This window comes from Latilactobacillus fuchuensis (genome assembly GCF_900258455.1).
In the GTDB taxonomy this organism is placed as follows: Bacteria; Bacillota; Bacilli; order Lactobacillales; family Lactobacillaceae; genus Latilactobacillus; species Latilactobacillus fuchuensis.
This window is the reverse complement of record NZ_LT984417.1, coordinates 1,119,314-1,165,657: the sequence shown is the minus strand read 5'-3', so window position 1 is coordinate 1,165,657 and position 46,344 is coordinate 1,119,314. Positions and strand designations below refer to the sequence as shown.

Annotated in this window: 44 protein-coding genes and 1 other RNA gene; 14 read left to right on the top strand and 31 right to left on the bottom strand. The window is 41.5% G+C overall.

Going from position 1 to position 46,344, the window contains the following annotated elements; translation table 11 throughout:
- Positions 1 to 78: 78 nt before the first annotated feature.
- The 13 genes from LFUMFP_RS05490 to LFUMFP_RS05435 form a co-directional block, all read right to left on the bottom strand.
- Positions 79 to 621, bottom strand: a complete 543-nt coding sequence (locus LFUMFP_RS05490) for an ABC transporter permease family protein (protein WP_106483223.1) — start codon at positions 619 to 621, stop codon at positions 79 to 81.
- Between the two features lie 41 nt (positions 622 to 662).
- Complete coding sequence (locus tag LFUMFP_RS05485; RefSeq protein WP_158697729.1) at positions 663 to 1,430, bottom strand: DUF2705 family protein; 768 nt, start codon at positions 1,428 to 1,430, stop codon at positions 663 to 665.
- Between the two features lie 43 nt (positions 1,431 to 1,473).
- Positions 1,474 to 1,620, bottom strand: a complete 147-nt coding sequence (locus LFUMFP_RS09825; protein ID WP_158697728.1) for a hypothetical protein — start codon at positions 1,618 to 1,620, stop codon at positions 1,474 to 1,476.
- 29 nt (positions 1,621 to 1,649) lie between these two features.
- Positions 1,650 to 2,237 (bottom strand): ABC transporter permease, encoded by a 588-nt coding sequence (locus LFUMFP_RS05480; protein WP_106483221.1) that lies wholly within the window; start codon positions 2,235 to 2,237, stop codon positions 1,650 to 1,652.
- On the bottom strand, positions 2,234 to 3,115 hold the full coding sequence (locus tag LFUMFP_RS05475) for an ABC transporter ATP-binding protein (RefSeq protein ID WP_106483220.1): 882 nt from the start codon (positions 3,113 to 3,115) through the stop codon (positions 2,234 to 2,236). The genes LFUMFP_RS05480 and LFUMFP_RS05475 overlap by 4 nt, the downstream gene beginning before the upstream one ends.
- 110 nt (positions 3,116 to 3,225) lie before the next feature.
- The gene (locus LFUMFP_RS05470; RefSeq protein ID WP_025082569.1) at positions 3,226 to 4,005 is read right to left on the bottom strand and encodes a hypothetical protein; all 780 of its coding nucleotides are present in this window, start codon (positions 4,003 to 4,005) and stop codon (positions 3,226 to 3,228) included.
- Positions 3,998 to 4,870 (bottom strand): ATP-binding cassette domain-containing protein, encoded by an 873-nt coding sequence (locus LFUMFP_RS05465; protein WP_106483219.1) that lies wholly within the window; start codon positions 4,868 to 4,870, stop codon positions 3,998 to 4,000. The genes LFUMFP_RS05470 and LFUMFP_RS05465 overlap by 8 nt, the downstream gene beginning before the upstream one ends.
- Positions 4,863 to 5,234 carry a GntR family transcriptional regulator gene (locus LFUMFP_RS05460; protein WP_025082567.1) on the bottom strand — a complete coding sequence of 124 codons (372 nt, stop codon included), beginning with the start codon at positions 5,232 to 5,234 and terminating at the stop codon, positions 4,863 to 4,865. The genes LFUMFP_RS05465 and LFUMFP_RS05460 overlap by 8 nt, the downstream gene beginning before the upstream one ends.
- A 142-nt stretch (positions 5,235 to 5,376) precedes the next feature.
- Complete coding sequence (locus LFUMFP_RS05455; RefSeq protein WP_158697727.1) at positions 5,377 to 6,330, bottom strand: NAD(P)-dependent oxidoreductase; 954 nt, start codon at positions 6,328 to 6,330, stop codon at positions 5,377 to 5,379.
- Positions 6,331 to 6,436: 106 nt separating this feature from the next.
- Positions 6,437 to 7,579 (bottom strand): THUMP domain-containing class I SAM-dependent RNA methyltransferase, encoded by a 1,143-nt coding sequence (locus tag LFUMFP_RS05450; RefSeq protein WP_025082565.1) that lies wholly within the window; start codon positions 7,577 to 7,579, stop codon positions 6,437 to 6,439.
- Between the two features lie 78 nt (positions 7,580 to 7,657).
- An RNA gene (gene rnpB / locus LFUMFP_RS05445) (RNase P RNA component class B) lies at positions 7,658 to 8,019 on the bottom strand.
- 38 nt (positions 8,020 to 8,057) lie between these two features.
- Positions 8,058 to 8,450, bottom strand: a complete 393-nt coding sequence (gene gpsB / locus LFUMFP_RS05440) for a cell division regulator GpsB (protein ID WP_025082564.1) — start codon at positions 8,448 to 8,450, stop codon at positions 8,058 to 8,060.
- Positions 8,451 to 8,511: 61 nt separating this feature from the next.
- Positions 8,512 to 9,072, bottom strand: coding sequence for an SLOG family protein (locus tag LFUMFP_RS05435; RefSeq protein ID WP_035438813.1), 561 nt, complete (start codon positions 9,070 to 9,072; stop codon positions 8,512 to 8,514).
- Positions 9,073 to 9,147: 75 nt separating this feature from the next.
- On the opposite strand from LFUMFP_RS05435, the gene recU reads away from it, so the two are divergent.
- Positions 9,148 to 9,783, top strand: a complete 636-nt coding sequence (recU, locus tag LFUMFP_RS05430) for a Holliday junction resolvase RecU (protein ID WP_106483217.1) — start codon at positions 9,148 to 9,150, stop codon at positions 9,781 to 9,783.
- Positions 9,784 to 9,788: 5 nt separating this feature from the next.
- On the top strand, positions 9,789 to 12,044 hold the full coding sequence (locus LFUMFP_RS05425) for a transglycosylase domain-containing protein (RefSeq protein WP_106483216.1): 2,256 nt from the start codon (positions 9,789 to 9,791) through the stop codon (positions 12,042 to 12,044).
- Between the two features lie 58 nt (positions 12,045 to 12,102).
- On the opposite strand, the gene nth is transcribed toward LFUMFP_RS05425, so the two are convergent.
- The 7 genes from nth to LFUMFP_RS05390 form a co-directional block, all read right to left on the bottom strand.
- A complete protein-coding gene (gene nth / locus LFUMFP_RS05420) occupies positions 12,103 to 12,753 on the bottom strand; it encodes an endonuclease III (protein ID WP_106483215.1) in 651 nt (216 codons plus the stop codon).
- A gap of 17 nt (positions 12,754 to 12,770) precedes the next feature.
- Positions 12,771 to 13,394, bottom strand: coding sequence for a DnaD domain protein (locus LFUMFP_RS05415; protein WP_025082560.1), 624 nt, complete (start codon positions 13,392 to 13,394; stop codon positions 12,771 to 12,773).
- 129 nt (positions 13,395 to 13,523) lie between these two features.
- Entirely contained in the window at positions 13,524 to 14,822 is a 1,299-nt protein-coding gene (asnS, locus tag LFUMFP_RS05410; protein ID WP_025082559.1) for an asparagine--tRNA ligase, read from the bottom strand.
- A gap of 121 nt (positions 14,823 to 14,943) precedes the next feature.
- Entirely contained in the window at positions 14,944 to 15,420 is a 477-nt protein-coding gene (locus LFUMFP_RS05405; RefSeq protein ID WP_025082558.1) for a cell wall elongation regulator TseB-like domain-containing protein, read from the bottom strand.
- Positions 15,421 to 15,497: 77 nt separating this feature from the next.
- Positions 15,498 to 18,326, bottom strand: coding sequence for a helicase C-terminal domain-containing protein (locus tag LFUMFP_RS05400; RefSeq protein WP_106483214.1), 2,829 nt, complete (start codon positions 18,324 to 18,326; stop codon positions 15,498 to 15,500).
- Positions 18,327 to 18,552: 226 nt separating this feature from the next.
- Positions 18,553 to 22,269, bottom strand: a complete 3,717-nt coding sequence (gene addA / locus LFUMFP_RS05395; protein WP_025082557.1) for a helicase-exonuclease AddAB subunit AddA — start codon at positions 22,267 to 22,269, stop codon at positions 18,553 to 18,555.
- Positions 22,262 to 25,816: a PD-(D/E)XK nuclease family protein gene (locus LFUMFP_RS05390; RefSeq protein ID WP_106483213.1), complete on the bottom strand. Its 3,555-nt coding sequence runs from the start codon at positions 25,814 to 25,816 to the stop codon at positions 22,262 to 22,264. Before LFUMFP_RS05390 ends, addA begins: the two co-directional genes overlap by 8 nt.
- Before the next feature lie 145 nt (positions 25,817 to 25,961).
- On the opposite strand from LFUMFP_RS05390, the gene mvk reads away from it, so the two are divergent.
- From mvk to fni, 4 genes are read left to right on the top strand one after another with little or no spacing between them, the layout of a single operon-like run.
- Positions 25,962 to 26,906 carry a mevalonate kinase gene (gene mvk / locus LFUMFP_RS05385; RefSeq protein ID WP_035438812.1) on the top strand — a complete coding sequence of 315 codons (945 nt, stop codon included), beginning with the start codon at positions 25,962 to 25,964 and terminating at the stop codon, positions 26,904 to 26,906.
- A 26-nt stretch (positions 26,907 to 26,932) separates the two neighbouring features.
- Positions 26,933 to 27,910 carry a diphosphomevalonate decarboxylase gene (mvaD, locus tag LFUMFP_RS05380; RefSeq protein ID WP_025082555.1) on the top strand — a complete coding sequence of 326 codons (978 nt, stop codon included), beginning with the start codon at positions 26,933 to 26,935 and terminating at the stop codon, positions 27,908 to 27,910.
- Positions 27,911 to 27,966: 56 nt separating this feature from the next.
- Positions 27,967 to 29,037, top strand: a complete 1,071-nt coding sequence (locus LFUMFP_RS05375) for a phosphomevalonate kinase (RefSeq protein ID WP_025082554.1) — start codon at positions 27,967 to 27,969, stop codon at positions 29,035 to 29,037.
- 11 nt (positions 29,038 to 29,048) lie between these two features.
- Positions 29,049 to 30,098, top strand: coding sequence for a type 2 isopentenyl-diphosphate Delta-isomerase (gene fni, locus LFUMFP_RS05370; protein WP_025082553.1), 1,050 nt, complete (start codon positions 29,049 to 29,051; stop codon positions 30,096 to 30,098).
- Positions 30,099 to 30,156: 58 nt separating this feature from the next.
- Here fni and LFUMFP_RS05365 read toward each other — a convergent pair whose 3' ends face one another.
- The 3 genes from LFUMFP_RS05365 to LFUMFP_RS05355 all read right to left on the bottom strand — a co-directional run bounded on the left by LFUMFP_RS05365 (position 30,157) and on the right by LFUMFP_RS05355 (position 32,345).
- Positions 30,157 to 31,119, bottom strand: a complete 963-nt coding sequence (locus LFUMFP_RS05365; RefSeq protein WP_025082552.1) for an ABC transporter permease — start codon at positions 31,117 to 31,119, stop codon at positions 30,157 to 30,159.
- 18 nt (positions 31,120 to 31,137) lie between these two features.
- Positions 31,138 to 31,920 (bottom strand): class I SAM-dependent methyltransferase, encoded by a 783-nt coding sequence (locus LFUMFP_RS05360; protein WP_106483212.1) that lies wholly within the window; start codon positions 31,918 to 31,920, stop codon positions 31,138 to 31,140.
- 77 nt (positions 31,921 to 31,997) lie between these two features.
- A complete protein-coding gene (locus LFUMFP_RS05355) occupies positions 31,998 to 32,345 on the bottom strand; it encodes a metal-sulfur cluster assembly factor (RefSeq protein WP_025082550.1) in 348 nt (115 codons plus the stop codon).
- A gap of 135 nt (positions 32,346 to 32,480) precedes the next feature.
- Between LFUMFP_RS05355 and LFUMFP_RS05350 the strand changes: the two genes are divergently transcribed.
- The gene (locus LFUMFP_RS05350) at positions 32,481 to 33,287 is read left to right on the top strand and encodes a Cof-type HAD-IIB family hydrolase (protein WP_025082549.1); all 807 of its coding nucleotides are present in this window, start codon (positions 32,481 to 32,483) and stop codon (positions 33,285 to 33,287) included.
- A 160-nt stretch (positions 33,288 to 33,447) separates the two neighbouring features.
- Positions 33,448 to 33,639: a hypothetical protein gene (locus tag LFUMFP_RS05345; protein WP_106483211.1), complete on the top strand. Its 192-nt coding sequence runs from the start codon at positions 33,448 to 33,450 to the stop codon at positions 33,637 to 33,639.
- 37 nt (positions 33,640 to 33,676) lie between these two features.
- Here the strand turns inward: LFUMFP_RS05345 and LFUMFP_RS09820 are convergent, their stop codons facing one another.
- Positions 33,677 to 33,850: a hypothetical protein gene (locus tag LFUMFP_RS09820; protein ID WP_158697726.1), complete on the bottom strand. Its 174-nt coding sequence runs from the start codon at positions 33,848 to 33,850 to the stop codon at positions 33,677 to 33,679.
- A 73-nt stretch (positions 33,851 to 33,923) separates the two neighbouring features.
- Here LFUMFP_RS09820 and LFUMFP_RS05340 point away from each other — a divergent pair, with 73 nt between their 5' ends.
- Positions 33,924 to 34,808, top strand: coding sequence for a helix-turn-helix domain-containing protein (locus LFUMFP_RS05340; RefSeq protein ID WP_106483210.1), 885 nt, complete (start codon positions 33,924 to 33,926; stop codon positions 34,806 to 34,808).
- On the opposite strand, the gene LFUMFP_RS05335 is transcribed toward LFUMFP_RS05340, so the two are convergent.
- Together LFUMFP_RS05335 and LFUMFP_RS05330 are read right to left on the bottom strand one after the other, a co-directional pair.
- Complete coding sequence (locus LFUMFP_RS05335; protein ID WP_106483209.1) at positions 34,797 to 35,714, bottom strand: zinc-binding dehydrogenase; 918 nt, start codon at positions 35,712 to 35,714, stop codon at positions 34,797 to 34,799. The genes LFUMFP_RS05340 and LFUMFP_RS05335 overlap by 12 nt on opposite strands.
- A gap of 109 nt (positions 35,715 to 35,823) precedes the next feature.
- A complete protein-coding gene (locus tag LFUMFP_RS05330; protein WP_106483208.1) occupies positions 35,824 to 36,174 on the bottom strand; it encodes a winged helix-turn-helix transcriptional regulator in 351 nt (116 codons plus the stop codon).
- A 169-nt stretch (positions 36,175 to 36,343) separates the two neighbouring features.
- Between LFUMFP_RS05330 and LFUMFP_RS05325 the strand changes: the two genes are divergently transcribed.
- Both LFUMFP_RS05325 and LFUMFP_RS05320 read left to right on the top strand, forming a co-directional pair.
- Positions 36,344 to 37,369, top strand: a complete 1,026-nt coding sequence (locus LFUMFP_RS05325) for a zinc-binding alcohol dehydrogenase family protein (protein ID WP_106483594.1) — start codon at positions 36,344 to 36,346, stop codon at positions 37,367 to 37,369.
- Between the two features lie 125 nt (positions 37,370 to 37,494).
- A complete protein-coding gene (locus LFUMFP_RS05320; RefSeq protein WP_025084011.1) occupies positions 37,495 to 38,481 on the top strand; it encodes an FUSC family protein in 987 nt (328 codons plus the stop codon).
- A gap of 110 nt (positions 38,482 to 38,591) precedes the next feature.
- Here LFUMFP_RS05320 and LFUMFP_RS05315 read toward each other — a convergent pair whose 3' ends face one another.
- Both LFUMFP_RS05315 and LFUMFP_RS05310 read right to left on the bottom strand, forming a co-directional pair.
- A complete protein-coding gene (locus LFUMFP_RS05315; RefSeq protein WP_025084012.1) occupies positions 38,592 to 38,882 on the bottom strand; it encodes a hypothetical protein in 291 nt (96 codons plus the stop codon).
- Between the two features lie 638 nt (positions 38,883 to 39,520).
- The gene (locus LFUMFP_RS05310; protein WP_025084013.1) at positions 39,521 to 40,096 is read right to left on the bottom strand and encodes a TetR/AcrR family transcriptional regulator; all 576 of its coding nucleotides are present in this window, start codon (positions 40,094 to 40,096) and stop codon (positions 39,521 to 39,523) included.
- Between the two features lie 100 nt (positions 40,097 to 40,196).
- Here LFUMFP_RS05310 and LFUMFP_RS05305 point away from each other — a divergent pair, with 100 nt between their 5' ends.
- Positions 40,197 to 40,481, top strand: coding sequence for a YciI family protein (locus LFUMFP_RS05305; protein WP_106483207.1), 285 nt, complete (start codon positions 40,197 to 40,199; stop codon positions 40,479 to 40,481).
- Between the two features lie 276 nt (positions 40,482 to 40,757).
- Here the strand turns inward: LFUMFP_RS05305 and LFUMFP_RS05300 are convergent, their stop codons facing one another.
- The gene (locus LFUMFP_RS05300) at positions 40,758 to 40,949 is read right to left on the bottom strand and encodes a 2-hydroxymuconate tautomerase (RefSeq protein WP_025084036.1); all 192 of its coding nucleotides are present in this window, start codon (positions 40,947 to 40,949) and stop codon (positions 40,758 to 40,760) included.
- 132 nt (positions 40,950 to 41,081) lie between these two features.
- Between LFUMFP_RS05300 and LFUMFP_RS05295 the strand changes: the two genes are divergently transcribed.
- On the top strand, positions 41,082 to 42,518 hold the full coding sequence (locus LFUMFP_RS05295; protein WP_106483206.1) for a C69 family dipeptidase: 1,437 nt from the start codon (positions 41,082 to 41,084) through the stop codon (positions 42,516 to 42,518).
- A 622-nt stretch (positions 42,519 to 43,140) separates the two neighbouring features.
- Here LFUMFP_RS05295 and LFUMFP_RS05285 read toward each other — a convergent pair.
- Positions 43,141 to 43,761, bottom strand: a complete 621-nt coding sequence (locus tag LFUMFP_RS05285) for an ABC transporter ATP-binding protein (protein WP_025083306.1) — start codon at positions 43,759 to 43,761, stop codon at positions 43,141 to 43,143.
- Positions 43,749 to 45,761 (bottom strand): bacteriocin-associated integral membrane family protein, encoded by a 2,013-nt coding sequence (locus tag LFUMFP_RS05280; RefSeq protein ID WP_025083305.1) that lies wholly within the window; start codon positions 45,759 to 45,761, stop codon positions 43,749 to 43,751. The genes LFUMFP_RS05285 and LFUMFP_RS05280 overlap by 13 nt, the downstream gene beginning before the upstream one ends.
- 257 nt (positions 45,762 to 46,018) lie before the next feature.
- Between LFUMFP_RS05280 and LFUMFP_RS05275 the strand changes: the two genes are divergently transcribed.
- Positions 46,019 to 46,270, top strand: a complete 252-nt coding sequence (locus tag LFUMFP_RS05275; protein ID WP_106483204.1) for a hypothetical protein — start codon at positions 46,019 to 46,021, stop codon at positions 46,268 to 46,270.
- Positions 46,271 to 46,344: the final 74 nt, after the last annotated feature.

Sequence of the window (46,344 nt, the reverse complement as noted above, 5' to 3'; positions counted from 1 at the left end):
TAATCACTCCCTATATTGGTTGGAATTAGCTACTACCATTGTAAGTGATTGCTTTGGGCTTTTTAATTTCTGTTCGGATTAATTATAGAATTTGCCAAGACAATACAACAAACTCGTAATCGTAATCAGCATCGCTTGTAGCAATAGGGTCACGTAGACCACCTGCCCTGAAAATTGCAAGGGCATTTGCGCGAGTGCGTGACGATCAACCGTTGGTAAAATATTGATAAAAGCTTGCGCTCCTTTGACAGCAAAGAGATTGCCAATCAGTGCCCCCAGCAGCCCAACCAATAACATTTGTCCAGTCATAATAACGCTCAATTGACGTGGTGAAACCCCCAAAAGCATTAAGATATCGTTCGTCTCATCAAAAAGATCAATACATTGTTTCATCGCGTTCCTTGCTAGTAGCAATATGACGAGACTTCCAACAAACATTGGCATTTCAAAAAAGACGCCATAATCAAATTCGGCGCTTAAGGTATTCGGTCCAACCAGTTTGATGGCATTCAAGATGGTCAATATCGTACTAAAAACGAATCCCGAAACAATAAAAAGGGGTAATACGGCTAACCAAATCTGCCAATGCTTGATAAATGACTTCACTATTAATTTAAGCATGATGCCCTCCTGACCTATTTTCATTGACGACTTAACGTTATTCAAAATTTCCGATGGCTAAAGATTAAGTACCCGAACTCGAGAAATACGAGCGTATAACATAAAGCCCCACCGATAATTTGCAGATTACTTAATTGCGTTAACTCATGGTAAACAACGTAGGTCGTATACTGATTCTGTAGGTTCAACATATTTAGCGGATTCCATTTAATGATGAAATCGAAGGTCTCGTATTTATTTAATAAATTATCCGACAAACCCTGGCCCATAAAAATCAGCACAAAGCTGATGACCACCGCTAACGAATTGTTTTTAGATAGACTTGAAAAGAAAAAAAGCAAAGCGATTGTCAAAAGTGACGCCACTAGCCCCACCAACAGGGTTAATATCAAATTAACAATCAGTGGTTGCTGATACTGATAAACTGTGAACCAATCAACCTGGCCAGGAAAGATGATCAATGATAGGCCAATCGTTAAGCCAAAAGCAATCACGTGTAAAATAACATCGTAGCAAAAAATTACCAAGAATTTTGAAAAATAAATGTCGCGTTTATTCGATGCTTTATACAACAACGTCAGAATGGTACCCTCTTGAAACTCCATTGAAAAGATACCCGCACCAATGACCACTAACAGCATTTCAATCCACGGCCCCGCTAAAAAGGAACTGATTACTAAGTAACGACTGAATTCAAATTTAAATAACAGCCATGCCAAAAGCATTAACGGTACTAACAAAATGGGTGCATACCAGACCATCTTTTTATGGAAAAATTTGTAGTATTCTTGATATAAACTATCTGCCATCATCTAGCTCCTTTTTGACTATTAGTATTGGGTTTTTATTAAGCTAATTGTGACTTCGTTTAAACAGTCGATACCCTAACTCTAGAAACAGTAGCGTATAGCCCGCAGTCCCAATCATGATTTGAGGATTATTCAATTTCGTAATCGTGCTAAAACTGGGATCAGCCAGTTGCCCTAATAAATTCAACATATTAAACGGATTCCATTTCAATAACGACACTAAATCTCCGGCTGACTGGATAAGCCTCCTGAAATCGTTTGACCTAAGAAGACAATCCCCACGCCGATACTGATTGCAACGACGTTCACTTTAAATAAACAGATTAGACAGATAGCAAGCGCAATGATTAAGAGTGATGCCATCAAATTGATTGTCGTTAGTTTTAAAAGCGTTTTCAATAAAGGCTGGTTGCCAGTCTCCGTCGAAAACCAGTGATATTGATTAGGATAGAAAAGCAGCTTAAGCAGAATCGTAAAGCCGATTGATGAAAGATGTAAAATGCCACTATAGCCTAAAATAATCATCAATTTAGCCCAATAAATGGCCCTTTTCGTCGGACTTTTATAAAACAACGTCAGCAGCGTGTTATTCTGATACTCCATTGCAAATAAGTTTGCACTAAATACGACTAAAATCAAAGCAATCCATTGACTAGCGCCAAAACCTTGAACAATCAAAAACGCCACTTGATCGTCACTATCCATCAATACCGTAAAAAGCATCAGGCCAAACAGCATCAAAACACCATAGTAAAAACTTTTTTGATGTTTGACCTTAAACCATTCCTGCGCCAAATTTCGCATCATTTCGGGTTGACCTCCCGCTCTTTCAAGACGTTAACAACCACTTCTTCAAAGTCAATTGTAATAGGCGACAATTCCAGCAACTGAATACCGTGCGCATAAATGATCGGTTGTATTTCTAAAATACGACTCGCATCAATCATTAAATAGGTTTCGTTGTTCTCACTTTTAATGCCGTTAGCGTCCAATAGTGCAACCGTCTTAGCCAGATTATTAGTCACCAGTTTATATTGCTGATGCTCATTTTGAATGAGTTCGGTAATGGGTTTTTCAACTAATATTTCACCATTATTAATTAAAACAACATCCGTTATCACTTTTTCGAGTTCACTTAAGATATGACTTGAAATTAAGAATGAGGTTCCCCCATCCGCATATTTTTTAATAATCTGACGCACTAGAATCGTTGCTTCAATATCTAAGCCATTCATCGGTTCATCCAGAATCACAAACTCAGGTTGATTTAGTAACGCAATCGCAATCCCCAATTTTTGCTTCATCCCTAATGAATATTGCTTAGATTTATCATCAACATAGGCCGTCATTTCCAACGAAGTGACGAGGTCCAGCACGTCCTGTTGATTTTTACAATAAAGCGTCAGGTTTTGGCGACCAGTTAAAAAGGGATAAATTGCGGGGCGCTCAATCAAGGCGCCCACCTTGGTTAAAGCCTGATGGTTATTGACCGTTACCGCGCTCCCGTTAATTTGGATCGCCCCTTCAAACTTCAATAAGCCCAAAATCGTTTTCATAATGGTGGTTTTACCAGCGCCATTTGGGCCAATCAAACCAACAACGGCCCCCTCTTTGACCTGAAAAGAAACCTTTTTAATCACCTGTCTTTTCGAAAAAGAAACAACTATATTTTTAACGGTTATCATACCGCACCCCCCTATTCTGGATAAAAAAAGAACCCTACAGACAATTAAGCTATGGGGTTCATTTCAATCATTAGTGATATTGAAATCACTAATGTCATGCAATTTTAAGTTTAATCTTTTCTTAACGTAAACGCTAACCGCCGAGTTTGCATGAAATGTTGGCACACACCAGCGATAATGAGTGGCACTAGGATACTAATCAGTAAACTGATCCAAGCCATAGGTTGTTGACTGACGTGAAGCATACTATCGGCCGACTGTGTATCACCAAAGATGACAACAACGTCAAATGATAATGCTTTGGCCCACGCTGGTAAAATGCTCGTCAGAATGGGGGCAAGATATTGATTATAGACGACGGACCAAACAATGTAGATGACGAAGATGACCCACCACATTTTCTTTTCAAATAACGTCATGAAGCTACTGATTTGAAGGGCGCTGGCTAAAAGTAACCAGCCAACTAGGATTACCATGATAACAACTCGTGGCGCTAATAGAAAAGCTAATGAGGCATTATAATTCATCCAGACGGCTAATAAGTAACCGATTAAGAAGGTAATGGTTTGTGTGCTAAACAAAGTAACCAATTGTGTGGCGTAACTCGTTTGTCGGGAGATGCCATTTTGAATCCCAAATTCAAAAAAGGGTCTAACAGATGTGAATGCGGCAATCATAATCACAATTTGACTGGCAATTAGCCCGCCAAAAACCATGGCGTAAGCAATAAATTTCACGTACTCTATCCAACTAAAATCGACGTGTTGATACAGGCTGACACCCACGGCAATAATCGCTGCCACAACCACTGTCATGAATACGCCGAGTAGCGTTTTAAGCACGGTGCTCCATAATTCTGTTAATCTGTAACGTAACATGGCTTTAAACATCACGATTCCCCCGTTCGTTAGTTAATTTAATAAAGGTTTGTTGTAAATCAACGTGTTCGATTGTTAAGCGGTCTGGAATTTCACGTTCAGTTGGTAATTGATCGTAAATATAAGCGATATACAACGTTCCCAACTGTTCCGTTGCCAGTTGATTCAATTCCTGACAATACGCTTGAACGACTTCCTCTGGGCCACTAATCCGATAACTCTTCGCTAGCACCGTCTCCAAAGGTTCATCAATAATGACTTGGGTTTCATTCAAAATCACGACGTGTTCGATTAAATTAGCAATCTCTTCGATTAAGTGGGTCGCTAAGACAATCGTCCGTGGTCGTTCTTCGTACGCCTTCAAAATGAATTGGTACAACATTTCGCGATGATTCGCATCTAACCCCAGAATCGGTTCATCCAAAAAGACAACTTCGGCTGGGACGCATAAGGCGAGCATCGCTTTAAAAATCGTTCGATAACCGGTAGATAATTGACTTAACTTCTTCTTTGGATTCAAGCCAAAAGCCGTCATCATTTCCGCTGATAAGGTTTCGTCAAACTGACCCTGTAACAAAGCGGTATTTTTAATAATTTTTTGAAGCCGTTCTTCTTTAGAGAACAAGTTGGTTTCTGACATCAAATAGAACGCTTGTACCGGATGATCGCGGCCAGTTAGTGCTTGACCTTGCCAACTAATCGTCCCGCTACTGGCAAAAATCCGATTGGTGATAATGTTCAATAAGGTACTTTTACCGACCCCGTTACGGCCTAATAAGCCATAAATCGTATTTGGTTTAAACGTTAGATTAATGTCATCCAAAATAACTTGGTGGCCAAATTGTTTCGTAATTTGCGTTAATTTTAGCTCATTCATGATCATACCCTCTTTCAATTAAGGCCAGTAGCGCCGTTTTAGTTAAGTTCAGTTGCTTGGCCTCTTTGACTAAATCTTGGACGTGTTGTTGATAAAACGCCGCTTGTCTTTTTTCTGTAATTTGTGCTGGTGCTGTTTCAGTCACAAACATCCCGAGTCCTCTTTTCTTTTCAATCAAGCCAGCCGTCACTAATTGATTCATGCCTTTCAACACGGTCGCCGGGTTTAAATTGAATTGCCGCGATAATTCGGTCGTCGATGGCACTTGGCTATCCGGCGGGAAAATGCCGGTAAAGATGCCCTCTTCAATCTGGTTCGCAATTTGACGATAGAGTGGTTCGTCGTTATTAAATTCAAATAACACGCTAACACCTCCTGTTTACGTTATCTAGTTAGTTGGTTATGTAACTAACTATAACAGCAAAGTTTCAAAAGTCAACTATGCAATCAAAAAAACACACACTACTTCGAATATTTCGAAATGGTGTGTGCTTTAAAACAGTAAATTAGTAGCCTTCAGTCAAACTAACCGTATTGTAAGTTAGGTGGCCATCCGCTAAAAAAGTGGGCAAGTTACGGGCAAAGACAGTGTACACCCGCTCGTGTAAATCTGGAATATAACCAGAAATATGCGGTGTAATCACTAAATTAGGTGTTGACCAAAGTGGTGAATCGGCGACTAACGGTTCATTTTGGGCAACATCAATCGCTGCGCCGGCCAACTGACCGGCATTCAAAGCAGCCATTAATGCGGCTTCATTGACCGATTTTCCCCGACCGACGTTAAAGAAATAAGTCCCCGCCGCTACTTTCGCAAAGAAATCAGCGTTAAAATAATCGGTCGTTTCAGACGTGAGTGGCATGCCGTTGACAATAAAATCGGCCTGTTCTAAAACTTGATCAACCGTTTCAGTCGTCACGATTTGTTCGAAATGATTAATGGGTTCGCCATTCCGATTAACGCCGATGGTTTTAAGCCCCATCATTTGCGCATATTGAGCGACTTTTTCACCAATTTGACCAGTCCCAAAAATTAAAATCGTGCGACCTTCAAGCGTCATGGTACTTTGCCCGATTGGATGATGATCCCAAACCTGTTGACGCTGCGCATTTAAACTTTGATAAATGCCGCGTGTAAAATACAATAAATAACTCATGACGGTCTGGGCAATCGGTACGGCGTGCATGCCCCGCGCATTCGTCACTAAAATGTTCTGGTCAATCAATGTTTGCAAGGGCAAATAGTCAATGCCAGAAGTCGCGGTTTGAATCCATTTCAACCGATGATTAGGGATTGCCAAAATTTGGGGGCCAATCACCTTATTCCAGCCAAACATAATGTCAATTTCCGCCAATTGCGCTTGCGATACATCCGCGCGATTGATAATCGTTAAGCCCTGTTGCGCTAATTCAATGCGTGCTGTTTCGGGAATATTTTCCGCTGCTAATATATTGGTCACGATAAATTCCTCACCTTGTATTGAAGTAGTCTTAAGTATAATGGATTGACGCCAAATAAAAAAGCATTCCGCCTAAATTTAACGGAATACTTTATAATTTTATTTATTATTTTTCAGCACGTGGCCAAACTGGACGACCCCAGTATTGGAATAAATCGGTTTGAATCCGACCATTATAGAGTTTCCGACGCTTAGTGGCCCGTTGTCCGTAAGATTCTTGGAACTGTAAATCACTCGTTAAAATGTATTTACTCCAAGTCTTCATTGAACGGTAAGTGTCACCCATTTCTTTGTATAATGCCCGCGCTTGTTCTTGATCACTCATCCGTTTACCGTAAGGTGGATTCGCAATTAAAACACCATTGGTTAAATCAGTTTTAAAATCTTTAACGGCTAATTGTTTAAATTCAACCTGATGGAGTACCCCAGCTTTTTGGGCATTTAAACGGGCAATATCAATCATATTTTGATCAATATCATAACCGAAGATTTCTAAGGGTTCATCCATCTTAACGAGCGATTGCGCTTCTTCTTTAACGTTTGCTAGAATTTCTGGTTTTAACCAATCAAATTCTTCAAAAGCAAATTGGCGTTGCATACCAGGTGCAATGTTATGGCCCATTAAGGCCGCTTCAATCGCAATCGTGCCTGAACCAGTTGTTGGATCGACGAATGGCATGTCGTTGTGCCAGCGTGATAGGAGAATTAATGACGCCGCAAAGTTTTCTTTTAAAGGCGCTTCCCCTTTTTCAAGACGGTAACCCCGTTTAAACAAACTAGCCCCAGTCGTATCTAAACTGATCGTCACGAAATCTTTTAAGATGCTGACTTCTAACGGATAAGTTGAGCCGGTTTCAGCTAAACGTGTCCGCCGATGATAAACACTACTTAACTTATCAACGATCGCCTTCTTCGTGATGGCTTGAACGTCTGGTTCACTGTGAAGTGTTGACCGGACTGACCGACCAGCAACTGGAAAAGCGGCATCTAATGGCAAAAAGTCATCCCAAGGTAACGCCTTAACTTGTTCAAATAATTGATCAAAAGTTTTCGCTTCGAATTGACCAATTGCAATCTTAATCCGATCAGCACTCCGTAACCAAAGATTGGTCCGGGCGATATCGGTTAAATCACCTTCGAAATAAACCCGACCATTATCAGAACGTGTTTCATAACCTAAATCTTGTAATTCTTTTGCCGTGATTGATTCAATACCACTTGCCATCGTTGCATATAGTTGGTAAGTCATTTTTTAAAGATCCCCTTAGGAAAATATTTTTTAAATAAAAAGAGCTTGGGCAAAAGCCCAAGCCACCTGATTGTAAACCTCTATAGGCCATGTTTTGTTCCAGAACTTTCCCAGGAAGAAAGTTCCTTCAGTAATCATCTATCTGTTCTTACGAACTCTCATTTTTAGTTCATTTCCATAAATGAGACGCCCCTACCAAAGTTTGGGTTACTCGCTCGCGGGGTTTACCTCGTTCCATCGTTTGGGTTTCCCCAACCGCTCCGTCACTGTGGCACTATTTAAGGATATTAACGCATGACCGAAGTTTTAGCGCGTTTTCCGCCGTTACCAATTAAGGTACCCTGGCTTATTGGGCCAGGCACGAACACTACAAGCATCTCAGCCTGTGCGGGCATGGACCTTCCTCAGCCTACTGATGTAGACCGCGATTACTCAAGATTTACAATGTTTAATCAATGTAAACTATTATACCACACTATTACATATTTGTATCATTAAATTGAGAATGATTTTGAACTCTCGTTTGACCTGCCGGATTTTGATCGCTTAATTTAGCACCAAAAACGTGGCGTTCCAAATTAGAAAGACGCTTCAAAATATCATAGTTCGTCGCTGCTGATGTTTGTTGTGGTGCATTTTCTTTAACACTATCAGAAGCATTCAACTGTTTGTTTAATTCTTCAACCTTGTTAAATAAACGGGTATTTTCAGCCGTCAAGCGCGTGATTTCTTCTTGGTAGCTTTGGTAATCTTTGATAATTAAATCTAAATAACCATCGACTTCCTCTGAATCATAACCGCGCATCTTTGTTTTAAATTCTTTTTTTAATATTTCAGTTGGGTCTAATTCGACTTTGATTTGATTATCCATATTGACACCTCATTTATAATAAACGCTTCATACATGTAATTATAGCAAAGATAACCTAGAATTAAAACTTTAGATTCTCTAGCTCCGCTAATTCATTCGCGACATCCTGTAATTCAAAGAAATCGACTTGGTTTAACGGATAATCCGTCTGGCCTCGGTACTGGCCAATCGCTTGATAATCGTAGCTAGGTTTACCTTCTGCTTCCGGATCGTAATATAACAGTGCGCCGTCGGTATGACTTAACATGAACTGTTGATACTGTTTCAATTGTTGTGGCCCAGAATATGGTGCATTCGAGACCGGCTCACAAAAATCGACCTGGCCCTTTAACTGTACCAACTTAGCTTGATTTTGCTCATTCCATTGTTGACCAAAATCATTGAACGGTAACATCAACGCCGTTTTTAAATCCGGATAATCCGTCTTTAATGTTTGAGCAACCTCTAAGCTCCACTGTTCAATCCCCATTTGACCGCCCGTAATTACCCATTCTAAACCGTCGTCTAAGAAATTTGTTAATTGTTTTTTTAAAGAATATTTAATAACTTTAAGTTTTTCATCATTTTCGCCGAAAACACTTAATTCATAGCTTCGATAGCCAGTGACCCATAAACGTTGCATGGTCTTGCCTCCTACCTAATGATTTTAAAATCACCTGAATATTGCTATAATGATTGCACAGGAGCGTGATTTTCGATGGCCTTTCATTATCCAAACGGACAACCTTACTTAAATAATGAAGTACCGCAGTCTAAAAAGCAAGCCACCCGACCAAAAGCAACCACTTTATTTGGTAAACGGGGCATGTCGCTTGAAGAAGAATTAAACGATAGTAATCAATATTATCGAAGCCAATCAATGGCTGTCGTCTATAAGAAACCGACCCCGATTCAAATTGTGAAGGTCGATTATCCAGCACGCAGCCAGGCCGTGATTAAAGAAGCCTATTTTAAACAAGCTTCAACGACCGATTATAACGGGATTTATCAAGGGCGTTATCTTGATTTCGAAGCCAAAGAAACCAAAAATAAAACGGCCTTTCCGTTTCGTAATTTTCATCAGCACCAAATTGAACATTTTCGCGCTTGCTTACAACAAGGTGGTATCTGTTTTGTGATTATGAAGTTCGTTCCCTTGCAACGACTGTTTCTATTGCCCGCTAGTGAACTTATTACCCGCTGGGACGCGCAAGCAGATGGCGCTCGTAAATCAATTCCACTTGAAATTGTGATTAAACAGGGCTACGAGATTAATTATCAACTTAATCCCACGATTCCCTATCTAAGCGCGGTTGATCAATTAATTGCGTACCAAGTCAAAAGGAGTAACTAATCATCATGTCCGATAAAAATACCGGTAACTCACGTGTCGCACGGCACAAAAAAACCAACCAGAAACCAACTGCCAAGAAAAAGAAGTCGTTATTCTGGCGCATTATTAAATGGGGCATTTTAGCCGTTGTTGTGCTAATCCTCGCAGGAATTGGGCTCTTTGCTTATTATGCTAAAGATGCGCCCAAATTAACCCAGTCAGATCTTGAGAGTGTTGTTTCATCAACGCTCTATACAAGTGATAACAAAGCCTTCAAAAAATTAGGATTGGCCAACAGCACTCGTGCATCGAGCGAACAAATTCCAACCACGCTTAAGGACGCCGTGGTCTCAATTGAAGATCGTCGTTTCTATAAAGAAAAATTCGGCGTTGATCCGATTCGGATTGCTTCGGCAGCAGTTTCCAACGTTACGGGTAAATCATCGCTTGGTTTGCAGGGTGGTAGTACCCTGACCCAACAACTCGTTAAACTATCCGTTTTCTCAACGAAAGCATCCGACCAAACCTTCAAACGTAAAGCGCAGGAAGCTTGGTTAGCCGCACAAGTTGAACGACAATATTCTAAGGACCAAATATTAACTTTTTACATTAATAAGGTTTATATGAATAATGGTGTCAACGGGATGGGTACGGCCGCCGACTATTACTATGGTAAAACTTTAAAAGAATTAAGTTTGCCGCAACTGGCGTTATTGGCTGGTATGCCACAATCGCCGGCAGGCTATGATCCCTATCTACATCCAGAAGCCGCTAAAACCCGGCGTGATTTAGTGCTAGATGCGTTAGTTCGTAATAATAAGATTACGACTGCCGAAGCGACAGCGGCTAAGGCCGTTCCCATTGCGACTGGCTTAGTTGCCCAAAAAGATGCCGCTAATACATCAACTGACGATAAAGCAACTGATGCATACGTTAAAGAAGTCATTACCGATCTTAAGAAAAAAGGCTACAACCCCTATACTGACGGGTTAAAGGTTTATACCAACATCGATATGGATGCCCAGAAGAAACTTTATACAACTGTCAACGATGATAGTAGCATTCCCTTCCCTGATGATAAATTACAAACCGCGGTTACGATTACCAATCCCAATAATGGTAAAATCGTCGCTATGATTGGTGGTCGGAAAACTGGAAATGTCCAACTCGGTTATAATCGGGCCGTTCAAGCCGGTCGTAGTAATGGTTCTTCAATGAAACCGCTGATGGATTATGCACCAGCGATTGAATATCTCAACTATTCAACCGGCTACAAACTAGTCGATGAACCGTATACTTATCCAGGGACCAGCGTTCAATTGCATAACTTTGATAATCAATATGTGGGGACCATCACCGCTCGTAATGCTTTGGCCAATTCACGAAACGTCCCCGCGATTAAATTATTGGCCGATGTCGGCATGACGAAAGCGAGCCAATTTGTGGAAGGCCTTGGGATTACGATTCCGTCAGATGCTGGATTCTCTTACGGGATTGGTGGCAATGTATCGACCTTGCAAGAATCAGCCGCATACGGCGCTTTTGCAAACGGCGGGACTTATTATAAGCCAACCTATGTTAGCAAAGTCGTGACGGCTGATGGCATTACCCATAATTACGATTCTGAGGGCACTCAGGCCATGAAGAGCTCAACAGCTTACATGATTACCGATATGTTGAAAGACGTTATCAGCAAAGGTTCTGGGACACTCGCGCAAATCTCCGGATTATACCAAGCCGCTAAGACCGGGACAACCAATTATTCTGATGAAGAAGTCACGAACTCAGCTGGCGCCATTAATTCTGACTTAGCTAAGGACAGCTGGTTTGCCGGCTACACCAAAGACTACTCGGTTACCGTTTGGACCGGTTATGATGAACCCTTAAAGAACGGTTTAACAATGAGCGAACGAAACGTTGCGGCTTATATTTACCGTTCGATGATGGTCTACCTTGCCCAAAACAGTACCAACAGTAACTGGACAATGCCTAGTAACGTCATTGCCAAAAATGGTGAATTATATATTAAGGGGACGACAACCGCTGAAAGTAGTAGTTCAAGCAGTAGTTCTAGTTTCTCTGAAAGTATATTAAGTAGCTCTTCGACGAGCTCGTCAACGAGTTCAAGTAGTTCCGAAAGTAGTGTTGCTGAAACGAGCAGTTCTGAACCGGTTGAAACGAGTTCCTCATCGGTTCCTGAGACAACCAGCTCCGCTAATCCAGGCAGTACTTCTTCAGAATCAAATGCTGGTGGCGACATATCAACCACACCAAGCCAATAAAAATAAGCTAGGCCTATTCGTCTGAATGGGCCTAGCTTATTTTTATTGGGCTATATTGCTAACCACGATCGGCTAGATATTGTTGACCGGCAACACAAATTGTTAACAATGGACATTGCTGACATTTGGGGTTCCGTGCCGTACAATATTGTCGGCCAAATAAAATTAATGTATGGTGGGCTTTAACCCAATCGCTTTCGGGTAACTTAGCCTGAAAATCACGTTCAATTTGAGTGACTGACGCATTCTGGGCACTGATTCGCAACCGTTTAGCAATTCGAGTGACGTGGGTATCAACAGCAAATGAGGGCACATTAAACGCATCACCCAGAACAACATTGGCGGTCTTACGACCGACGCCGGCAAGTTGTTCTAATTCAGCATGGGTTTGGGGGACTTCGCCACCAAAATCGGCAATCAACTGTTGGCAACACGTTTTAATGTGTTTTGCCTTGTTGTGATACAACCCAATTGAATGAATGTCCGCTTCGATCGACTCCAGAGACGCGTTTGCAAAACTCGTTGGTGTCGGGAAATCCCGAAATAATTTGGGCGTGACTTTATTAACCGATACATCGGTCGCCTGCGCACTTAACATCACTGCAATTAACAATTGGAATGGTGAATCAGCCACCAACGCCCCTTTAGCATCCGGAATTAACGTGTACAACTGGTCAAAAGCCCAGCGTGTTTTTGTTTTAGATAACATTTAACTCACCCTTTCATTTAAAATCGGGGATGTTTCTGCTGATAATCCTGCAAGTCATCCTTGGTTTTAATATTTTGCTTTTGCCAATTTAATAAAATACGATCGACGTATTTCAATGAATAAACTTGGTTAAAGACGGCCTCGCGCACGGCTAATTGAATCAAATCGGGATTATACCGGTCTAAATCCAACCAATTAGCAATAATCTCCGTTTCAAGCGGTGATAGTGGTCGGCCGAATAATTGTTCGACTTGATTAAAAATCATGGCGCGTTGATTCTGATCTAAATCAGCCTGGACCGCTTGTTCGGCTTGCATCGCAAGAATACTCAATTTCATGAGGGTTGGCGTTAAATCATAGCGGTCGACGGCCTGACCTTGTTCATTTTCACGCGATTCTAACGTGATTAACTTTTTTTGAATCAAGCGATGGACCAACTCGTAGATTGTCTTTGCTGGCAACTGCATGCGTTCGCCAATCAACGCTAAATCTGGGAACTGATCCCCTTGGCTAGCAAAATCAGTGAGCTGCAAATAAACGGTTAGTTCATCCGTTGACATCTTAAGTGTTCGATACTCCTGCAACAGTAGCCGTGAGATGCTCACTTGGCCCCCGTTTAAATACGCATTTAATTCATTCATATTCTAGCCTACTTTATCCAATGTCATTACTATCATTGTAACCAATCTTACCACATAAAAACAAGACGTCTGAATAATCCTCAACTTAGGATTATCATGCGTCTTGTTGTTTGTCCGATTTAAAAGGGATTAAGGTTGAATCCGGTTAATCATTCTTGGGAATGGAATGGCTTCACGTAAATGATCAATGCCACAAATCCAAGTAATCGCCCGTTCTAGTCCTAAACCGAAACCAGAATGTGGGACTGAACCGTAACGACGAAGGTCTAAATACCATTCGTAGTCTTTCAAATCTAAGCCCATTTTAACGATTTCGGCTTCTAACTTATCGTAATCCGTTTCACGTTCACTACCACCAATGATTTCACCGTAACCTTCTGGTGCTAACAAGTCAGCACATAAGTAGACATCATCACGCGTTGGATGTGGTTTCATGTAGAACGGTTTGATGGCCTTTGGATAGTTCATGATAAAGACCGGTTGTTCGAATTGATCTGATAAATAAGTTTCATCAGGCGCACCGAAATCATCGCCCCATTTAACGTCAAAATCAGCAGCTTGTAACATTTCAATCGCTTTATCGTACGAAATTCGTGGATAAGGGAGTTGTGTATATTTCTTTAATTGATCAATATCACGATCTAATAAATTCAAGTCATATTCACAATGATCAATGACGTTTTGAACCAAATAAGCGATGTATTTTTCTTGGACTTCTAAACTTTGGTCTTGATTCATGAAAGCCATTTCGGGTTCAATCATCCAGAATTCAGTTAAATGACGACGCGTCTTTGATTTTTCAGCCCGGAAAACGGGACCAAACGTAAAGACTTTACCGAATGCCATGGCGCCCGCTTCAGCGTATAGTTGGCCACTTTGCGTTAAATAAGCATCGTTTTCGAAATATTCAATGTGGAATAATTCAGTAGTGCCTTCTGGCGCGCTACCAGTCAAGATTGGTGGATCCATCTTGATGAAACCTTCTTGGTTATAGAATTCATAAGTCGCACGAATGATTTCATTCCGGATTTGCATGATTGCAAAAGTCCGTTTCGAACGTAACCATAAATGACGGTGATCTAATAGGAATTCAACACCATGTTCTTTAGGCGTGATTGGATAATCGCCACTCTCACCGACTAATTCAATGTTTGACACTTCAATTTCATAACCGAAATGTGACCGTGTATCTTCATGAATCACACCTGTAATCCACATACTTGATTCTTGTTTTAAATCTTTCGCTAATTGGAAAACTTCTTCGCTGACTTGACTTTTAACCACAACACCTTGGAAAAAGGCACTGCCGTCACGCAATTGTAAGAAAGAAATCTTACCACTTGAACGTTTGTCAGTTAACCAACCGCCGATTCTGACTTCTTCATCGACATGGTCTTTAGCATCGATAATACTGATTTGTTTAACCATCTACTCGGTCTCCTTATGTCTATTCATTTCAATAAAACAGTCCAAAAATAACTGATAATCATCATTATATAACAAAACACTGATTGTCACAGCTTAAATTGGCAATTATTCGTAAAAAAATTTAGATATTTTCAATCAATTGAACGGTATCGCCCGATTTAAAATCTAACGTTAAATAACACAAACGGCCCTTATTCGTCCGATAAACCACTTCCCAAACCGGTTTATTCTTGAACATCCCAAAATTAATATTCAACACTTTTTTAGGCTTTTTAGTCGACCAAGTTTTCTCGAGCGCTTCATTCTTAGTCATCCCGGCTGATTGACGATAAACCGTGGCGTGGTTGCCCTTTTCATTGATCAAGACGTAAATCCCACGACCAGCACTATTCTGCCCACTAACCGTATAATACGTATTCTTACGATGATACGTGTAGAAATCATCGGGGTTCTTTAATTTAGCATATTTTTCAGCAATCGCAACGGCCTTTTTCTCAGCTGTCGTGTCTGGTAATCTAGCTTGATGATAAATCATCAACATGGCGCCCATCACAACGAGTAGCAGGACAATCCAGAGCCATTTTTTGTATTTACGCACGTGTTTTCTCTCCCCGTTTATTCGGATAACTTTATTATAGCAAAAATGCAAGACTTACTTTGCCAAATCAAGCGAATTTAGTCTGAATTTAACCAAAACAGATCAATTAGTTCACGAATCGTGGTCACCGGTGCCGCTTTTTGTGGCAAACTAGCCGGTAGAGCCCGACACATCTGTTGACCATACTGGGTCGTCAACAAGCGTGGATCTAAGCAAACAAAGACGCCGCGATCATCCGACGTCCGAATTAGCCGACCGAATGCTTGCCGGAATCGAATCGTCGCTTTCGGTAATGCTTCAGTCTTAAACGGATTTTGCCCTTGCGCCGTTAATTGCGCGTAACGGACTTTGGTCTGAACCGCATTCGGCGCATCAAATGGCAGTTGGACTAAAATCACCATTTCAAGCGCTGATTCCGGAAAATCAATTCCCGCCATGAAGCTACTCGTCGCTAACAAGACGGCGTCATGCCCTAACATAAACCGTTTGGTAATTTTTTCAGCACTCCCGGTGACCCCCTGCGCTAACACTTCGCGATCCAAACTTAATCCGGCGTGCGCCAACGCGTAATAGACTTGTTCAAGCGTTTGATTCGCATTAAATAGAATCAATGTTTGGTGCGGATTATTGGTAACTAGCGTTAAAATCTGGCGCGCAATTTGGCGTTGATAATCGTTAGGCGTTAACTCTTTTTGCACCGGACCATCTGTGGCGATTAAGAAACGGGCTTGTTGTTTGAAATGGAACGGACTCCGTAATTTCTTGGTCATTAATGGTTGATCGTCATCGAAACCAAATTCACGTTTCAAATACGTAAATTGGCCATTAACCGCTAGTGTCGCACCGGTTAAGGTCACGGGTTCGAAATGTTGTAACAACGACTGCATCTGAGTGCCGGCCGAAACCAATTGCCATTGGAGCTTAAACTGTGGTAATTGACTGGGTTGCGCCGGTTGAATGCTTTGAATCGACAAAGCGTGTTGTTCCTGCGGTTTGACCGCAATAAATAACTGCTCAAATCGTTGGTAATGTTCAACATCGGCTAACAATAAGTTAATTTCATTTTCAAAGGCTTGCCAAACACTTAAATCACTCGCAGCATACCGTTCGAGTTGTTGCTCTAAGCTATAGCGTAACGCTAAGAAATGGTCCTGGATCGTCAATAATTCCCGGTTCAACTGTTTAAACTCACGTTGACAACCGTTGACGAATTGGATGACTTCATCAGGATTCAAATACCGATCCGTAATCGGCCGTTGTTGGTCACGCACATCAAAACTCGTTTTTAAATAGGTCTCAAGGGCCGTCAGTGTCCGAGTCAGTTTGGTTAATGTTTTATGCAGATATTTTAACGAACGATTTTCAGCCGTTTTAGGAGGAAATAAAGTTGCTAGATTATTACTCTGCGTGGTCGTTGTATATTGGAGCCCTTTTTGCGCCCACAATTGCCAGCGGGATAATGACCAAGTCTGTTGGGCAATCGATTGGACGTTAAAAATCATACTTTGTGCTTCGTCGACCACTAAATAAGGGCGTTCACCCCAGGTTTGTTGATCACTAGCATGTTCCGCTAAATAAGCATGGTTGGTCACTAATAATTCTGCTTGTTGTTGGCGTTTGGTTAACCGACGCAAGAAGTCATCTTGATAGAATGGCGCCTGCGGATCGAGTGAGGCCACGCCACGGTGACGAATATTAATAAAGAACGGCGTTTGATAACTGGTTAAGTTCAACTCGTCTAAATCACCGGTGACGGTTTGGGTCAACCAGATTAAGATTTTCATCTGGAGTAACCGCGTTAAACGATTCTTATGTGGGAGTTGCAACGATAACGTAAACCGGTGTAAATCGATATAGTGGCGGGGACTCTTAACCACTTCGGCCAATACTGGTCGGCCAATCAACTTCTCTAATAACGGCCGTGCTTGGGTTAATATCTGGTCTTGTAATAGCGTGGTTGACGTCGCAACGACTAATTTTTTCGTGCTAGACATCAAATAACTGTATGGTAACAAGTACCCTAAGGTCTTCCCTAACCCGGTCGCCGCTTCAATTAGAATCGGTTGTGGTTGTTCAGATTGATAATTATCGGCGATAAAGTCCATCATGGTCGCTTGGGCCTTCCGCCATTTTAGGTGCGGTTTTAAAAGCGCCTTTTTAGCGGCTTCATCGTGTGGGTATTCGGCAGCGTATTGTTCGCCTGGATAAAGCGTAAAGTCTGTCGGTTGGTCTTTATGTAACGCAATGTTTTCGCGAATCAGTAATTCTGGGATTAACGGTTGTGATTGTTCTTGCATCTGGTCATAAATGGCGGTAAACAAATCCCCCGTCTGGCGTACTAACCCCGTTCCGAGTTCACTCAATTTCGCCAATGTGACTAGTGGCAACTCGCGTAGACGGGCCATCAGTTTCAACAATAATTTAGCGGTGACGAGGGCGTCACTGTCGGCTTGATGCGGATTATCGTGCTCAATCGAGAGCAATTGCGTTAAATCCTGCAACCGATAGCTAGGCGCTTCCGGCAAAATGATTTGAGCCAATTCAACGGTATCAATTCCGTCTAATTCCAATGGTTCTTGCCCGACTCGGGCCAATTCACCGTTCAAAAAGGGTAAATCAAAGTTAATATTATGGGCCACAAAAACAGTACCCGATAATATTTCAACTAAGGTCGGCGCTAAATCTTCAAAAATCGGTGCAAATTCCAATTGATCAGCACTGATATGCGTTAAATGTTGAATTTTATTAGGAACATCTCTTAATGGATTAACATCTTGGGAAATCGTTTGAATGATTTTCCCATTCTGAACAAGGGCGCACCCGAATTGAATAATGCGATCCCCGTCTTTAATATTCGTGCCGGTTGTCTCTAAATCGACAACGGCGTATATCGTCTCTCGATTCATGCTGTCACCAATACTTTACTGAATTAATTATGAACAATTATACAATGCCATTTCCAAATTGAACAGCCAATCCTGTTTCGACAAGACTGGTGACTTGAAGATGCCATTATTCTCTAAGATGATTATACATGGAACTATTCCGGATTGAAAGCCGGAAACTGGGTCGTGGTCTGGATTGACCATCAAAAAAGGCAGGATTGCTCCCGCCCACGTTTGCTATTCAAAATTAATCTAATGCCACAAGCTCACCAATCGATAGTAAATAAAGGTATTGATGGGTCACTGGCCGTTTTAAAATCTGGGCTAAAGCTGCGCTGTATAAATTTAATTGGCCGGCATACCGGGTCTTAATTTGTGCGATGGCTGTAGTTTGATTTTGCGGATCAACATAATCGGTTTTGTAATCGAATAAGTAACAAGCGTCATTGGTCAAGACGTAGCCGTCCATAATCCCATGAATTAAGACCGAATCCGTTGGTGACTCTTGAATCCCTTTGAAAAGGGTCGCAGCCGGTAATAAGAGTGAGAACGGCACTTCCCGTTTAACTTGCGTGGGATTCGCTAAAATAATCTGGCCTAACGCACTTTCAAAGAAGGTCAAAATATGTGCCACATTAATCTTAGCAGCAACGGTGGTGGCTAAGATATTGGCCAACACTAATTGATCAATTAATGCTTGCACACTGGCCGTGGTGATTGGCGCGGTCAAATCGAGTTCTTGCAACACTAAATGCGTCGCCGTCCCAATCTCAGTTGCGGTCGGTTGCACGACGGTTTGCAGGAACTGCGGTTTAGCTAACTGATCATTAACGTAACGGTGCGTTTCTTGGGCTTCCTCCGCGGCAAACGTTAATTGACCTAAACTCAAATTATCCGGATCATCAAATAATCGTTTGACTTCCGAAACGGATTGATACGCCGTCGTTGCAGTCGCAACCTGATCTGGATACGTGAAATCAAGTTGCGCGACCACCGCTTGGGCTTGTTCAGTCGTTAAATCAATCGTTTGCAGCGCTTTTTGTTGTTGCTTGCCCCAATCTTGATCTTTTTGCAGACTGCCTGGCACCACACCGAGGCCGATTTGATTGACAAAAGTCAGTTCAAATTCGGTTTGGTCACCACTCAACGGTAAGAACGGTTGGTACTGGTCGACCCAGTCTTTGGCCTGTGAATGGCGCATTAAACTCAATCCAATCCAATCTAGCAACGAATTACTAGCGTTGCGGACGCCGACGTCTAAGATCAATGAACCACTATTTTGCGCTTTTTGCCATTGTTGCATCAGTTGTGCTTGGTTATCACAACTGCCGGCAATAATCAGTCGTTGTTCCGCTCGCGTTAAAGCCACGTATAATTTCCGCATTTCTTCAGCGCGTAATTTTTGCCGTTTCTGGGCAACGATGGCCAGTTCTGGTAGTGTCGGCACCTTCAACCGTTTAGCGTTATCTAAATAGACAATCCCGAGTCCGGAATGGTCATCTAAAACGTAGTTCTGCCGTAAATCTTGTTCGTTAAATTGATGACTGGCATCCATCAAGAAGACAACTGGAAATTCCAAGCCTTTACTCCCGTGAATCGTCATAACGGCAATCGCATCTTGGTCTTCAAGACTCGTCGGTTGGGCTAAATCCTTATCCTGTTTTTGGAGGCGTTCAATAAATTGAATGAATTGGAACAACCCTTTAAAGCCATTTTCTTCATAAGTCGCTGCTCGTTGATAGAGCGCGTGCAAATTAGCTTGCCGTTGCCGACCAGCTGGCATCCCACCGACGTAATCCAAGAAACCCGTCTTCTGATAAATCGTCCAAATCAGTTCAACCAAGGATTGTTGACTCGCAATCGCCCGTAAGTCAGTTAACAACTGTTGAAAGTTGGTTAACTTGCGCATCACTTGTTGACCGAGTTGGCCGACCTTTTGGTCATTAAAATTCGCAATAAAATCAAAAACCGCTTGATAATAATCATCGGTTTTATCGTTAATCCGAATCAGGGCCAATTCATTTTCATTCAAGCCAACGATTGGCGAACGCAAGACACTGACCAACGGAATATCTTGATTAGGATTATCAATCACTTTTAATAATGACAACATAATCTGAATCTCAGTCGTTTGAAAATAGTTTTGGGCGTCGTTAATCACGACTGGTAAGCCAAACCGTTGGAAATAATCCAGAATCAGCAAGTTATTACTGCGCGTCGGGGTCAACAACACAATGTCTTGATACGTGATCGGCCGCAATTCTTGCGTTTTGCGATCCCAAATGGTTTCTTGTTGGTCAATCATCGTTTTAATCCGTTTGGCGACCGCAATGATTTGGCCTTCACTTTTATCTAACGCGGGACCACTGGCTGCTTCAGCTGGTTTGGTTTCGTATAACAATAATTCGGTTGGCGCAGTCGGAATCTCGTCCGGATAATAGGTCGCACCGTAGGCCAACTTGGCGTTTTCGTCATAGGCCATCTGACCCAACTTAACGTCCATAATTTGTTGGAAAATTAAATTGACGAAATCGTCAATATTACGGCGTGAACGGAAATTTTCAGCGAGAATAATCCGTTCACCGTCCTGATCTGGTTGCGCAAAAGCCTCGTACTTGCCGATAAACAGACTCGGATCCGCTAATCGGAACGCATAAATTGATTGTTTCACATCCCCAACCATAAAAACATTGCGAGGTTCAGCCGATGAAACAGCTTGAATGATTGTTTCTTGCAGTTGATTGGTATCTTGGTATTCATCCACTAGAATCTCACTAAATTGTTGTTGATAATACTGACGAGCGGCTTGTGATTCCGCCGTCTCGCTAGTCAGTATTGCTAAACAAAAATGTTCCAAATCACCGAAATCTAATAGATGGCGCCGTTTCTTTTCAGCTTGGAACGCGTGGCGAAAAGCTAAGGTCACTTCAACTAATTTACCGACTAACTGTCCTGCTGATTTTTGAATGGTCGTTGTTTGGGCTTCGTCAAAGACAAAATAGGTGTTCAATAAATTTTCGAGACTCTTTTTAACGTGATCTAAATCATCTTTGAGCCGGTCTTTGGCCACTTGTTCAGCCTCGTCCAATTTTTTAGTCCGCTTGGCGGGTCCCATCTGCGCATCCGTCAATTGCATTTTCCACTGGGCCCACGTTAATTGCGCTGAATCGGTTTGAATCGCGGTCAATAATTGTTGCGTGGTTTGAATTTGTTCCGCATACACGGTTAACTTCTCACTAGTGATACTCAGTTCGGCCGCTTCCTTCAAGTCTTCTAAACAAGTACTAATCGTGCGCTGTAAAGTCGGTAAAATCGCCTGTTGGAAATAGTAACTGCTTGTAATACCGGCTTCCGGAACGGCATACGGGGTCGTTAACGCGTGTAGCCACCCTAATGGATCTGGATTGGCATTGGCGAAATTCAATAAATCAAAAACAATCGTCGTTAAACCGTCATCGTTGCGATCGTTCGAAAAATTCTGGGCTAAATCATAGAATAACGCATCATTTTTTTCGTAATACCCCTCACGCACTTGTTGCCAGACCCGATCGGCTAATAATAGTCGTTCCGCTTCATCACTTAATAATCGAAAAGCCGGATCGAGTTTAATCACGTAATAAAACCGTTTAATGACTTGTAAACAAAACGCGTGTAAGGTGCTAATCTGTGCCGTGGCCACTAAACTCAATTGTTGGCGTAAGCGTTGTTGCACCGCGTGATCATCCGTTGCTAAACTCGTTTCGCGTAAAGCGGTTTGAATCCGTTGCCGCATTTCAGAAGCGGCCGCTTCAGTAAAGGTGACGACCAACAATTCGTTAACGTTGGTCCCTTTCAGAATTTTTTGAATGACGCGTTCGACAAGCACCGTCGTTTTACCAGAACCGGCCGATGCAGAAACTAAAATATCGTGACCGCTATGCGTGACTGCCGCTGCTTGGGTTGGTGTAAATTGCCGTTTACTCATGTTGATCACCTTCATTTTTCTCGGTTAATTTTTGCAAAATATCTTTGGCTTCTAAAGCTTCCAGTTGTCGATAATTATTTTCCGGTAACATCGCATCGAATTGGAAGATTGATTTAAACGGTGACCGCGTTAGAGCGTTGGTCCGATCCGGACGCATCATTGGATTCAAGGCGTTGGCCCCCGCAAAAATGGCTTGACCCGCTTCTCGAATGAGATTTTCATTATGGGCAATCAATAACTCTAATTCGTTCATCGTGACCAGTTGCTTGGAACTAAATTTACCACTCTTCAATTTGCTAAAGGCAAATAGTGGTGATTGTCCGCTTTCTAACGCCGTATCTAAATTGGTCAACAATTCTTCATCGTTTAGAATCAGGCCGTTATATTTGAACTGATCCAATAATAGTTGATCGAGTTGGCCTTGTTGTAGTTGCGCCATTTTTTGTTTGGTTAACTGTTTTAAGGTTAACGTTGGGTTTTGGAGGTGTAAATAAAAAGCCCCCGCCGGTTTGACGGCCGTCTTAGCCGGTAAAATCGCGGCTTGATCTTGCAAAACGGTATCCAAATAGGTCAACATTTGTAACGCGAGGCCGTAATAAGCATCCCGGAAATTGAAACGGTGTTGACTCGATTTATAATCAACAATCCCTAAGTAAGCTTGACCGTTAATAGTCAATTGATCGATTCGATCAATCTTACCGCGGACTTTAACTTGATGATTATCGGGTAACGTAAAGTCTAACCCCTGCAAACCTGTATCAATCCCGACTTGTCCGAAGAGCACTTCCGTCGCTAACGGCGTCAATTGCGTCCGTTGACTTTGGTCACGCAACGCTAAACCGACCCGTTTAATCGTCTGGCTGAGTTGTTGGCGAATATACCCCATCCGCGCCGTCTTGGTGAGAATTTTAAATTCAGGTTGTTCGTAGGCCGCTTGTAATAATTGGTCGACTAACGTATTAATCTGCGCGTCATCCAATTGCGGTAACGTTAAGGCTTGCTGTTGAATCCCTTTAATAAATTGGTCCATTAATTGATGGTAGAAATCGCCCGTGTTGGCTGGTGTTAATTCAAAAACGGGCCGTTCGTTCAACTTCAACCCGTATTTCAAGAAATAAGCGTATTGATTTTGGTAAAATTCTTCCAATTTAGAAATCGAGGTATGAATCGTTTGACCATATAATCCGATGACAATTTCCGGCGTCAAAGCAACGGGTTGATTGCAGTATTGTAAACTCTGCAATAATTGTTGCGTTAAAAACTGACTCGCTGGCTTTTGAACTAATAATTGATAAACCGCCAACCAGTCGTTCGGAATCGGTAACTGCTGTTCTTGTGCTTGACGACTGACTTGAATCAGATCACTTAACAAGCTCCGCCACGAACCACTAATCACCGGTTGCGTCGCCATGGCTGGTTCGGCTAACACGTGCTCCGTACTTAATTTAAAGTGTTGTTGAATCCGTTGAACGTACGGTGATAGTTGATAATTAGTCCCATCACCACTACTTAATGGGTAAGTAAAATAAACCGCTTGTTGACTGCTTAAAAAAGCTAAGTAGTTCAAATAGGGTTCGAATTGCATCTGCGATTGACTGGCTTCCCCTAAGAATTGGTCCGCCGTTAATCCGGTCACCAGATTTAACCGGTCTTGATCGGTTAAGAGTGCGCTATCTTCAACAATATCCGGCATCACTTGATCAGTCGAACCAATCATAAACGTGATTTGCCGTTGCTTAGTCTGGACCATCCCCGATTCCGATAACACGACTTGATCAAGCGTCGATGGAATCTGGGCGTATTGCGCTTGGGCAAAACCGGCCGATAAAAGTTTCCAGAAATCGGTCACATCAAATGGTCTTTCACCCAATAAGGTCACGTATTCATCCAGCATCTGCATCAAGGTCGTCCAGGTTTGTTCTGGTTTACCAGCTTGGGCCACTTGGCCGTCTGCTAACGCTTGATCCCGCCACGCCAAGAGTTGTTGATCGACTCCTTGATCGACTAAAAATTGATATAAAAGCTGCGCGGCTTGGCGCCCATTTTTCGCCGCATCTAAACGCCGGTAAAATGGCGGTAATGTCTCTTTCACAAAATGACGAATCCGGTTAATTCGTTCGGTTAAAGCCTCATCTTGCGTGGTCCGCGTCCCTTCTTGATACGAACCGAATCGGTAAAATTGCCAATCGCGATCCGCTAACCAATCGTGGCCTTCATAGCCACTTTTTAAGATTAAATTTTCGCACAAATCAAGATCCGCTCTAAAATCGGCGACTGCTTGATAGTCACCCGTCGCCGTCTTAGGCAATAATAAGGTGGTCTTCAATAGCGCCATGACATCTTCGTAACGATAATAGTGATCCTTGACCGCAAATAAGGCTTCCAACATTGAAACGAGCGGATGCGCCGCCATCGTTTCCGGCAAGTCGCAGAAATACGGGATTTCATATTCGGTTAGAATCGGCGTAATCATGTTCTGATAAGGCGTTAAATGCCGCGTCAAAATTAAGAAATCACGATACCGATATTGACCAGTCCGCACTAATTCACGAATTTGACGCGCCACAAAGCGGAGTTCACTATAACGATTATCGGCTGCCACCACTTTAATCTGTTTGGCAACGTCACTTGGGGGTGTCGGTAACCGCCCGAAGTTTTGGGAACTGACCCAATAATCATCGAGCGCTTGTAGACTAGGCGATACCCGTTTAACACTAGCCACCTGGTCCAATAACACCGGCACCTGACTATTGCGTGCTTGTTGGTAAAGTTGATAATAGGTCTGCCCCGCTTGATAGAAAAAATCCAACGAATCGGGTTTTTGATCGACATACGGTTGGTCTAAAATGAGCGCCACCGATAGATCAGATTGTTGCATCAAGACTTTCATTAAAGCCTGTTCTTGGGCCGTTAATTGCGCAAAGCCTTCGACGTAGAAATGACAATCGTGCAAATCTTGGTGTTGTAAATAATCGGCTAGCGCGTCAATAATCGCCGTATTTTCGATAAATTGTTTTTGCATCGCTGCCTCAAAAGCGGTCGCAATAATGGTTAAATCGTGTAACTTAGCCGTTAATTCAACTTGGCGTTCCGTTAGGTTCGTTGCAATCTGGGTGAGATCCGCCGGCGTGATGCAACCGACTTTCAATTCGAGTAATTGTTTGGTGAGTTGTGCGACAAACCCCGTTTGATTGACCTCGCCACCAAATAAGACCAATTCGTCAGCGTGTTCTTGCAACAAGCGGTAAACCAACATATTTAACCCGGCTGTTGAAATCCGGGGAATTTGATAATATGGTGTATTCTTCATGAAATACCAAGCTAATCGGGTGAATGAAAAAACTTGGACTTGTGAAGAGGCAACGTAATTGACTTCGTCACCTTGTAATTCTTTTAAAATCGACACTTCCGATTCAAATTTAATATGGTTCGGTACTAAATAAAAAAACCGATCATTCGGTGTTTTTTCTAAAGATTGTTTTAAATTAGCGACCAATGTTTGATGATGATCGGCACTAATTCGGCCTAGAATAAACTTTAAACTCACGACTACCACCCCTTTGCAGCTATTTTACCATACATAGGAGTCACATTATGTCATTTCCAAACAGCCGGTAGCCGTCTTCTTTAATTTGCAGTATAGTAGTAAAGTAACGATTAGATTCGTCAATTCAATACGATAGGTGATATTTATGCAAACTGGTGTGGGCTTAAGTCACGCTAAAATTATTTTAATCGGTGAACACGCCGTCGTTTACGGTCAGCCAGCCATCGCACTGCCCATTTTTGCGGTCCAAGCAAAAGTCACGGTGACCGTCGATGAACACTTGGCTGAACCCCAAATTCAAAGCGCCTATTATACGGGCCCACTCAGCCAAGCTTTCGGTCAAATGAAAGGCATTCAATACTTAATTGAACAACTCTGGCAACGATTCAACGATCGCCAAGTCCCGTTTCAATTAACGATTGATAGCCAACTGCCCCCCGAACGCGGGATGGGCTCCTCGGCCGCGACGGCGATTGCCATTATTCGCGGATTGGCCGATTGTTTTAACCAACCAATCGATCATCAGCAACTTTTAAAATTTGCCACTCTTTCTGAAAATATGATTCACGGTAACCCCAGTGGCATCGACGCGGCCACCACTGGCGCAACCACGCCACTATGGTACGTTAAAGGCCAACAACCGCAACCGTTACCCATCAACTTAAATGGTTACTTGGTAATCGCTGACAGTGGTCAAAAAGGCCAAACGGGGACGGCCGTTCAAAGCGTCCAGAACCGCTTATTAGGTAATCCAGCCCAAACGCAACCAGTGATTGACCATCTTGGCCAATTAACGACGGCCGTTGCCGCCAACATTGCGCATAATCAGCTCAGTGAATTAGGTCAAAATCTGACCGCTGCACAAACTGATTTACAAGCACTCGGTGTCAGTAACCAACGACTCGATCGTTTAATCACAATTGCCAATCAAGCTGGCAGTCTCGGCACTAAATTAACCGGTGGTGGTCGTGGCGGTTGCATCATTGCCTTAGCGGACACTCAATCAGCAGCCAACTACTTAGCACAAACCTTAACGAACGCTGGCGCTATTCAAACTTGGATTCAAGCACTACCAGATTTACAAAACTAACTTAACAATAATTGGGGTAAACACTTATGGGGCAATCAGCCACTGCCAGAGCACATACAAACATTGCGTTAATTAAATATTGGGGTAAACAAAATCCGGAACTAATTATTCCATACAACAGCAGTCTTTCGATGACCCTCGACCATTTCTATACGGATACAACGGTCACTTTCTCTACTGAATTGACAGCGGATCAAATCCTGTTCAATCAAGCACCCGCAGATGCGGCCACCAACATTAAGATGAGCCAGTTTCTCGATTTAATTCGCCAACAAGCCCATTTCGACTTACACGCGCGGATTGAAACCATCAATCACGTCCCGAATGCGGCCGGCTTAGCGTCTTCTGCTTCCGGTTACGCCGCACTAGCCGCGGCCGCTAGCAAAGCGGCTGGTCTTGATTTAGATCGGCGTACACTTTCCCGACTCGCTCGTCGCGGTTCTGGTTCAGCGACTCGTTCAATTTACGGCGGCTTTGTCGAATGGCAACGTGGCACCAACGATACCGATTCTTTTGCCGTCCCTTTACAAGAAACGGTTGATTGGGACATTCAAATGATCGCGATTGTCTTAAATGACCGTGAAAAAGCCGTTGCCAGTCGCGCTGGGATGGCCAACGTCGTTGCAACCTCACCCTACTACCCTAGTTGGGTCCAGACCGCTGAAGCCGCGATGCCGAAAATGCGGGCCGCAATCATTAAGAAAGATATAAATTTAGTCGGTCAATTGGCCGAACAAAGCGCGATGCAAATGCACGCAACAACCCTAAGCGCGACACCGCCTTTCACTTATTTTGAACCAGAAACCCTCCAAGCGATTCAAGTCGTACAGCAGTTGCGCCAACAGGGTATTTCTTGCTATTATACTATGGACGCTGGTCCCAACGTAAAAGTGATTTGTACCAGCCAAGAAACCCCCCAGATTCTAACAGCGCTCGGACGTTATTTTAAACCCGAACAGCTCTTAGTTGCTAAACCTGGGCCGGGAATTACAGTTCAACAATGACACACAGCAACACTTAAAATGACTATTAAAGATGATATGTGAAAGGTTCTGATGGTTTGATAACGGCTAAAGCACCCGGAAAACTCTACATTGCCGGCGAATACGCGGTAGTAGAAACAGGTTTTCCGGCTATTATTGTGGCGCTCAATCAATTTGTAACAGTTTCAATTGAAGAGAGTCATGAATATGGCAGTATTGTTTCGAAACAATACCAAGAAAATTCTTTATTTTGGCAACGACAAGGCGACGAAATGGTTTTTGATAATCGGGATAATCCCTTCCATTACATTTTGTCAGCGATTAAATTAACGGAACAATATGCGCGCCAAGTTGGTAAAACACTGAGTGTCTACCACTTACGGGTCAACAGCGATTTAGATTCCGAAGACGGTAAAAAATACGGTTTAGGCAGTTCGGCTGCCGTCACCGTCGCCACTGTTAAAGCGCTCTGCGCGTTCTATGATTTACAATTAAGCAACGACGAACTCTATAAGCTCGCTTCCATCGCCCATTTAGACGTTCAGGGCAATGGTTCTTTAGGCGATATTGCCGCTAGCGTCTATGGCGGTTGGGTCGCTTACCGATCTTTCGATAAACAATGGTTGGCTCAAGTTCGATCAACCACGACGTTAAAAGAGTTGTTAAAAATGCCTTGGCCAGCACTTTCAATCGAATTATTAACGCCACCGGCAGAATTATCGCTCCTGATTGGTTGGACAGGTTCGCCGGCTTCAACCTCGCATTTAGTCGATAAAATTGCCTTGGCTAAAATTGAAAAACAAGCCGCCTATCAAACCTTCTTAAACGATAGTAAAGCTTGTTTAGACGAAATGATTACTGGTTTCCGCCAACAAGATTTAACGAAAATCCAAACTGAATTACGCCATAACCGGGTTTTGTTACAACAGTTAGCTAATTTCAGCCACGTGGCCATTGAAACTCGGATTCTTCAAAAAATGGGGAAACTCGCCGAAGAAATCGGTGGCGCAGCGAAAACATCTGGCGCTGGTGGCGGTGATTGCGGGATTGTGATTATCGATCGCGCCATCGAGACCGCGCCCCTTTTCCAAAAATGGCACGACAATCAAATTGAACGATTGAACCTCGCCGTTCATCTCGTTGACTAGGAGTTTAAACAATGGTTAGACCTAAACAATCCATCCAATCACACCGGAAAGATGAACACGTCTTTTTGGCTGAAAAATTTCATGAAGAAATGCGTCAAAATGATTTCGACGGTTTGCGTTTTATTCACCAAAGCTTACCAGAAATTGCGATTGCCGACGTCGATATTAGTACGCAGTTTGGTCCCAATCACTGGGACAGCCCCTTCTACATCAACGGGATGACCGGTGGCAGCCAACAAACTAAGAAAATTAACGCCCAGCTCGCCCAAGTTGCCCAGATTACTGGTTTACCGATGGCGACTGGTTCGCAATCCGTTGCGGTTAAAGATCCCAGTCTAGTCGATACGTTTACCATTATTCGTGAGTACAATCCGGAAGGTTTTGTCCTCGGTAATATTGGTGCTGGCAATGATTTAGCCGTGGCCCAACAAGCCGTCGCGATGACCAACGCCAATGCGTTAGAAATCCACGTCAATACGACCCAAGAAATCGTCATGCCCGAAGGTGATCGCCAATTCTACTGGCTCGATCAAATTGCTGAGATTGTCGACCAACTGACGGTCCCCGTCATCGTCAAAGAAGTCGGCTTTGGGATGAGCGCTGAAACGATGGCGCAACTCCAATCCATCGGGGTCCAAGCGATTGATATTTCCGGCCGTGGCGGCACCAACTTCGTCACGATTGAAAATGAACGCCGTCACGATAAAGCCTACGACTATCTCGAAGGCTGGGGCCAATCAACCGTTGAATCACTCTTTGAATCGCAAGGCTTTCAAAACGACCTGACGATTCTCGCTTCTGGCGGTATTCGTAATCCGTTAGACGTGATTAAAGCGTTACGCCTCGGTGCGACGGCCGTCGGGGTTTCCGGTCAATTCTTACACATGATTCTAAAAGATGGCCCCACGGTGACAGCTGAAAAGCTTTTAGCATGGCAAGCCCAAATTCAAGCGATTATGGCCATGCTCGGGGTACACAACCTGACCGAACTCAAACAAGCCCCACTAATCGTATCACCCGAATTACGCCACTATCTAAATGAACGCCATTTAACGTTATAAACCATCAAAAAAGCCAATACTTAATTCTCGATTGAGAATTAAGTATTGGCTTTTTAAGTTATTGACTGGTCAAACGCCGCATCCGACTATAGAAATAACCGATTGCGATTAAATCAATCACCATCAGTCCTCCGAAAATAACGGTTTGCTGGGTCAAATAAAAGAACCAAGCGCCAATCGAAAAACCAACCAGCGTGCTAACCAATAAATGTGCGGCAAATAATTGGGTTTGGCCACTTCGATAGCGCCGGTACAAGGCTTGATCTAAGCCCTTTTGCGTTTGATAACCATTGACGATTTTGGCGAAGAGATGTGTGATGATCAACAATACTAAGACTAAGCCCAACAATCCTAGAATAACCGGACTATTACTCTTCAACCAATTTAAACCTAATAGCGGCGTACTCTTCGGCGTTAAATAACTGATCTTAGTTGTCTTGAAAATCTTCTGGTACGTTTTAAGATGAGTGCCAATCTCTTGATCATCGACTAAGACCGTGACCGCACTGAGCGGCCGATCATTAATCACGTATTTAGGTGACGCTGAAACGAAAACGTGTTGATCAAGCGAGGTCGCCTGATTCGTCCCGACAACGCCGATGACTGATAGATACTGTTTGTGATATTGATAGTAAGCTTGGCTCGTCGGTTGGTATAAATCGGCCGCCCGCGATTGGCCGACCACGACGACTGGTACACTCGATTTAAAATCATAACTCGAGAAGAAACGGCCGTCTTTAATCGGCACCGATGACACCTTGCCTTGCGCATAAATATATGAAAAACGTTGGTTAACGTTAAATTGAATTTGGAAATTGGTTAATTTAGCCTTCTCAATTGCTTGTAACGTTGTTTGAATTGTTTGATTCGTTTTCGGTTTAAAAATCACCGCTTTTTGCGATAAACTATTGTGGTTTAACCGCTGACTGTAGTTGGCCTTCGCCCGTTGACTGATGACTAACAAGCCTAACAAGGTGACCACTACTAATAATATATCGAGTGCGATTTTTTTATAACGCAAATCGATTCCTCCTCTATCCTAATTAATCCAATAAAACCGGTCGCGCATTAAATCAAACGGCCGTAGATACCGATTAATCTGTGAAATTCGTCGATCATTATGGTACTGAGCATTCTGCCAAAATTCGGTACTATTCGTGGCCCCAAAACGTTCCCCTAGACATAGCAAAACCGGTCGTACTGGCATTTGCCGGAGTTGTTCTAAGATCACATTATCAATTGGCACCCCATTCGGCGACCATGACATCAAAACCGCATCGACTGACGAACCGTATTGCGCAATCGCTTGTTGCGCATCTAAGGCCTCAACGGTGGTCACCAATTGACGGCCTGTATCGTTTTCAGCCGTCCACGCTAAACTATCCGTACAGACCACTTCAGCGCCAGCAGCGCGCAATCCCGCGCTAATATAGCCATTACCGGCCATAATCTCTAGAAACCGCCAATTCGGTAACTGTTGGACCATCGTTTGGGTTAAATCTTGTGTCACATAGGCCCACATTCCAAATTGATTTTGAATGTATTGCCGAAAATTACGTAACAAATGATCTGTTTGGCGAATTCGAACCAATAACTGGTCTTCAGTCACCGTTGGCCAAACCCCCTGTGTCGCTTGCAATAGTAGCTCTAAATATAACGCTTCATCAATCCCGAGGACCGGCAAATTATGCAGCGGTAGTTGACGCTGTTTTAAATGTCGTAAACTGACTTGAATCGCGTCAATCTGGTTTTGAATCGCTGGCACCGTTTGAAACCAAACTTGGCTTTGTTGCAGTTGTTGTTCATAGGTTAAATTTTGCATAAGTTGTTCCTATCCTGATTAAACTGACCTCAATTAGAAAAAACCTCCTCCAAAAAGAGCAGGTTTACTTAAGTCGATTAACGAATGCCTAACGCAATTCGGGCATACCGTGACATTTTGCTGGTATCCCAAGCTGGATACCAAACAAGATTAACACTGACTTCTTTCACTTCGGGGACATCTGCCAAAGCCTTATGGATCGAATCCGTTAAAACGTCGGTTAAAGGACAACCCATCGTCGTTAACGTCATATCAATGGTACAAAGGCCGTTCTCATCTAAGTTCAACCCGTAAATTAAGCCTAAATTAACAATATCAATTCCCAGTTCCGGATCAATCACGGTTTCGAGCGCCGTTAAAATCCGGTCTTTCAGTTCTTCAACGGCGGTATCCGTCTGTGCATTATCGATTGGTTCATTAGCCATTAATTCTGCCTCCTACAATCACTCTATGAGCTTTATTATACTGGTTAGCGCCCGTAGATACAACTTAGTTTGATTGACAGATGTTCAATTAAACCCTAGAATAATAAGCTATAGACATTTTTTAAGGAGGGCCATATGCAACGCAAATTAATCGCACTGGACCTAGATGGCACCACATTAAATCAGGACGCACAATTAAGTCCTAAAACAACACAAACCTTAACCGAACTTCAATCTGCTGGTCACATTGTCAGTATCGTCACTGGCCGGCCCAACCGGTTAAGCCAAAACTTCTATCAACAATTAGGTCTCACCTCACCGATGATCAACTTTAACGGGGCGCTCGCTCACATTCCCGGTCAAAAATGGGCCGACGAATATCAATACACCGTCAATAAAGACATCGTGTTTGCACTCTTACAACTCAAAGACCAATTCAAAATTCAAATGGTCGCCGCTGAAGGTAAAACCATGTTTCTGGCTGATCAAGCTTATCCAAATACCTTTTCATTCTTCCCCGCCACGCTGAAACGTGATGAATTATTAACGCGTGATTCATTGCAACAAGACCCAACTGCGATCACGGTCTTTGTCGAACGCAGTGATCAAGCCGCCTTACGCCAAATGATCTTAGACCAATTTCCGCAAGTCGACGTCAACACTTGGGGTGGTCCCGCCAGTGTTTTAGAGATTGTCCACCATGGTATCCAAAAAGCCAAGGGCCTTGCCCATCTCGCTGATTATTATCAGATTGATCAACATGATATTTTGGCCTTCGGTGACGAAAGTAACGATTTAGAAATGCTTGACTATGCTGGCTTAGGGATTGCCATGCATAATGCGATTGCGCCGGTCAAAGCGATCGCCAACGATGTGACACCATTGACCAACGCACAAGATGGCGTTGCGAATTACTTGATTCAGTATTTTAATTTAGCTTAAACACAAACACTATAAAACACTCCTTATTTAATTAATAAGGAGTGTTTTATTTATTTGCGATTATGGATATTTAAAGTTGACAATCACTAACAGTGGCTCTATATTAAAGACAGCGCCATGGGAGCGCTTTATTAAAATGTTTGAACTGGAGGAATTTATCATGAACAACTTTATTAGTATTTTTATGCTCGCTGTCGGACTCTTTGAAATTTATGCCACTTATAGGGCTTTCAAAGAATTAAAAGTATCTGCCGACAAAAACATCTCACCATTCATGCCAATCGCATTATATTCGGGGATTTCGATTGGGGTCATCTTGGCGATTGTTGGTCTGTACACGCTCTTTATCTGATATTTTAAAAATAATCAATTCGGCGTGTGAGTCTCTATCACATGTCGAATTTCTTTTTCAGCACGAAGCTAACGATTAGAATCACTAGTATGATTAACAAACCTCTAATCAACCAGAGCCCCGCAAGACCCCCTAATACCAGAATACTCATTTGTTGGAGACTCGTTTTAAAAAACAGCATCAACCCTAAGATAATGATTAAAACAGGCATCATAGTCACCTACTTTCATTTTTGACATTAACATGGTACCGTTAGATTAAAATTGAGATGAGGCGTGATACAGATGGTAACTGAATCGGAACAGACAATGGCGGAATTACTCGGTCAGCGAATTACAACTGAACGCAAACAGCAACTTCTGTCGCAACAACAATTAGCGAGCGGTATTTGTGCGCAATCGATGATTAGTAGCCTTGAAAAAGGACGTTACATCCCAAATGCAGTCCTACTCGCCAAAATTTGTACCAAACTCCATATTTCTATGGATCGGATCATGCTAAGTCACTATCCCGAAGTCAATGCACTAGCGAGTTTCAACGTCACGATTAAAGCCCTGTGCGATCAACACGACTATGCGGGGATGCTGACCTATTTAGCAACAGATGGTTTAGTTAACCAATTATTCACTGATCAAGATTTACAAATCTATTATTATTATCGGGCTGTCGCGACCGAACAGGCCTTACATGCAACGCAAGATAGTTTGCGCGATTTACATCTGGCTTATCAATATACCCATCCAACGCAAAAAACATTGATGACCCCCACTGAAATTTTAATTCTAGCCAGCATCGCTTTTCTTGAAACCAAACCGACGCAACCAGTGGCGACAATCGAAAGTGGTTGGACCCATTTTAAATTGGCGCTCACCGCGATTGAACAGCAACCAGTCACACAATATGATGAAAATCTAAACAGTCTCTATTACTTGTTCGCTTTGCGCTTACATCAAGCACATGCTGATTCAAAAGCGATTACCACGATTGACCAAGGTGTCGAATGGATTACGAATCATCATTCACATTACATGCTAGTCGACCTCTTTTTCCTATTGGCACAACTCTATACAGCCAATCAACAGTCTCCTGAAGCACAACGCGCGCTGAACCAGAGTCAAACCCTGAGCACGATTTTTAAAACAATCCCTTATCGCGATTTAGAACGCTAATAGCATTCGTCCACGTGCATGCCCATTTTTAGCAGCTAAATGGGCTTTTTTGACGTCTTCAAACGGATAAACAGTTTGAATCTGCGCCTGAATCTGACCAGTCGCTAATAAAGCCAACAATTGGTGATACCCACTAATCCCGATTGAACCATGACTAAACTTAAAGCTTTGGTTCGGTTTCGGCGGATTAAAGTTGGTCAAGGATAACGAAAAAATCGTTAGCTGCTCATAAACGGTCGTAATCGTTTGGAGTAATTCTGGGCGTCCAACCGCATCAATGACTTTATTAGGCACGACTGTTCGGGTCAATTGGGCCGCTAAATCCGCTTGGTAATTCAAGACAACATCCGCCCCTAGCGATTGAACAAAGACACGATTATCTGGATTGGCCAACGCAATCACCGTCGCACCCGCTAATTTTAACAGTTGAATCAGATACGTCCCGACACCACCCGATGCACCGGTCACTAGTACGACATCAGTTGAATTAGCCTTAATCGAATTAACTGCGTGCAAGGCGGCGTCCGCCCCACCAATTAAAGTCACTGCATCTTTTAAGGCCACTTTTGGCGGAACCTCAAAAAGTAAGGGTGGCAGTTGCGCATTAATCACGGTTTGCGCCGAGCCCGTCGGTTGGACCCCAATTACTGCTTTACCCACTAACTGATGATCGCGTAACAAGCCAGTTGATTCGACGATTCCGCCGAATCCGTAGCCAATCACCATCGGCAACTTAACCGGTCGAATCGTCTTTAACAGACCATATTCAGTCAGCCAATCGTACGGCAAAACTGGGATGTATTTGGTGTTAACTTTGACGGATAACGGCGTCAAGTGGCTTTCAGCAATTGTCTCAATTTGAAGCCCATCAACCCCACTAAAATCGGTTTGAATAATCTGTTGCATCACGCTCAACTCCTGATTAATATTTTGAACCACTTAACCATACAAAATAACCAACCAAAAGAATAATCAGAGTTCTGATAATTAGCCAAATAAAGACTCAACCTTAATTTCAGATTGAGTCTTTATTTGCGTTCACTTGCTTTGTATAATCATTGCCCCACCGTTCCATTGCCGTAATTACTGGCAATAATGTTTGACCAAACGGTGTCATACGATACTCAGTCTTAACCGGAACCACGGGGTAGATGCGTTTGTTAATAATCCCATCCTGTTCTAATTCAGCCAACTGTCTCGCCAACATTCGCTTTGACACATATGGCAATTTAGATTGAAGTTCAGAAAAACGGAGCACGTTATTTTGGAAAATATGGTATAAAATCACACTTTTCCACTTTCCAGCGATGAATTGTAAGGTATTTTGAACAGGACAGCCTAAATCACAATCATATAGTTTCGTCATATAAACCTCCGTTGTCTAGAACCAGTTAATTATTATCATCATACCACCATCTCTAATCTGATTATAGGTGCATTAAATTGCACCTAGTGTCTTTAAATTCACGTCTTAACAATGTGCTAAAAACAGTTAAGATAAGATTATATTAGGAGGCATCAAAATGACTACAAAAATGAAAGCAGTTGGTTTCTATCAACATTTACCAATTAACAATCGGGACAGTTTCGAAGATCTACTACTGACAATTCCTGAACCTCAAGCGCATGATTTACTCATTAAGGTGACTGGTGTTTCAGTTAATCCAGTTGATACTTTTGTTCGTCAAAATGGCCGTCATAATCGCTTGGTACATCCCAAAGTAATCGGTTGGGATGCCGTTGGACTTGTGATAGCTGTTGGCAGTCAAAGTACGCTCTTTCAAACAGGTGACCGTATTTGGTATGCCGGTGATTTTAAGCGTTCTGGTAGTGATGCACAATTTCAAGTTGTTAATGAACGCTTGGTGGGCCACGCGCCCAGTCAACTAACAGATAAGCAGGCTGCTGCAGTGCCACTGGTTGGTTTAACAGCTTATGAATCACTTTTTGAAAAATTACAGATTAGTTGGTCCATTGCTAATAATCGTCACAAAACAATTTTAATTATCAATGGTGCCGGTGGTGTTGGTTCAATTGCTGTTCAATTAGCAAAACTAGCAGGATTAACCGTGATTGCAACAGCTTCAAAACCAACCTCAATCGACTGGGTTCAAAAATTAGGTGCAGATTTCAATGTCAATCATCATCAGGATCTAGTCTCTCAAGTTCAATCATTAGGTTTTAAAGAGGTTGATTACATTCTAAATCTAAACAATCTTGATGCTCATTGGCATGAAATTGCCACACTCATTAAACCTGATGGCCAAATCACTGCGACTACCGAAAATCATCGATTGATTGATTTACAACAGCTTACTAAAAAACGAGCCACCTTCAGTTGGGAATGGATGTACAGTAAATCTTACTACCAAACGACTGATATGATTAGTCAACATACGATTTTAGACCATATTAGTCAACTGTACAATCAACAAAAGTTAGCACCCATTGCAACTGAAACATACTCACCTATCAATGCTGAAACAATGCGTAAGGCCCATACCGATGTTGAATCCGGGCGAATGGTTGGTAAAGTCACTCTAGTTGGCTGGGATGATTAAATAGAAATCTGATTATCTTTAAACTACTTTTGAAACATTCTATTCACCACCATTCTTAAAAGCCCTTGACCTACCCCCTATTTTTATGTTAGGCTGTTAAAATTTGATTTTTTAGGAGTCTATCTATGTTTAATTGTTCACGTCGTTCTGTTCACACTTTTTTGGGAATGCTTTCAATGGCCATTCCACTGATATTAGGTCAACTATTTCACAATAATTGGTTGTCTGTCATGGCTTGTTTTGGCGCTTTACTACTCATGAATTACGTTCCCGCCAATCAAGAAAAAACCATCGACCAAATTATTTTAATCGATCTACTGGCGCTGACTTCATTTTTAATCAGCATCATCCTTGCCGCAATCCCTTGGGTGGGTCTCGTTTGGATTGGCGTTTTAGCGTTTACCGTCCAATACCTAATGGCCATCAACCATTATGTCGGACCCGGTGGCTTTTTTCTACTGATGATTAATGGCATGTTGACCAGTTTATCAGCATTACCATTCAAACAACGGTTCATGTTAGTCGTTTTCGCGTTAATCGGCACATTGATCTCAGCACTGTTAATTCTATTTGAAAATCACCGCTATGAAAAATATCCGATTAATCCAACCAACATTCGCTGGTTCGCGCACAATCGCCAAGTCACAATTAAAGCGTTAAACTATGCTTCGTTTGCCTTCATCGCCTACTATTGTGGCTATAATTTACACTTACCCAATTATTATTGGGTGTTAGTCGCGGCAATCACTGTTCTCCAATCAGAAAATGTGGCAACGGCGAAACAACGACAACAACACTATGTATTGGCGGCGATTATCGGTTGCACAGCCTCCCTAGCCATCTATTTAACCATCGACTCCGTTTTGATTCTATCGGTTCTGGCCGTTATTTTAATGGGCTTAATCTGCTTTACAATGCCGAAAAGTTATTTATTGGGAAATTTCTTTACAACACCAATTGCCCTCATTCTATTTAAATTACTTAAACCAGAATCCGGGCTAGTCCTCATTCGTTCACGAATTCTGTCAATCTTACTAGGCACTTTAATTGGTGTGATTGGTATTATGCTTTACGAATATCAAACCAAACAAATTGATCCTGAGAGTATTTAATATATTCATACCTAAAAGACAGGGTATCCCTTTAATTCGGGATACCCTGTCTTTTAGGTTTAGTCGCTAATTAATGAATTTTAAGGACTTCATTAGAAATATGTGCCCTATTAATAATGATTTACCCCTTCGCGATACAGGTGATTGCCATCATACTGTTCGCCGTTAACCGTAAAAGTGTTATCCTCATTAATCTTAATCTCACTGCCAATCCAGTAATACCCCGGTGTCAGTTGAGTAGCACCAAACCCATTGTGGATTCCCTGTCGTAAACTAGTCACTTCATTTTGATTAAATGTACTCCGGACATACTTAGTGATGCCATTTTGATAATTAATCGCGATAAACAAATTTGGTAAGAGATTGACCTCACTAATTGCTGGTACAACACGTGTTTTCATCATAATCCCACCTTTACTAATGATATGATTACATTATCCAACGTCATCGTAGCACATTGTAAACGTTTTTGCGAACAAATTAAACAAAACCGTCAAACCATTATTTGGCCTCACGGTTTTATTGACTAATCATCAAATATAGCAGATTACTACTTATTTCTTAAACGTAGAATTCTTGTATCATATTCAGCCATTAAGAACTTCTCACAATACTCAGCCTAACTTGAGCAATCTAGATAACGCTGATTTTTCCAATCGTCAAGTTCTTTCAACTTATGCAAGGCTTCAGACACCATGTCCGATTGGCATCATCGTGTATTAATTTCTTTTTATCCGTCCCAGCATGCTAATTATTAGTATTTAATAGTTTTCAATAAACATCAAAAAGTTATATATATCAAGGCTTTAAAGAAATATATGTTTCATTAGTTATAGCAATTTTCAGATAAAGTATAGCTAAAAAAATTAAATGCTTGCGCGGGGTGGTGGCTGTTAATCTTATTGATTAGAGTTTTTTGTTTCCAAATAAAAAGCCGCCATATAACGATGTAACGTCAAGCATCCTACTTGATTTAATTTACAAAAAAAGGTCGCCTTAATTTATATTATTCTTATCAAGCTTCTAAAGTTCATCTGTTCTATTGTATATAATAATCAAGCATATCTTCAATCATGATTGATCCTTGAATTAACATATCAAAATTCCCCTCTGAGAAACACCAAGTTGCCATTATCCCCCTAACCAAACTCTCTAATGCATCAAAAATCAGTTGAGTAGACTGTTTATGTTCGGCAAGTTCAATTAACTTGTGTAGCTCATTTGAAAATACACGCTTTGAAAAATGAGCATTATTTTTCTCCATACTTTCTTTCAAATTAAATGTATACGCTAAAGTAGTGATTTCAAGTCCCATCTTTTCAGCGAATTGTAGTTCCAAAATTAAAAAATAACTTAATTGTTGTTTAACAGTCATATCTTCATTATTTAATTTTTCAAATTTACTTTCCATGTAAAAATTCAAATTTTGATAATAACTTTCTTTAACAATGCTTTCCTTGGAATCGTAGTATATATAAAATGTTCCTTTTGCGACTCCAGTAATTTTGCAGATATCACTAATCGTGGTATGACTATAACCATTTTTATTAAATAATTGAACGGCCGTATTAAAAATTCTCTTTTGTGTTACTTTTGCTTTTTCTTGGCGTTTCATTTGGTCCTCCTAATTATTTATTGACAAGAACAGTTTAACATACTATATTGATTATGACTCAGTTCACTGACCGTAGTCATAAAAAGAAAGAAGGATTGAAATGTTCATATTTAATTTAACATATCAAAAATCTTTAGATGAAGTTAATACCGCTTTACCTGCTCACAACAATTACTTAGAAAAATACTACAAATTAGGAAACTTCATCTGTTCAGGTCGGAAAAACCCACGAAACGGTGGTATTATTCTTGCTAAATTTGATTCTCTAGAGGATGCACAAACAGCTATAAAAGATGATCCATTTTATCAAAATGACATTGCTGCATATGATATTACAGAATTTTGCCCAACAAAAAGTAATAATTCTTTTAAAAGTATTTTGTAAAAAAGAAATTTAAAAATCGTTACCAATGGATATATTATATCTACTTTTAAAGATTATAAAAGCAACGATATTTCTCCTTTCACTTGACGAATATTCTTCGTTGACGCGCGTCAGAACTCATCAAATTCCATTCAAATCAAAAAAGATAGTCGCTAACGTGCTTTTGAGTTACAACAACCTCCGCTTAACATAAAATTCCCCAATTATCTTAAAATCAAGATAACTGGGGAATTTTATGTTAATGCTCAGTTGCTACCCGCAACCCAACGCACTTACTTATTTAGCTTCGTCGCTCTTCAAAACGCCGCCGACTGAATAACGATCGGGTTGCATTTCATTTAAGACCACGTGAACGTGTTCTGCAGGCGCACCGGTATTCTTAGAGATTGCTTCGGTCACGTCGATGCATAATTGTTTCAATTGCGCTTGGCTCCGACCAGCAACTAGGTCAATGTGTACTAATGGCATGTGTCTGCCTCCTTTTACTGTGTTCCTTTTATTATGCCGTTTTTTATTGATTTGAGCAATGCTTATTACTGTGTTTTAGCGTAAAAGACGGTATAATTAGCAGTAATCTTGAATTTAATTGGAGGAATAATTATGAGCACCCCTCTTTATCGTCAATTAACGGCCTGTACTAGCGTACTTGTCGGCAAAAAAGCCACTGCGGATGGTTCAACAATGATCGCCCGCAACGAGGACAGCCAAGCTGCTTGGCCCAAACATTTAACAATTCATCCCCATCAAACCGTTCAACAAGCGCCCCACTTTGTTTCCAAAGACACGGGTTTTACCATTGATCTCCCACTCGAAAGCGCCAAATATACGGCAACGCCCGAATGGACTGATGAATTTGGTTTGTTTGAAGAAGACGGGATTAACGAATACGGCGTGGCGATGAGTGGCACCGAAAGTGCTTATAGTAACAGCCGCATTCTCGGGTTTGACCCTTACATTGACAACGGGATTGCCGAAGAAGCGATGATTACCGTCGTCTTACCGTATGTCAAAACCGCGCGTGAAGGCGTGCAACGACTCGGCGACATTGTTAGCCAGTACGGGACGACTGAAAGTAACGGCATTTTATTTTCCGACGTCGATGAAGTTTGGTATTTAGAAATCGGTAGCGGTCGCCATTGGGTAGCGCAACGGATTCCTGATGACAGTTACGCAGTTGTTGCCAACCAACTGGCGATTCAAGTCGTTGATTTCAACCAACCAGATCACTTTATGAGTTCCGAAGGCATTCAGGACTTCGCTGCCAATAATCATTTATGGCAACCAGGAACGCCGTTTAACTTCCGCGATATTTTTGGTACAAAAGATCAAAGTGATTTAATCTATAACACGCCACGGGTTTGGTATGGCCAACACTTGTTGACGCCTTCTGTTGAACAAACACCACAAGACTTTAACCTACCATTCTTACGGCAAGCCGATGCACCCATTCAAGTTGAGGATGTTGCTAAGATTCTCGGCTCACATTACGAAGGCACTGTTTATGATCCAATCGGCCATGGCACACCCCAGGAGAAACACGCTTTCCGACCCGTCAGTTTAGCTAAAACGCAAGAATCACATATCTTACAAATACGGCCTAACTTACCGGTTGATGTCAGCGGTTTGCACTGGTTAGCGATGGGCGTCACCGCACAAAGTGTCTACGTACCATTCTATGCCGGTGCCGATGACGTGCCCGTCAATTACCAAAAAGGCACCAAAGATTATTCAACCGACTCCATTTATTGGACGTACAAATTGGCCGGCATCTTAGTCGATGCGCACTATGCCAAATTCGCCAAAGATTTAGAACAAACTCAAAAACAGATTAACAGCTTAATGGTTCAAACGATTGTTAAAACCGATCAGGCCGTCGCTAACGTCACCGACGCAACCCAACGAACAGCCATACTAACTAAAGGTTCCGCGCAAGCCGCGGCGCTCGCACAACACGAGATGGAACGTCTAACCGCAAAATTAATTACGGATAGTGCCGGTTTGTCACCATTGAATTTTACAACAGATATTAATTTATAAAATAAAAAATCAGTCTAATCTATGATTAGGCTGATTTTTTTCTTGTATGATGCTTAATTCCGGTTCAACCTACTAGTTTGTAAAGCATATTAGTAGATTTACAAACTAGTATAACATTTCACAAAATTTAATAAAAAATATATTATAGAACCATATAAATATTATTATTTTAGTATTGATAGTGCTTTTTATAAATGTTATATTAATCACAAAGGAGATGTTCATATTATGGCTATATTTGGTATTATTTTCGTATTGATAGGTATCTGGCAATTAGCAATCACCTGGCGAACTTTTACTAAACTTAAAGTCGAAGGTAGTAAGCAGACTTCTCCCTTTATTATGTTATCCTTATCAAATAGTCTGCTATTTGCTGTTGTTTTCTTTACTGTGGGCGTCGGTTCCTTCTTTTATTGATGGCCCTGAACTGACTTCGAATCGACTTAATTAGCGCTACTTTAAGTTGTTTTGAAACAGCATAGTTACACTAATCTTATTTTTTTAAGGATAAGAACCAACTAGTAACGTACTTAGCTCATTTAATTAAACAAAATAATGCCCATTCCCAATGTATTTTACGACATCGAGAATGGGCTATTTCTATAGAATTATGCGCTCATTATCATATTGCCACGTGCTTTGTCGCATACGTGATAAACGCTAAGTTATGTGTCACCATGACGACCGCATGTTGTTCTGCTAAACTCCAATTTTTAAGGATTTCGACTAACTTTCTGGCATTTTCATCGTCTAAATTACCAGTTGGCTCGTCAGCAAAAATAAGCTCATTCCTTTTGACTAACGTTCGCAATAGCGCGACACGTTGCTGTTCCCCACCACTTAGTGTACTGACACGCTGTGAGATATCAACGTCTGGCATCCCAACTTTTGCCAATAAGTCGCGGATTTCTTGATCTGATAGAGACTTATTAAATTTAGCACCCATTAAGATATTTTGCTTAACCGTTAATTTCTCCAAAAGTAAATTATTCTGAAAAATAAACCCGATTTGATTACGCCAAATCTTTTGCATATTTTTTCCAATTAACTGACCATCTAAATAAACTTGACCGGAATCAGGCCGTGTCAAACCACTGATGACGTTTAAGAGCGTTGTCTTCCCAGACCCACTCCTACCCGTGATTACCACAAAATCATTAGCATGCACCTCAAAAGAAATTTGATTTAAAACTGATTTTCCATCAATCTTTTGACTAATCTTATCGACAATTAGTTCGACCATGGCTGATTCCTCCTCAATAGACGCATTAACAAGTACTCATAAAGCAACAAGCTGATCACGATTAAAAATATCGCTAACGCAAAATTCGCAATGTTAAAAGCGATTATTTGATACCCCACAGCAATTCCTAAAATAATCAATATTGGCCAAAATGCACTATCCACCAATAAAGCTATTTTTGGATACCCTAATACCCATTTAACCACTAAGCGTTTCTGATTTAGTTCAATAAAAAACGTGATTAACTCTTTGACGAGTAAACTATCAATAAGTATTAACAAAATCAGGTTCAATACGCCATTAAGTAAGGTCGCTTTTAACGTGGCTAGATACTGACTATGAGCTTGATAAACAGAAATCGAAGCATTCAGCGTATTACTAAGACCCATCTGTTTAATGGTTGGTAATAAACTGTCAAAAGCATGCGCACCGTCTTGTGTTTGATAGAAAAGGCCCCCATCCACTGTAATTAAGTTACCAAAAGTCTGTTGATCTACTAAATGTTGATTGAAGACAACTACTATTGGATCCACTATTTGATTCCCGCTATCTGGATTACCCAAGTCAACATTGTACGTAAAATAAGCTTGTTGATTTGCTGTATGAACAATTTTGAATTGTGGTACCCGTCGATATTGGATCCCCGCTTTTGCATCACTCGTGTAATTTTCAATAATTTTGGGATCGTACCGTTGATACTTTTCAGGAACCAGCAAGTATACAATATCACCATCAAACTGATGCTGATAAAAATGTGGATCGTTAATTTTAATTTTCTGACGTTTTAAATAATTGGTATCCGCCATCACCGAATTACCAAACGGATTGGTGATATAATCGACCAACGTTTCATTCGGCATTGTTCGCTGGCCAATATAGACGGGCAACTTAGTGGTTGCATCAATCTCCATCACTGAAAAATTATGAGCACTCATAATAAATGTGCGCTTTTTTCGACTAATTTGATGGTAATAAGCTTCGGCTTTTTTTATATACGCCTGTTCTTCAGACTGATTATCTCGGTTCAATTGATTCGTGACGTTCGTTTTATACAAATTTTTAGTTGCTTGCCACTGCTTCATCCCTCGACGCTCAGTCTGAACTTTATTTAACGACGTAACAATTGGATTGACCATCTGAAAAGAAAGTGCGATGAAGACACTAAAAACGAGCATTAAAATGAGCAACCAGCCTTTTTTAGTAGCTTGTTGCTGTTGTTCAAAACCGACAAAGTGATAATAGATTAAAAAGAGACTCGCTTGGAACATGACAACCAATAGTGTCAACAATCCGATTGCAAGCCACAATAGACCATAGAATTTTAGTGGTAAATTGAAGCCAGATACCCGCCCGACGATAACCCCTACAAAGCCACCCATTAATAAACTGATGATGAACCATTTATTCTGGTTAATTGAGACTTTTAGCGACTCAAGCCCCCCATAACCCAATGTTTTTTGAATTAAAATCATTTTTTTATTGTTTTGAATTAAGATGACAATCAAAATAACCAATAAGATGATTAAAAACAACCCTACAACGAGAGTCATAACGCTAAAATTAGTAATGTTAGCTTGATTCATCGGGCTAGCAGAGACTTGCCCAAACTGACTCAATTCATTCACTACTTTTTGGGCATTCCCTCGAATATAAAAAACCGTCCCGATTCCAATATTATTAATTGCTTTGAAGGGATACGTTTTAATCGCCATTTCACCACGTTGATTGCCCTTAAACTTCGCGGGATTATTCGTATAGATCATCAAACTTTTTTCAGATGTAAAGTTATACTGGGAAACCGTGATATTATTTTTCTTCAAATCTTCTACGGTTTTGATAAATTTTTGATAATCAAACCGATTGGCGTCATAAACCACATTTAACTGCGTCGTATTTTGGTAGAGATATTGTTCAGTCGCTTTCCCACTCATAAATTGCGTTAATAACAATGTTGCAATCAACAATACGAGTCCTGCCAAAATATTTTTAAGCCACTTCATAACGACCCCCACCTTCAATATTGCCAAAATATTGAGTTCAATTGATGTCAACAACTGAAAAATAGATTTAATTATAGCAAAAATATAACTCGTTTAAAATTAGATTGCAAGCGTTTTATTGCAGTGTTGTCCCGAATCAAACGGACAGATTATTTTCTAAAAGATAGACAGCGTTAAATCATCCTGATTAAACCCTAAATTTCACTATGGTATAATTTAACAATTGATTTATTTTATTAACCCGGAGGTCTTCACTGATGTTTAAAGGCTTATTCGATAACTTGACACCTGAATCATTTATTTCAGGACGCTGGTTATTAATCAGACGGACAATAATGATTGTTGTCGCCATTTTTAATGTTTTAGAGTTGTATGTTATTTTTGGTGTTTCGAGGTTTTTAAGTATTATGGCATTGTTTGCTGAAGTCACTTCCGCCCTTATTATCGTTTTACTTTTTCTTGCTAGTTTTTTTATTTATTTAATCGCGAAAATTTCAAGTTTAAGTTAGCCACTTTTAGTTACTATGTTTTAGGTCTTAGTATCTAGCTATCGAACTGAAATGAGTTGAACCCTGTTTGTTAA

Excerpts from the sequence above, each read along its gene's own strand:
- LFUMFP_RS05490 (WP_106483223.1), bottom strand. The coding sequence starts at position 621 with ATGCTTAAATTAATAGTGAAGTCATTTATCAAGCATTGGCAGATTTGG.
- LFUMFP_RS05485 (WP_158697729.1), bottom strand. The coding sequence starts at position 1,430 with ATGGCAGATAGTTTATATCAAGAATACTACAAATTTTTCCATAAAAAG.
- LFUMFP_RS09825 (WP_158697728.1), bottom strand. The coding sequence starts at position 1,620 with ATGTTGAATTTATTAGGGCAACTGGCTGATCCCAGTTTTAGCACGATT.
- LFUMFP_RS05480 (WP_106483221.1), bottom strand. The coding sequence starts at position 2,237 with ATGATGCGAAATTTGGCGCAGGAATGGTTTAAGGTCAAACATCAAAAA.
- LFUMFP_RS05475 (WP_106483220.1), bottom strand. The coding sequence starts at position 3,115 with ATGATAACCGTTAAAAATATAGTTGTTTCTTTTTCGAAAAGACAGGTG.
- LFUMFP_RS05470 (WP_025082569.1), bottom strand. The coding sequence starts at position 4,005 with ATGTTTAAAGCCATGTTACGTTACAGATTAACAGAATTATGGAGCACC.
- LFUMFP_RS05465 (WP_106483219.1), bottom strand. The coding sequence starts at position 4,870 with ATGAATGAGCTAAAATTAACGCAAATTACGAAACAATTTGGCCACCAA.
- LFUMFP_RS05450 (WP_025082565.1), bottom strand. The coding sequence starts at position 7,579 with ATGACTTACCAACTATATGCAACGATGGCAAGTGGTATTGAATCAATC.
- gpsB (WP_025082564.1), bottom strand. The coding sequence starts at position 8,450 with ATGGATAATCAAATCAAAGTCGAATTAGACCCAACTGAAATATTAAAA.
- LFUMFP_RS05435 (WP_035438813.1), bottom strand. The coding sequence starts at position 9,072 with ATGCAACGTTTATGGGTCACTGGCTATCGAAGCTATGAATTAAGTGTT.
- recU (WP_106483217.1), top strand. The coding sequence starts at position 9,148 with ATGGCCTTTCATTATCCAAACGGACAACCTTACTTAAATAATGAAGTA.
- LFUMFP_RS05425 (WP_106483216.1), top strand. The coding sequence starts at position 9,789 with ATGTCCGATAAAAATACCGGTAACTCACGTGTCGCACGGCACAAAAAA.
- nth (WP_106483215.1), bottom strand. The coding sequence starts at position 12,753 with ATGTTATCTAAAACAAAAACACGCTGGGCTTTTGACCAGTTGTACACG.
- LFUMFP_RS05415 (WP_025082560.1), bottom strand. The coding sequence starts at position 13,394 with ATGAATGAATTAAATGCGTATTTAAACGGGGGCCAAGTGAGCATCTCA.
- asnS (WP_025082559.1), bottom strand. The coding sequence starts at position 14,822 with ATGGTTAAACAAATCAGTATTATCGATGCTAAAGACCATGTCGATGAA.
- LFUMFP_RS05400 (WP_106483214.1), bottom strand. The coding sequence starts at position 18,326 with ATGAATCGAGAGACGATATACGCCGTTGTCGATTTAGAGACAACCGGC.
- addA (WP_025082557.1), bottom strand. The coding sequence starts at position 22,269 with ATGAGTAAACGGCAATTTACACCAACCCAAGCAGCGGCAGTCACGCAT.
- mvk (WP_035438812.1), top strand. The coding sequence starts at position 25,962 with ATGCAAACTGGTGTGGGCTTAAGTCACGCTAAAATTATTTTAATCGGT.
- mvaD (WP_025082555.1), top strand. The coding sequence starts at position 26,933 with ATGGGGCAATCAGCCACTGCCAGAGCACATACAAACATTGCGTTAATT.
- fni (WP_025082553.1), top strand. The coding sequence starts at position 29,049 with ATGGTTAGACCTAAACAATCCATCCAATCACACCGGAAAGATGAACAC.
- LFUMFP_RS05360 (WP_106483212.1), bottom strand. The coding sequence starts at position 31,920 with ATGCAAAATTTAACCTATGAACAACAACTGCAACAAAGCCAAGTTTGG.
- LFUMFP_RS05355 (WP_025082550.1), bottom strand. The coding sequence starts at position 32,345 with ATGGCTAATGAACCAATCGATAATGCACAGACGGATACCGCCGTTGAA.
- LFUMFP_RS05350 (WP_025082549.1), top strand. The coding sequence starts at position 32,481 with ATGCAACGCAAATTAATCGCACTGGACCTAGATGGCACCACATTAAAT.
- LFUMFP_RS05345 (WP_106483211.1), top strand. The coding sequence starts at position 33,448 with ATGAACAACTTTATTAGTATTTTTATGCTCGCTGTCGGACTCTTTGAA.
- LFUMFP_RS09820 (WP_158697726.1), bottom strand. The coding sequence starts at position 33,850 with ATGCCTGTTTTAATCATTATCTTAGGGTTGATGCTGTTTTTTAAAACG.
- LFUMFP_RS05340 (WP_106483210.1), top strand. The coding sequence starts at position 33,924 with ATGGTAACTGAATCGGAACAGACAATGGCGGAATTACTCGGTCAGCGA.
- LFUMFP_RS05335 (WP_106483209.1), bottom strand. The coding sequence starts at position 35,714 with ATGCAACAGATTATTCAAACCGATTTTAGTGGGGTTGATGGGCTTCAA.
- LFUMFP_RS05330 (WP_106483208.1), bottom strand. The coding sequence starts at position 36,174 with ATGACGAAACTATATGATTGTGATTTAGGCTGTCCTGTTCAAAATACC.
- LFUMFP_RS05325 (WP_106483594.1), top strand. The coding sequence starts at position 36,344 with ATGAAAGCAGTTGGTTTCTATCAACATTTACCAATTAACAATCGGGAC.
- LFUMFP_RS05320 (WP_025084011.1), top strand. The coding sequence starts at position 37,495 with ATGTTTAATTGTTCACGTCGTTCTGTTCACACTTTTTTGGGAATGCTT.
- LFUMFP_RS05315 (WP_025084012.1), bottom strand. The coding sequence starts at position 38,882 with ATGAAAACACGTGTTGTACCAGCAATTAGTGAGGTCAATCTCTTACCA.
- LFUMFP_RS05310 (WP_025084013.1), bottom strand. The coding sequence starts at position 40,096 with ATGAAACGCCAAGAAAAAGCAAAAGTAACACAAAAGAGAATTTTTAAT.
- LFUMFP_RS05305 (WP_106483207.1), top strand. The coding sequence starts at position 40,197 with ATGTTCATATTTAATTTAACATATCAAAAATCTTTAGATGAAGTTAAT.
- LFUMFP_RS05300 (WP_025084036.1), bottom strand. The coding sequence starts at position 40,949 with ATGCCATTAGTACACATTGACCTAGTTGCTGGTCGGAGCCAAGCGCAA.
- LFUMFP_RS05295 (WP_106483206.1), top strand. The coding sequence starts at position 41,082 with ATGAGCACCCCTCTTTATCGTCAATTAACGGCCTGTACTAGCGTACTT.
- LFUMFP_RS05285 (WP_025083306.1), bottom strand. The coding sequence starts at position 43,761 with ATGGTCGAACTAATTGTCGATAAGATTAGTCAAAAGATTGATGGAAAA.
- LFUMFP_RS05280 (WP_025083305.1), bottom strand. The coding sequence starts at position 45,761 with ATGAAGTGGCTTAAAAATATTTTGGCAGGACTCGTATTGTTGATTGCA.
- LFUMFP_RS05275 (WP_106483204.1), top strand. The coding sequence starts at position 46,019 with ATGTTTAAAGGCTTATTCGATAACTTGACACCTGAATCATTTATTTCA.